A 54900-nucleotide genomic window follows, 5' to 3' on the forward strand; every position below is an offset into this window, starting at 1 on the left:
GCTCGTAGAACCCGGCCCGCAGTGAGTCCTCGGCCGTCGCCGCAGCCGGGACCAGCGGCCACAACCGGTCGAGGAACTCCTCCAGTTCAGCCGCCGGCGGGCAGGTCACCGACAGCACCTGGGGCAACGCCGACCGCACGCCCGCGATCTCCACCGGGTTGTCGTCCAGGAACAGGAAGCTGTCCGGACCGAGGTTGAGCGTGCGCGCCGCCTCGGCCAGCCGGCCCGACTTCGGGCCCCAGGTGGCGGAGAGCACACTGAAGTGCTCCGCCTTCAGCAGGCTGTCCGGGCGCCCCAGGACGGCGCGGACCGTGTCCTCGTCGTTGTTGCTGACCAGCGCCAGCAGCGCGCCCGCGGCACGCCACTGCAACAGCCTCCGCGCCAGCACGGCACGCGGACCGGTCAGGTCCACCGACTCCGGGCCGATCTCCCCGGCCACCCCGCCCCACAGGGTCTCGTCACCGTCCACCGCGATCACCTTGGGCACTGGGCGCCGTACCGCCTGTACGACCTCGGCCAGCCGCAGGGCGACCGCCGCCTGGAAGTGCGGGGTGAAGGGGAGGTGGGCCAGTTGCTCGGTCCGTTCGTCGAAGCGCTCCTCGACGGCGTGGCGCCGGGTCCAGTCGCCGGGGCGGAGCACCGCGATGCCGGGCAGCCCGGTCAGGTCGGCGGCGATCTCGCGCTCCCACCGCCCGAAGCGGTCGTCGTCGTGCGAGGACGGCAGGAAGCCGACGATCAGCGGCTTGCGGGTCCGCTCGGACAGGTTCCGCAGCGCGGCCGGGTACTCGGCGCGCAACTGGGCGAGCAGCGCGTCGTCCACCGGGCCGAACCGTTCCAGGTCCACCGCCCGCAGCAACACCACACCCACCGCCGTGGAGGGGTCGGTGAAGACACCGGAGGGGTCCCGCAGGCTCGAGAGCACCTGGTGGTAAGGGGCTTCCGCCACCGTCACTCCGCGGTCCTGCGCCCCCTCGTCGACGGCCGCTTCGCACATCTGCGGCAGGTGTCCGAGGGCGAAGGTGGCGGCGAGGGCGAGGGAGCGGCGCGGGGCGGCAGCGGGCCTGTCGGCGGCCGGGGCCTGCGCCGGGACCGGGAGCTCGGTCGGGGCCGGGGCGGCATCGACGGTCGTGCGCGTCGTACGCACCGGTGCCGTCGGATCCTCGACCGCCTCCGCGAGCAGACGCAGGAACTCCTCCGCCAGTTCGGTGGAGGTCGCCGCGTCCAGGATGTCGAGGTTGTGGTCGAGCCGGACCCGTCCCGCGTCCGGGGTCATGGTGATCATCAGGTCGAGGTCGGAGTAGCCGGTCCCGGCCGGCAGCACCTCCAGGCCTGCGAGGCGCCCTGCCGAGGAGCGTACGTAGTTGAAGTACACCTCGACGAGCGGCGCGTTCGCCCGGTACAGCCCCTGCTGGGCCAGCGTCGACAGGACGTCCGAGAACATGGCGCCCTTCGCGAGGAGCTTCTCGAGGCGGCCGTCGGTGCGGCGCAGCACCTCCTCGATCCGCTCACCCGCCCCGGCTTCCGCCGGGAACGGCACCGGCACTCCGAAGAAGCCCACCGCGTCGTACGCGTCGGCGTGGATGCGCGTGTCCACGGGTACGGCGAGCACGAAGCGCTCACGCTCCCGCGTCCGTGCCAGCAGCACGGTCAGCGTGCCGAGGCAGAAGGCTGCGGACGTGACGGCGAGCCTGCTCGCGGCCGCCGACACCCGCTCCATGAGCCCGTCGGGGATCGCCACGGTCACGCTGCCGGCCCGGTACGACCGCGCCGCGGGGCGCGGCCGGGTGAGCGTCAGGTCGAGACGGGCGCTGCCGTGGAAGGCTTCGCGCCACTCGGCCGCGCCGGTGCCCTGGCCCGTCTGCTGGGCTTCGATCAGGAGATCGATGTCCCGGTTGGTGACGTCGGAACCGAGTGAGGCACCGGACAGCTCGGCGTCGATCTCCCCCGCAACGAGCAGCAGCGACTGCAGGTCGCTCACCGCGTGGTGCGCGCCGAACACCAGGATCTGGCCCCGCGCGCCGCCGTCGAGCAGCTCGAACCGCCACAGCGGCGCCTTCGCCAGGTCGAACGGCGGCTCCAGCAACTCCCGCAACCGGTCGGCTGCGTCGAGTTCGGCCTGGGGGGCCACCGCCGTCCAGCGCAGTACGGGTCCGCTCAACTCCCGGTCCACGCACAGCTGCCGCCCTCCTTCGGCGCCGGTGACGATCGCCGTGCGAAGGGCAGCGTGCCGTCCGGCGAACCGGGTGAGGATGTCGGTGAGCGTCTCCCGGGTGACCGGCGTGGTGAGCCGTACGGCGAGGCCGATGCCATGTGCCGCGTCCGGCATGCCCGGCCGGGCACTGCGCAGCAGCCGTACGACATCGCGGGTCGCGGGCCGCAGTTCGGTCTCGGGCACCTGATGGGGGACGTCTCCCGGCCGCTCCTCGTCCCGCACCACGGAGCCCCGCTGGGGCAGGGCCGCGCCCAGGGCACGGGCGAGCTCGCGGATGTCGGACGCCGAGAAGACATCGGCGGCCGCAAGTTCGACGCCCAGATCGCGGGCGAACGCGTTGCGCAGCCGGACGAGCATGAGGGAGTCCAGGCCCAGTTCCTTCAGGGCCGAGGTCGCGGAGACGTCCACGACGCCTCCGGAGACGTCACCCACCCTGGCCCGTACGTACGCTTCGAGCCATGCGGCGCGGTCGTGGTCCGTCGTCGCCTCGAACACCTTGGTGACGAGGTCGTCGGAGACCGCCGTACCCGTCGGGACGGTGACCAGGTCGCCCAGGATCGGGCGGGTCCGCGCCGCGTCCGGGACGAGCGCCAGCATCTCCCAGTCCAGGGCGATGGGTGCGAGCTGGCGGCGGGCCGTGGCGAGCACCCGCTCGAACAGCTCGCCGCCGTCCTGCGGGGAGAAGGCGACCAGCCCCGACCGGCTGGTCTCGGCGGCCCTGGCAGCGGACTCGGAGACCATGCCGACGCCCGTCCAGGCACCCCAGTCGAGGCTCAACGCCCGGCGGTCGCCACGGGAGAGGTGGTGCGCCCAGGCGTCCAGGAAGGCGTTCGCCGCCGAGTACGGGCTCTGCCCGGCCGAGCCGAGGAGACCTGCCGCCGAGGCGAACAGGACCATGTTCCCGGCTTCCGGGATCAGCTCGGTGAGCAGGGTGGTGCCCAGGACCTTGGGGGCGAGGACACGCAGGACACGTTCGTCCGTCAGGTTCGCCATCGTGGCGTCGTCGAGCACACCGGCCGCGTGGACGACGGCGGCGATCGGGCCGGCGTCCCGTCGTACGGCGTCCAGGGCGGCGGTCAGGCCGTCACGGTCGGCGACGTCGGCGCGGGCGAGGTGCACGGTGACGCCGCGCGCCTCGAGGCCCTGGAGCCAGCTCGCGGTGTCGGCGTCGGGCGTGCCCCGGCTCAACAGGGCCAGTCGGCGGGCGCCGCGGCGGACCAGTCGCTCGGCGACGACGCGGCCGAGGCCGCCCAGACCACCGGTGATCAGGTGCACACCGTCCGGGGTGATCTCGCCGTGGCCGCCGTCGTCGGGACGGGTGCGGGCCAGGCGCGGCACCAGACGGCCCGACTCCCGCAGTGCGACGAGCCGTTCGTCGTCCGCGTGCCGCAACTGCGTCCACAGGGCGTCCACGCCGTCCTTGGACGGCAGGTCGATCAGCGTGGTCGACAGTTCCGGGTGCTCCTGCGCAACCGTGAGGCCGAAGCCCCAGGCGAGGGCCTGCTGAGGGTGCGTCACCTGCGTGCTGTCACCGGCGGCCTGGCTGCCCCGTACGACGACGAACAGGCGGGGGGCCCGGCCGTGCGCGCGGTCGGCGAGCGTCCGTACCAGGTGCAGGGTGCTCAGGCAGCACAGGCGGGCCGCCTCCCGGGCCGTACCGGCATCCTCGATCGAGGGAGCGTCGAGTGCGGACAGCTGGACCACCTGCTCGGGCCCTCCGTCCGCGAATGCCTCGTCGAGGAGGCGGGCCAGGTGCTGTGGATCGGCCGGGTCGAGGACGTAGCGGCCGGGGCCCTCGACGCCGAACGAGTCGCCCCTGCGCGCTATCACATACGGCACCGTGGAACCCAGCCGCTCACCGAGTTCGGCGGCCACGCCCGTCTCGTCGGCCAGGATCAGCCAACTGCCGTGGGCGGGCGGTTCCTGCGCGACGGGGCGTGGCTGCCAGCGGGTCTCGAAGAGCGCGCCGTCGAGCGGCGAGAGCGCTGCGAGCTCGAACTCCTCCGCCTCCAGCACCAGTTGCTCGTTCTCGTCCCATAGTCGCAGGTCCAGGGTCGCGGTGTCGCCCTCCACGGAACGCAGCCGGCAGGTCACCCACGCCGGCATGGTGCGCAGCCCGGTGAACCGCAGCCGTCCGACGCCGGCGGGCACGAACGCCCGGCCCTCGGGCGCCGCGCCCGGCAGGGCGGCAGTGTGGAACGCGGCGTCGAGGACCGCGGGGTGCAGCAGATGACCGGCGGCGGGCTTCGGGGCCAGCCGGGCGAGCGCCGCACCGTCCGTGCGGTGACCCTCCTCAAGGCCCCGGAACGCGGGACCGTAGTCGATGCCCAGGGCGGCGAGCCCGGCGTAGACGCCCGACAGCTCGACCTCTTCGTCGCACTGCTCGCGTAGTGCGCCGAGCTGCTCGCCGGCACCGGGCGCAGGCTCGGCGGCAATGACGGCGACGCGTCCGCCGACGTGCCGCTCCCACGGCGCACGCCGCTCGCCGGCGACCGTCGAGGCGATGGCGAAGTCCCTGAAACCGTCCACCGCGGGCCGCAGGACCAGTTGCAGCCGTACGGGCCGGTCCGCGTCCAGACACAGCGGCTGTACGAACCTGACGTCGGCCAGCCGCGCTTCCCCGCCGCCCTGCAACGCGGCAGCGGCCTCCAGCGCCATGGTGAGGAAGGCGGCGCCGGGCAGCCAGACCTCGCCGGTGACGCGGTGGTCGGTCAGATAGTCGAAGCGGCTGTCGCGCAGGTCGATGTCGGTCTGGAAGATGTGCCGGTCGGGCTCGTCGCTGGCCTCGACGTGCGTGCCGAGCAGCGGCGAGGCGCCGCCCGCCGGGGAGGCCGGGGCGGGAGCGAGCCAGTGGCGTTCGCGGGCGAAGGCGTAGGTGGGCAGGTCGGTCCGGCGGCCCCTCGGGAACAGCACCGACCAGTCGGGGGTGTGCCCGGCCGCGTACAACTCCCCCAGCCTGCGCAGCAGAACGTCGCGCCCGTCCTGCTGTCGGCGCAGCGAGCCGACGCTGACCGCGTCGATCCCGGCCTCGGCCGCCACGGCTTCGATCGACGCACCGAGCGACGGGTGCGGGCTCAGCTCGACGAAGTAGCGGTAGCCGTCGTCCAGCATCCGGCGGATGGTGTCCGCGAAGCGGACGGGTTGCCTGAGGTTGGCGAACCAGTACCCGGCATCCAGCCGGTCACCGGGCACGGGTTGGGCCAGTACCGCCGAATACAGCGGGGTCGGCGTCCGCATGCCCCGGATGCCGGAGAACCGGCCGAGCAGTTCCTCACGGAGCGGTTCCATCAAGGGTGTGTGAGAGGCGAACGGCGTCGACAGCGGCCGTACGCGGACTCCCTGCTCGTCGAGGTGCCGGCGCAGCTCGGCCAGCGCGTCGGCATCGCCGGAGACGGCCGTGGAGTGCGCGCTGTTGACCGCCGCGACGAACAGCCGGTCCGCGTACGGCTCGAGCAACCTCTCGACGTCCGTGCGCGGCAGTTCCACGGCCAGCATGCCGCCCTGTCCGACCACAGGTACGACCGCCTGGGCGCGCCCGGTCACCACGGCCACGGCGTCGTCCAGAGTGAGGGCGCCCGCGCTGTACGCGGCGGCGATCTCGCCCAGGCTGTGCCCGACCACGGCGTCCGCGGCGATGCCGAGCGCACGCCAGGCGGCGGCCAGTGACGCGTTGACCGCGAACAGCACCGGCTGCAGGAACTCGGTCCGGTCCAGCGGGGAGAATTCCTCCGGCGCCCGCAGCACGTTGAGCACCGACCATCCGACGTGACGGCGCATTGCCTCGTCGATCCGTGCCATTTCCTTGCGGAACGCGTCCGACCCGGCAAACAACTCGATGGCCATGCCCGGCCATTGGCCGCCGTGCCCGGCGAAGACGAACGCCACCTTGCCCGTCTGCTCCTCACGGAGCGGCGCAAGAGGCATCCGTCCGGCCGCCAGTGCGTCGAGATGGGCCAGCAGTTCGTCCCGGTCACCCGCCACGATCCCCGCACGCCGTTCGAAGTGGCTGCGGTGGTGCGCCAGGGTGTGGGCGACGTCCGGCAGTGCGGCGTCCTCGGTCACGTACCGGGCCAGCCGCGCAGCCTGCCCCCGCACGGCGGCCTCACTGCGCCCGGACAACACGAACAGCCGCTTTTCCGGCGTGACGTCGTCCTGCGGCTCCGCCTCGGCCGCTGGGGCCTCCTCCACGATCACATGCGCGTTGGTTCCGCTGATCCCGAAGGCGCTCACTCCGGCACGGCGTACGCGCTCCCCCGACGACGGCCAGGCGACCTCTTCCTGCAGCAGGTGCAGCCCACTGTCGTCCCAGTCGACGTGGCGGCTGGGCGTGCCGGCGTGCAGGGTGCGGGGCAGGGCCCGGTGGCGCAGCGACTGCACCACCTTGATCAGCCCGATCACGCCCGAAGCCGCCTGCGCATGGCCGATGTTGGACTTGAGCGAGCCCAGGTACAGCGGCCGGCCGTGCGGACGCGAGTCGCCGAAGACCTCCGACAGGGCGTTCGCCTCGATCGGGTCGCCCAGCGTCGTGCCCGTTCCGTGCGCCTCGACGTAGTCGATGTCGGCGGGCCCCAGCCCTGACTGCTCAAGGGCTCGCCGGATCACCTGCTCCTGGGCCGGACCGTTCGGTGCGGACAGTCCCTGGCTGCGGCCGTCCTGGTTGACGGCCGTGCCGCGCAGCACGGCCAGCACCTCGTCACCGTCCCGCCGCGCGTCACTCAGCCGCTTCAGTACGACCATGCCCGCGCCCTCGGCCCAGATGGCGCCGTCGGCTTCGTCGGAGAAGGAGCGGCAGCGGCCGGTCGGCGACAGGCCCCGCAGCCGGCTGAACTCCACGAAGGTCCCCGGCGTCACCATCACGGTCACGCCGCCGGCGAGGGCCAGATCGCACTCGCCCGACCGCAGCCCTTGCGCCGCCAGGTGGAGCGCCACCAGCGACGACGAGCACGCCGTGTCGACCGTCAGCGCGGGGCCTCCCAGCCCCAGCGCGTAGGCGAGCCGGCCCGAGGCCACGCTGAGCGCCGAGCCGGTGCCGACGTACCCGTCCAGCTGGTCGAGCCGGGTGCCCGCCAGGTAGTCGCTACCGAACATCCCGACATACACACCGGTGCTGCTCCCCGCCAGCTCGGCGGGCACGATCCCGGCGCGCTCCAGTGCCTCCCACGCCGTCTCCAGGAGCAGCCGCTGCTGCGGGTCCATGGCGGCCGCTTCCCGCGGTGTGATCCCGAAGAACCCCGCGTCGAAGGACTCGAGGTCCTCCAGGAAGCCGCCTTCCCGGGCGTACGACTTGCCCATGACCTCCGGGTCGGGGTCGTACAGGGACTCCACGTCCCAGCGTCCCGCCGGGAACGGGCCCACCGCGTCGCGGCCCTCCGCGACCAGGTGCCACAGGCCCTCCGGATCGTTCACGCCGCCCGGCAGACGGCATGCCATGGCCACCAGGGCCACCGGCTCGTCGGACGCCCGCGTCGCCGGTGCCTGCGTGCGGGTCTGCTGCGTGCGGGTCTGCTGCGTGTGGGGAGCGGTCCGGCGGGTTGTACGGCCGCCGGTCGCGAGCGCGGTGGTGAGCAGGTACTCGGCGAGCCGGGCCGCAGTGGGGTGGTCGAACAGCAGGGTGGCGGGGAGCTTGGTGCCGATGCGGGTGCCGATGCGGTTACGGAGTTCCATGGCCGTCATCGAGTCCATGCCGAGTTCGCGCAGTGGCCGGTCGGGGCGGACGGACTCCGCCGAGCGCAGGCCGAGGGCGCGGGACGCCTCCTCGCGGACCAGGGCCAGGACGCGTTCGGAGCGTTCGGCCTCCGGCAGCCGGGCCAGGCGGTCAGCCAGGCCGTCCCCGCCGTCCTGGGCGGTGCGGGGCGCAGGCAGCAGCGAGCGCCACAGCGCTCCCGCCGTGCTGCCTGCGGCGGCCGTGGACTCGCGCAGGCGGGGCAGGTCCAGGGCCCAGGCGACCAGGTGCGGTGCTCCCCGCCGCAGGGAGAGTTCCACGAGCTCGCGGCCCTGATCGGGGGTGAGGGCGCGGTGGCCGAGGCGGGCCATCCGCTCCAGGTCGGCATGTTCGGCGGCGAGGCCCTCGCCCGCCCAGGCACCGAAGGAGACCGAGACGCCGGGCAGGCCCAGAGCCCGCCGGTGGTGGGCCAGTTGGTCCAGGAAGACGTTGGCCGCCGCGTAGTTGCTCTGGCCCGCGTTGCCGAGGACGCCGGCGGCCGAGGAGACCAGCAGGAAGAGGTCGAGCGGCGCGTCGGCGGTGAGCCGGTGCAGGTGGGCGGCGCCGTCGACCTTGGGGCGCAGCACCTGCGCAAGGCGTTCGGGCGTCAGCTCGGCGACCATGCCGTCGGCCAGGACGCCGGCGCAGTGCACGACGCCGCGCAGCGGCAACTCGTCGCCGATACGGCCGAGTACGCCGGCCAGGGCCGCCTCGTCCGCGATGTCGCACGCCGCGACCTCGACCTCGGCGCCGAGCGCGGTCAGTTCCGCGGTGACCTCCGCGGTACGCGGGTCCTGGGCACCCTGACGTGACGTCAGCAGCAGACGCGGGACGCCGTGTGCGGCGAGGAGCCGGGCGAGGTGCCGGCCGACCGCGCCCAGACCGCCGGTGATCAGCACCGTGCCGTCGGTGGGCACCAGGGTGGGGCGGCCGACCAGGTCGAGGACGAGGGGGCCGCCGGATGCGGTCCGCCGCCGTATCGCCTCGCGCGCGGCGGTGACGGGCAGGACCTGGGGACGGACGGGGCGCGTCTGCCCGGCCGCGGCCGACGCGACAGCCGCACGCAGGGCCGCCCCGAGCTGTTCACGGCCTGGCACGGCGCCTTCGGCGGCAACGGCGTGCACGGCGCCCAGGGCGGCCGCGGCGGTGAACGGCAGCTCGTCGGGGAGCACCGCGACCAGCCGCGCGTCGGCGATCGCCTCGGAGCCGGGTGCGGTGTCGGCGAGGGCGACGACCCGCAGGCCGGGGGCGAGTCCCTCGACGCCGGGGCCGACCTCGGTGAGCACACCGGCGCACGCGGCGCGCAGCACCTCGTCACCGGGGACGAGGTCCGTGATGGGCTGCACGGCGACAGCGTGCCCCTGGATCCTCACCTGGCCGGCGACCAGGGTCCGGGGTGCCACGGGGCGCAGGCTGGGATCCGTCGGGAGGCCGGTCAGCTCGTAGCAGTCCCCGGCCGGGATCCGCAGCGCATCCCGGGCGCGGGCGCGCACCAGTCGCGGAACGAGCAACGTGCCTGCACGGAAAGCGAGTTCGGGCTCGTCGGCGTACGCGACGGCAGCCGTCAGCGCGCCTGCGGGTCCGGAGCCGTCGAGGTCGAGGTCGAGGTCGAGCAGAGTCAGCCCGAGGTCCGGGTGTTCGGTGCGGGCGCTGCGGGCCAGGCCCCAGAGCACCGACTGGGCGAGGCCGGGCACCGTGTCTTCGTCGTCGGCGGCGACGGCGCCGTGGGTCACCCACACGGTCCGGGCCGGCGCCTCTTCCGGCGGGAGAGCGATGAGCGTCCGCAGTTCGGCCAGTGCCGTGGCCGCGAACTCACTTGCTGCGACGGCCGGTTCGGTCTCCTTCGCCGATTGCGGCCAGAACCGTACGAGGATCTCGGCGCCCGTCTCGCGCGTCTGGATCCCCGCCTCTTCGAGGCCTCGCAGGGCCGCGGTGACCTCCGGGTCCGACCGGTCGCCGATGACGGCCCACTCCGCGCCCGGCGCCCCGGTGGGCACTTCGGGTGCGGCCGTCCACGCCACCTCGTACAGGTGACGGCCGTTCTCCGAGCCGCCGTTCAGGTCTGCCGGGTCCGCGGCGCGCAGCCGTACACCCTCCAGCCGGCCTGCCGGGAGGCCGTCGGCGTCCCAGAGCGTCACGTCCAGTGTGAGGTCCGTGCCGGAGCCGCCGGTCCGCCGTACGGACGCCGTGAGGTCGGTCGCGCCGCCGGGCGGCAGGACGCAGCGGCCCACCGCGACCGGCAGCAGCACACGGCCGTCGGACGCGTCGAACGCGGCGGCCACGTGCAGCGCGGCGTCCAGCAGCGCCGGATGGACCGGGTACGGGTCGGCCACATCGCGGGCCGCGGACGGCAGCGAGAGCCGGGCCAGCAGCGCGCCGTCCCCGGTCGTGGCAGCCGACTGCACGCCCTTGAAGGCCGGGCCATAGCCGAGACCGAGCGCGGTCAGCCGCTCGTACGTCCGCGGGCTCCAGGCCTCCTCGGCCGTCTGTGGCCACTCCGGCGGCCGGCCCGTCCTCACCTCGTCGGGCCCGGCCGCCGACGCGGTGGCGTGCAGGGTCCAGCCCGCGGCCTCCTGGCCGCGCGGACGGCTGTGCACGGTGATCTCCGGCCGGGGACCGGCGGTGACCGCCTCGACGGACACCTCGACCGTGCCCGACGCGGGCAGGGTGAGGGGCGCAAGGAGGAGCAGGTCGGTGACGTCACCCGGGTCGTCCGGACGGGCCACGGCGAGCGCGGCGCGGCACAGCTCCATCAGGGTCGTGCCGGAGACCACGGTCCGCCCGAACACGGTGTGGTCGGGCAGCCAGTGGGCGGTGGCCGGGGACCACTCGTTGCGGAACGTCCAGCGGGTCTCGTCCGCCGACTGCAGTTGGATGCCGAGCAACGGGTGCGCCGCGCGGTCGAAGAGCCCAGGAGCGCCGGCGGCGGACTCGGGCTCGATCCAGTGGCGCTGCGGATCCCAGGCGTACGTCGGCAGGTCCACCGTCCCGGTGTCGGCCACCAGGCGGCGCCAGTCGACCGGCCGTCCGTGGACATGGAGTTCGGCGGCGGCCCGGTCCAGGCAGGCGGCCCCTTCCTCGTCGCGGCGGAGCGAGCCGACGGCGACCAGGTCGTGGACCGGGTCCCCGGCGTCTTCGGCGACGGTGCGCAGGGCCGTGAGCAGGGAGGGGTGGGGGCTCAGTTCGACGAAGCAGCGGTAGCCGTCGGCGACCATGCGCTCCACGGTGGGCCCGAAGCGGACGGGTTCACGCAGGTTGGTGTACCAGTATTCGGCTTCCAGTTCCTCGGTGACCGGCTCGCCGGTGACCGAGGAGTACCAGGCGACGGAGGTCGGACAGGTGAGGACGCCGTCGAGTTCGTCGAGGATCGTCGCGCGCACCGGCTCGACCTGGGCGCTGTGGGAGGCGTAGTCGACGTCGAGCCGGCGGACGAACACCTGCTCCCGGTCGAGGTCGGCAAGCAGGGCTTCCAGGGCCTCCACTTCACCGGCGATCACCGTCGAGCGGCCGCTGTTCACGGCGGCGAGGGACACCCGGCCGCCGAGGCCGGCGAGGCGGGCCTCGACCTCGGTGTGCGGCAGAGCGACGACGGCCATGGTGCCGGTGCCGGACAGCCCGGTCAGGGCCTGGCTGCGCAGGGCGACCACCGCGGATGCGTCGTTGAGGCTGAGCGCCCCGGCGACGCAGGCCGCGGCGACCTCGCCCTGGCTGTGCCCGATGACGGCGTCCGGGCGTACGCCACGGGCCCGCCACACGGCGGCCAGGGACACCATCACGGCGAAGAGGACCGGCTGGACGACGTCCACACGGTCCAGAGGCGGGGCGCCCGCGTCACCGCGCAGGACGGCCGCCACCGACCAGGTGGTGAACGGGCGCAGGGCGGCATCACACCGGTCGAGTTCGTCGGCGAACACCGGCGAGCGGTCCAGCAGATCGCGGGCCATGCCCGCCCATTGAGCGCCCTGGCCGGGGAAGACGAAGGCCAGCTTGCCCGGTGAAACGGTCCGCCCAGGGCCGACGACCATGTCGGCGTCGGACTGCCCCTCGGCAATCCCGCGCAACGCCGTGAGCAGTTCGCCGCGGTCGCCCGCCTGGACGACGGCTCGGTGCTCGAAATGCGTACGGTGATGGGTCAGGGTCCCGGCCACGTCAGTCAGCGGCAACTGCGGTTGTGCTGTGAGCAGTTCGAGGAGCCGGCCAGCCTGTCCCCGGAGGGCGGGGAGGGTGCGCGCGGAGAGCGGGAAGAGGGTCCTACCGGACAGTTCCGCGGTGAGCCCTCCGGCAATCGGCCTTCCGGCAGCCGGCGCTTCTGCAGTCGGCTCTCCGGCAGTGTCGGGCTCGGGGGCCGGATGCTGGGTGGGCGGCTGCCGGACGGGCGTCGGCGTGCCGGCCTGCCGCGCCAGGTCGTCGGGCGCCTCCTCCAGCACCACATGAGCGTTCGTGCCGCTGATCCCGAACGCGCTCACCCCGGCCCGCCGCACCCGGTCGCCGCCCCGCGGCCATGCCTGGGCGGTGCTGTGCACACGCAGGCCGCCGCCCGTCCAGTCGATGTGCTCGGTCGGGGTCTCGGCGTGCAGCGATGCCGGAAGCCGCTCGTGGCCGAGGGCCAGGACCGTCTTGATGACGCCGCCGATGCCCGCCGCGGCCTGGGTGTGACCGATGTTGGACTTCAGGGAGCCGACGCCGAGCGGCCGGTCGGCGGGGCGCCCCGGTCCGAAGACGGTGGCGAGCGCGCGGCCCTCGATGGGGTCGCCGAGCCGTGTGCCCGTGCCGTGTGCCTCGACATGGTCCAGGTCGTCCGGCCGGAGCCCGGCGGCGTCCAGGGCGGCGCGCAGTACCCGCTCCTGCGCCGGGCCGTTCGGGGCGCTCAGGCCCTGGCTCCGGCCGTCCTGGTTGATCGCCGACCCCTTGAGGACCGCGAGGACCCGGTCCCCGTCCCGGCGGGCGTCCGCGAGCCGCTTGAGCAGCACGAGACCGCAGCCCTCGGCCCACACCACACCGTCCGCGTCGGCCGCGAACGGGCTGCACCGCCCGGACGGAGACAGCCCGCGCAGCCTGCTGAACTCGACGTGTCCGCGCGGCGTCACCATCAGCGTCGCGCCGCCCGCCAGCGCGAGGTCGCACTCGCCGCCCGCCAACGCCCGCGCGGCCAGGTGCAGGGCCACGAGGGAGGAGGAGCAGGCGGTGTCGACGGTCACCGCCGGGCCCTGGAGACCGAGGGTGTAGGCGATGCGACCGGAAGCGACGCTGGACGCCGAGCCGGTGCCGACGTGCCCGTCGAGCTGGCCCAGTCCGGCCGAGGCGAGGTATCCGCTCTCGTACAGGCCGATGTAGACGCCCGTGGAGGTGCCGTTCAGCGTCTGAGGGACGATCCCTGCACGCTCGATCGTCTCCCAGGTGGTCTGCAGCAGCAGCCTCTGCTGTGGGTCCATGGCCGCGGCCTCGCGCGGCGAGATCCCGAAGAAGGGCGCGTCGAAGCGGTCGATGTCGGCCAGGAAGCCGCCGCGCAGGGTGTACGCCTTGCCGGTGGCCTCCGGGTCGGGGTCGTAGAGCCCCTGGGTGTCCCAACGGCCCGCGGGGACCTCGGTGATGGCGTCCTCGCCCGCGGCCAGCAGCCGCCACAGCGCCTCGGGGTCGTCGGCGCCGCCGGGGAAACGACAGGCCATGGAGACGATGGCGATGTCGCCGTCCGTCCGCTCCGGCGGGTTCGCCGGCGCCGGGTCCGCCGTCACGGCGCCGGCGGGCCTGTCGTCGAGGACCGCATCCGTGATCGCCGCGACCGTGGGGTGGTTGAAGACGAAGGACGGCTCCAGGGGACGGCCGATGTGCCCGGAGAGCCGTGCGGCCAGCGTCACCAACTGGCGTGAACCCAGGCCGAATTCGGCAATGGGCCGCTCAATGTCGACGGCTGCCGGGTCGAGTCCGGCCTCCGCGGCGACAGCCGACGCCAGCCAGGCCCGCACGCCCTCGGAAGTCGTGTCGGACATCGCGGGGAACTGCTTCGGGGACTCGCTCGCAGGCATCTGGAAAGGTGTCCTCGTGAAGTCGGGCTCAGGCGGTTTCCGTACGACCGGCACGGCTGGTACGCCCCCGGTGTACGGCGGACCCGGCGACGTACAACCGTGGAGCCGGCGTACGACCGGTACGGTCGTTGTGCCGCCGCCGGGCGCGGTCGCGCGCTCCGGCGGCGGGTGACGTCATCTCAGGGCGGGGACACCGACCACCGAAAGGGTGCCGGCGAGGTACGCCTCCCGGGAGGCGTGGCGCTGGATCTTCCCGCTGGACGTCTTGGGGATGGTGCCAGGGTGGACGAGCACGATGTCGTGCACCGACAAGCCGTGGGCCGCGCCGATCGAGCTGCGGATCAGGTCGGTGATCTTCTCGGACTCGCCCGCCGCCTCCGGGGCCGTTTCGGCGACGACGACGGGCTGTTCGCCCTGCACTCCGCTGTCCACGGAGAACGCCGCGGTGCAGCCCGGCCGCAGCGCCCAGTGGGACATCTCGGCGGACAGCTCCAGATCCTGCGGGTAGTGGTTGCGTCCGTCGATGACCATCAGGTCCTTCAGACGTCCGGTGACGAACAGTTCACCTCCACGCAGGAATCCGAGGTCGCCGGTCCGCAGGAAACGGCCCTGACGGTCCTTCAGAGTGGCCCGGAACGTCTCACGGGTGGCGAGGGCATTGCGCCAGTAGCCCTTGGCGACGCTCGCGCCGCCGACCCAGATCTCGCCGACCTCGCCCTCGGGCAGCTCCTCCTGCCGCTCGGGATCGGCGATCACCACGGTCATGCCGGGGCCGGGTCGGCCGGAGCTGACCGCCGCCGCGTCCGCCGCGCCCGCGTGCGGCCCGGTCTCGGCGGCCTCGATCAGAGCGGGCGGGGCCGTGACCGAACTGCCGGTGACCATCAGGGTGGCCTCGGCCAGGCCGTAGCACGGGTAGAGGGCCTCACGGCGGAAGCCGGCCGCACCGAAGGTCTCGGTGAACCGCCGCAGGGTGGCGGCCCGCACCGGTTCGGCGCCGTTGAAGGCAACCTTCCACCGGCTCAGGTCCAGACCGTCGAGGAGGTCGGGCGAGGCGTGCTTCAGGCACAGCTCGTACGCGAAGTTGGGGCCACCGCTGGTGTGCGGGCGGTAGCGGTCGAGGGCGGTCAGCCAGCGCGCGGGCTGCTGCAGGAAGTGCAGCGGTGAGAAGAGCGTGGCGGTGACGCCGAGGTGGACCGTGTTCAGGACCGGGCCGATGAGGCCCATGTCGTGGTAGACGGGCAGCCAGCTGACGAACAGTTCGTGGTCGTACGCCGCGATCGTGTCCGGGGTGTGGCCCATCCGCTCCGTGATGACCCGCTGGTTGTCCAGCAGGTTCCCGTGGGTCACCATCACGCCACGCGGGGCGGAGGTGGAGCCGGAGGTGTACTGGAGGAAGGCGACGGAGTCGGCGGTGAGGTCGGGTTCACGCCAGGAGTCGGCCGCGTCGTCGGGGATGTCCTCGGTGGCGACGCAGGTGATCCCGTCCAGTTCGGGCAGGTGTTCCACCATGGCGCGGAGGGCGGCGATCACCTCACGGCCGCCCAGGATCACCTTGGCGTCCGCGTCGGCGATCAGACGCCTCATCCGGGTCAGGGCCCGGTGGTTCTGCGACCGCCCCTGCGGGGGCACGCCGGGCACGGCGACGACCCCGGCCGAAAGACAGCCCAGGTAGCCGCAGATGAACTCGAGCCCGGGCGGATACAGCAGCATGGCGCGGGAACCGGCCAGGCCGCGCTCCTGCAGCCACGCGGCGACGGCTCGGGACCGGCCGGCCAGGCGCCCGTAGGAGAGGTCCTGGATCTCTCCGTCACAGTCTCCCGTGACGAGATAGCGGTATGCGGTCCGGTCGGGCTGTTGCGAGGCGTGCGTGGTCAGCAGATCGACCAGTGAACTTGCCATGTGACGAGTCTCACCTGTCCGGATGAGTGACGCAGGAAACTGGAGTTCGAGGGCCGCGTCGTATGTACGCGCAGTAGCCGTGGCCGACCTGGCCCCCTTGCCAGGCCGTCCGACTCGACCGCCCACCCGAGGAGTTGCGGCAATGCGTCCGCGGACTCCTCGCGCCCCCCGTTCGGTTTACTACCGACGAGTAGCACCATAGCAAGTCCCCTCGGCCCGGTAGGCGAAGCGGATGTAAACCCTGAGTATCCAACTGAATCAGGCCATCTGACGCCCCGCAGGAGAAAGGCCACCCGCCCTCAAGGGTGCGACCGTGCGTCCGGCCTGGGACACGAAGCGACCCGACTCCAGGGCGGGGGTGGCAGCCGGAGCGCCCGCCACTGACAACAGGCTTCGGCCCGGGCCCCGGCCACCGCGCTGTTGAACGACCTGCCGTCGGTGCCCTTGGAACCGCCGTACGACTGGGAGCTGTCGAAGACCCCACCTGCCCACCTTTACCCGAACGAATGTGCCCGGCGCTTTCGTTCGGGACGAACCGAGGAGAAACTCCGGCTTTCCCTCCCGCCGCCGAACCCGACCCTTCTGGCGAGCAGAACACGCCGGTGGAGTTCAGGCGCACATGTGCCGTCCGTCTGCGCTTCGAGCGCCACGATACCGGCCTATCGGTAACTGCCAGTCACGACTTAAGGTAAGGAAAGCCCTTACCGAACCAAACTGTAATCGGTTTGTTCAGGCTGCCGGCGACCGACTGGTACGCCGTGCACTTCATCGCGCCGCGAACGGCGCCAGTTGCGTTCGAGCGGATCCCGACTGTGAGCCGGGCCGCTCACCAAGTGCGTCCGAAATTCCGGGTCCTGACCCGACCAGCCCCTGGCAGTGGTGTGGTGCATTGCCATGCCGTCCCAGCATACGGAGGTGTGACATGAGCGGTCGAGCGGCGGCAACTCGAGGAAGTGCCGGTGCGAACACACGGGATGCCGTGGTTACCGGCATGGGGTTCTGCCTGCCGGGCGAGGGCCGGCCCGTCTTCACCGCCGAGGAAGTGTGGGACATCGCCTCGCACGGACGTTCATGCCTCTTGCGTGACGGTGTCCATCACGGCCCGGTCCACCTTTCCGACGCCATGTTCGAGGAACGTCTGCCCGAATTCCCGGGCGTCTTCGTCCGTCACTTCACGACGGCGCACCGATTCGGCCTGGTCTCACTGGCAGAGGCATGCAGGGATGCCGAGTTGAACCCGTACGCGGGGGACCTGACAACCGCGGCGATTCTGGCCGGGCGGGGCGGGGTGGATGCCCAAGTGGGCAGCTATCAGGCGGTCCTGGGGGCCGACCCTGAAACGATCAGTCCCCTGGAGGCGATGGAGCTCTTCATCGGCACCGAACTGGCCGTTTCGCCATCCGATGTCGCCCTGGTGCAGGGAGCGGTGACCCGCTCCACCGGTCCTTGCTACACGGTGTCCTGCGGTTGTGCATCATCTGCCGTTCAACTCGGAAACGCCCGCCGCATGATTGCCGATGGCGTGGTGGACATCGCGGTGGTGACGGGCGTCGATGTCTTCAACGTGGGTCTGGTCCGCAACGCACAACGCCTGTTACGCGTCGCTCAGCAAGCGAACTCTTCCATCAGATCGACCGGAAAACCCGCGCTCCTGCCATCGTTCGACCGCCTTATGCGGCCCTATGACCGGCGTGCGGACTGTGTGAACTACGGCGAGGGATCTGTGACTTTGATCCTCGAAAGCCGGGGCCACGCACATCGGCGTGGTGCTCACGCGTACGGCCAGATTCTCGCACAAGCCACGACCCGCGACGGGCTCGCCAACCCACTGGCGAGCGACGAGAGCGGAATGGGACTCGTGGCCGCCGTCCGTGCCTGCCTCGGGGACCGGTGGTCCATCGAGCAGGTGCCTTACATACACGGCGGCAGCGACGGCGACGCCGTCGTCACCGCCTTTGAAGTGAACGCGGTCAGGCACCTGTACGGCTCAGCGGCGGCCGGGCTGCTCATGACCTCCCAAGAAGGCTGTTTCGGCCACAACGGAGCCCCTGCCGGATGCCTCGGGGTGGCGCTGACGCTCCTCATGATGGAAAGGGGCGAGGTATGTCCTACGACGAACTGTGAGCAGCCGGCCGACGGTCTCGTATTCGATCCGGTCCCTGGTGTGCGCACTCGTTCTCTCGACTTCCATCATGCGCTGAATTTCACCTACCAGATCGGCGGTGTGAAGAGCGCGGTCCTGCTGGGAAGCCTGGACGCCGCCCAGCGGCGCCGCTGAGAAACCCGACCGGTGCACAGCAATTCATCCACAGTGTGTTTCGATCCGGACCCGTCTGACGGACGGGAGGGGAGGATTCCCATGATCCAGCGTGAGCACCCAGCAAGTGGAGAGTACAAGCCCATCGCCGTTGTCGGACTGGGGTGCCGGCTTCCCGGCGATGCCGATTCACCCGCCGCACTGTGGCGGCTGCTGGCCGACGGACGGGATGCGGTGGGGGATCCTCCTGCCGGTCGCAGAGGATCCGGGGCATCAGGCACTCATCACGGCAGCTCCGGTTCCGGGAACGGGAATCCGATGGCACGGCAGGGTGGCTACCTGCGGGACGTGTCCGGCTTCGACGCGGACTTCTTCGGTGTCTCCGGTCGCGAGGCGGACGTGCTCGACCCGCAGCACCGGCTGCTTCTGGAGGTGGCCTGGGAGGCACTGGAACACGCGGGGCTGCCGCCCGACCAGCTGGCCGGGAGCTCCACAGGGATGTACCTGGGCATCAGCTACAACGACTTCTACGAGGGGCTCGCCGGCCGGCCGCTGGAGCTGGAGGGCTCGCTCCTGACGAACGGTCACTGCGTCGCCGCGGGACGGATCTCCTATCTCCTGGGGCTGCACGGTCCCTGTGTCGCGGTGGACACGGCGTGCTCCTCATCGCTCGTGGCCCTCCACCTGGCATGCGGGGCGCTGGGGTCCGGCGAGTGCGACCTCGCCCTGGCCGGCGGCGTCACGCTCATCCTCGGATCCAGGACGATGAGGTCCTTCGCGCGGATGGGAATGCTGTCGCCGACGGGACGCTGCCATACGTTCGACGCCGCCGCGGACGGCTTCGTACGCGGTGAGGGGTGCGGTGTCGTCGTGCTCAAACGCCTTGCCGACGCCCTGCGCGACGGCGACCGTGTACTGGCCGTGATACGCGGCTCGGCCGTGAATCAGGACGGTCGGTCCGAAGGGCTGGCCGCCCCCTCGGCGGCGGCCCAGCAGGCCCTGTTCCGGGAGGCGCTGGAACGTGCCGGGACCGACCCGCAGGACGTAGGGCTGATCGAGACGCACGGTACGGGCACGCCTGTCGGGGATCCGATCGAGTTCTCGAGCCTGGCACAGGTCTACGGCATGGGCCGGGACCGGTGCGCGCTCGGATCGGTCAAGACGAACCTGGGACATCTCGAACCCGCCTCCGGGATCAGCGGCCTGATCAAGGCAGTGCTGTGCCTGCAGCACGGACTCGTCCCGCCCAATGTGCACTTCACCGAGTGGAACCCGGCCATCTCGGCGGAAGGAACCCGCTTCTTCGTGCCCACCCGGCTGGGTGAGTGGCCCACCAGCTCGAGCCCCCGGGTCGCGGCGGTCTCGTCCTTCGGCTATTCCGGCACCAACGCCCATGTCGTCCTTGAGCAGGCACCCGCCGCCGCTGCCGGCCGTCGGTCCGGACCGGGCCGCCCGGAGGGCACGACGCCCGAGGTCTTTCTCATACCCGCCGGGTCCGCCGGGGTGCTCCCGCTGGCGGCGGAACAGCTCGCCGACTGGCTCGAGGGTGACGGATCGAGCGTGCCGCTGCGCGACATCGCCCACACACTCGCGCTGAGGCGCTCGGCCGGCCGCGGCCGCCTCGGTGTGGTGGCCGCCTCCCGCCATGACCTGGTCCGGGCCTTGAGGTCCTTCGCGGCCGAAGTGGCCGACCCGGGGCTGGTGTCCGGCACGGTGGCCGTCGGAGTCTCCCGGCGCCCGGTGTGGGTGTTCTCCGGGCAGGGCTCGCAATGGCCGGGCATGGGGCGCACGCTGCTGGGCGAGGAACCGGCCTTCGCCGAGGCCATGAACGAAGTCGATGCGCTGATCAGGGACGAGGCCGGGTTCTCCGTACTCGACATGGTGCACTCCCGGGTGCAGGTGACCGAATGCTCGCTGGCGCAGCCCCTGCTGTTCGCGCTGCAGACCTCGCTGGCCGCGCTGTGGCGGGCGCACGGGGTCGAGCCGGCCGCCGTCGTGGGCCATTCCATGGGTGAGGTGGCGGCCGCTGTCGTGGCCGGAGCGCTGACACTCGCCGACGGTGTGCGGGTCATCTGCCGCAGGTCTTCGCTGCTGACCCGGATTGCGGGGGCCGGCGCCATGGCCACCGTGAACCTGGACCGGGCCGCGGTGGAAGAGGAACTCGAGACCGCCTGCGCAACCGGAACGGTCTCGGTCGCCGTCCTGGCCTCCCCCGGCTCGACGGTCGTCGCCGGTGAAAGACGAGAGGTGGAACGGCTCGTTGCCGCCTGGGAGGCGCGGGCCGTCCCTGCGCACCTGATCGCCGTGGATGTCGCCTCGCACTCTCCACAGGTGGATCCGTTGCTCGCCGACCTCCGCACGGCTCTGGCGGACGTGACACCCGAGCAGCCCCGGGTCCCGTTCTACTCGACAGTTCTCAGTGACCCGCGCCGGACTCCCGACTTCGACGCCGTCTACTGGTGCGCGAACCTTCGCCGTCCCGTCCGGTTCGCCTCCGCGATCGCGGCGGCTGCCGCGGACCGGCACCACGTCTATGTCGAAGTCTCTCCCCACCCGGTTGTCACCCACTCCGTCACGGACAGCCTTCCCCGCGTCATCGAGAACCCGGTCGTCCTGCCCACTCTGCGCCGCGACGAGGAGGAACTGGCCACGTTCCGCACCCAGTTGGCTGCTCTGCACTGTGCGGGCGTCAATGTCGAATGGTCGAAGCTCTACGCGGACGCGGAGCTCGCCGACCTACCCCCCTTCACGTTCGACCGGCAACCTCATTGGGCGGATGACGTCCCGATACCGGGCTCTTCCGCGGGAACGGCCGGCGGACTGCCCGGCACGCACGCCGAGGTCCCAGGTGATCAGGTCCGCCACCACTGGCGGGGAGACGCGGGGACCGCGGCCGTGCCATGGCTGGCCGACCACCGGGTGCACGCCGATCCGGTATTTCCCGGCGCGGGATATTGTGCCGTCGCGCTGACAGCAGCCTGCGAGGTGTTCGGCGTTTCTCCGCAGGAGATCGAGGTCACCGACGTCCGGTTCCTGGAATTGCTCCACCTGTCCGCGCATACCGAGGTGGTCACCAGCGTCACCGTGACCGCTCCGGACCGTGCAGAGTGCGAGATCTTCGGTCGCGGGGACGACGGAAGCTGGGTACGGCAGGCGACCGCCGGTCTGCACCACGCCGGCGTACCGCCGCTGCCGCCGCCGGCAAAGCTCACGGCCCTGCCGGCGCAGCACCCGGTCTCCCTCGCCCCGGCCTCGCTCTACGCGAGTATGCGGGCCCGCGGCATCGAACACGGCCCGGCCTTCACCGGCATCACGAGCCTGCGGGTCTCACGCGATGGCGAGAGCACGTGGGCCCGCATCGAGGTACCGGCAGCGGCCGCATCCGCGCCGCAGGATCTGCTCATCCACCCGGTCCTTGTCGATTGCTGCGCGCAAGCCCTGGTGGCGGGGCCGATCGGGGAGCCCGGCCAGGGCCTGGTCCTTCCGGTCGGGGTCAAGGCGATACGCATCCTCGGCGACCCCACGACAGCCGTCTACTGTCATGCCCGCATCGCGGAGGAGAAGGCCGACGGCATCACCGGGCACGTCCGTCTGCTGGACGAGGCAGGCACGCCCGTGCTCAGTATCGACGGCCTGCAGCTGGTACGTCATGGCGCGCCCGGTGCAGCCGGTGTCGACGGCTGGTTCCTCGAGACCCGTTGGCAACGTGCTGCGCGCCCGGAGACGAGAGGAACGCCACCGCAAGGAAACTGGCTCGTCATCGGTGAGGCGGACGGTTCCGCCCAGTCGCTGGCCACCATGCTGCAGGCGGCAGGGGCGATGACCGACGTGCTCGACACCCCGGTCGGCGATCTTCCGCTCGGGCTGTTCAAGGGCGCACTCGTCGACCGCTGGGCCGGCCGACCCGCGCCCCCGGACGCCGTGGTGCTGCTCTGCGCGCCGCCCGCCGACCGCGAGGATCCGGCAGGGTACGCACTGCGACGCACGCGACGGCTGCTCGACACCGCGCAGGCCGCCGTCTCCGGCTGTCCCGAGCCTCCTCGCCTCTTCGTGGTCACCCGTGGCGCCCGGAGCATCGGCCCCGGAGAGCCGGCCGACCCCGGCCAGAGCGCACTGCGCGGAGTGGTACGCGTCCTCGCCTACGAACACCCCGAAGTCCGCGCCACCCATCTGGACACCGACCCGGCAGACGCCGCACTGCACGATGTGGCGGCCGAACTGCTGAACGCGGGCCCCGAAGAGGAGGTGGCCCTGCGCGACGGCACCCGTTACATCGCCCGTCTGGACTACGCCCCGCTGACCGAGACCGAGCGCACCACGGCCACCACACGCACCGTGCGCTACGGTACGGACCGCTTCCGGCTCCGGGTCGGCCGCTTCGGCGACCTGGACTCCCTCGAACTCGCCGCCACCGACAGGCCCGCCCCGGGGCCGGGGGAAGTCGAACTCCGCGTCCGTGCCGCAGCGGTGAATTTCCGGGACGTGCTCACGTCCATGGGCCTTCTCTCCGCAGACGAGGACGCGAGGTACCGCATCGGCTTCGAGTGCGCAGGGACGGTCACCGCGGTGGGGCCGGACGTCACGGCCTTCCGCGTCGGCGACCCGGTGCTGGCCATCGACCTGCGGGGCGGGGCCTTCGGTTCGTCCGTCACCGTGCCCGTCCATGCCGTCGCGCCCGTACCCGCCGGAATCGACCTCACCGCAGCGGCGGGGCTCCCCGCCGCGTATGTCACCGCGTGGTACGCCTTGCGCCACGTGGCGCGGCTCACCGCCGGTGAACGGATTCTGATCCACTCCGCGACCGGCGGGACCGGACTTGCCGCCATCGGTGTCGCCCGGATGCTGGGGGCCGAGGTACTGGCCACCGCCGGCAATGCGGAGAAGCGCGGCTATCTGCGCGGTATGGGGATCGAGCACGTCATGGATTCCCGGTCCTTGCACTTCACCGAGCAGACACTTGCCGCCACCGGGGGCGAGGGCGTCGACGTCGTCCTCAACTCCCTGTCCGGGCCGGCGATCCGCTCCGGGCTCGAAACGCTGCGCCCCTTCGGCCGTTTCGTCGAACTCGGGGTGCGCGACATCCTCTCCGACGCGCCCGTCGGGTTGTCGCCGTTCCGGCACAACATCACGCTCAGCACCGTCGACCTGATCGAGATCCAGCACCAGCGGTCACAGGTGTTCACCGCCGTGCTCAGCGAGGTGCTCAGCGAGGTCGCCGCGGGACGTCTGCAGCCGCTGCCCCACCGGAGCTTCCCGCTGGCCGAGGCCACGGAGGCGTTCCGCTGCATGGCGGGTGCGGGTCACATAGGCAAACTGGTCCTGACTGTCCCCGACCGGGGCGACACAAGTGCCGTGATCCCCGAAGGACCCTCCGCCGTGCACCCGGACGGCGCCTACATCGTCACCGGCGGACTGCGGGGTGTCGGGCTCGCGACAGCCTGCTGGCTCGCCGAACAGGGCGCCGGTCACATCGTTCTCAACGGCCGCTCGCCCGGCTCGCAGTCCACCGAACGGAAGTTGGAGGAACTGTGCGCCCGCGGGGCCCGCATCACGGTCGTTCTCGGCGACATCGCCGAGCCGGGTACCGCCGAACGCCTCGTGAGCGCCGCCACCTCGAACGGGCTGATCCTGCGCGGCCTCGTCCACGCGGCCATGGTCCTCGACGACGCCGCGGTCACCAACATTTCCGACGACCAGCTGTTACGGGTGTGGCATCCCAAGGCAACCGGCGCATGGCGGCTGCACGAAGCCACCGCCACGCATGCCCCCGACTGGTTCGTCGTGTTCTCGTCCATGTCCTCCCTGCTGGGCAATCCCGGCCAAGGTGCCTACGCAGCCGCCAACTCCTGGCTTGACGGATTCGCCACCTGGCGGACGAGCCGCGGCATGCCCACCCTCTCCGTGAACTGGGGTGCATGGGGTGAAACAGGAGCAGCAGTCGACTTCGCCGAACGCGGCTATCAGACCATCCCCACGAAGAAGGGGCTCCAGGCGCTGAAGGCGCTCCTCGTCCACCGGCGCACACACACCGCCGTGATCCCCGGGAAACCGGACACGTGGATCCTCCCGGCGGTCCGGCATTCGTCGCTGTTCAGCCTCCTCACAGACGAGCCGTCCGGAAACAGCGAGAAGGACGACAGCATCGACATCCGGGCCGAGCTGAGCTCCGTACCGGCAGGTCTCGCCCGACGCACAGCCCTCGAGGCCTACATCGCCGATCACGTCCGCGCGGTGCTCCGGCTGGGTAACGCCACCCTCGACCCGCAGACTCCGCTGAAGTCACTGGGGTTCGACTCGCTGCTGTCCCTGGAACTGCGCACCCGCCTGGAAACCGGTCTCGCCATCAGGATCGCCGCCAACTTCGTCTATCAGCATCCGACGCTGGCGGCACTCGCCACAGGTCTCGCCGACCACATGGGCCTCACGCTCCAGGACCCTGCCGGTTCATGAGCCCAACAGGCGAGCCGCGCCGGCGGCTCGCCCGCCCGGCTCGCTCCTGACGCTGCTCCACCCGTCTCATCCCAGGCTGCTGGAGGCACGAGCCATGTACCAGTCGAATCTGGTGCTTCTTCAAGGAGGCCCCGACGACCTTCCCCAAGTCTGGATGCTGCCGCCCGAAGGGTGCGGGGAGCCGGTCAAGATACTGCGCCACAACGCCTACGAGCACTTCGAGTTCACACACGAGTACCGCGCCCTGCACGGTGAAAGCATCCCCGTCTATCGCTGGACCTACCGCACCTATATCGCCGAGTGATGCGGATACGTGGAGCGGTCCTGGACTGCCGCGGATGTCCAGGACCGCTGCTTCGCGTGCCGTCGGGGTCGGCCGAGGGTCTGGTCACGCGTTGCTGATCGCCCAAGTCCAGTGGACCGACCGGTTGTTGCAGCGGGGACCCATCACGCAGCGAGCCGGGTTCGCCGGTCATTCGTGAAGGGACGGTGGCCGTCAGCGCACTGCGGACCGTCATCGGCCGGCGGCCGTGTCCGTCACCGCCGGGTGAGGGTGGTCGGCGCGCCGGCGGACTGGGCACCTTCGTCACCCAGGCCCAGGGTGTCGGGACCCGTCATCGTGACGACGTAGACATTGCCCTTGGGGCAGGAGACGGCAGCCGATCGGTCGGTCGGGTGGCTGGTGACCGCCTCGAAGACCATGGATGTCCTGCGTACCTCCCCCAGTCGCAGGGCCTCCGTGCAGCCGAGCTCGCGATCGGTGCCCACTTCGGTCACCCTGCTGACCTGTTTGCCCGCCAGATCACCCCGCCGTGCCGAGTCAAGGGTCAGAGTGACGGCGAACCGGCCGGTCCGGGCCTGGGTGACGCCGTCGGCGGACGGAGTGCCGGGGCCGGCGCCGACCCACGTGCCCGTCCAGGACGCGGGCAGCGAAGCCACGGTGGGAGACGGTGAAGGCCTCCTGCCGGATGCGTCTTCGCCGCCCGGCAGATGCTTCAGGAACAGCGTGGCCGTCGTCGCGATCAGGGCCGCGGCGATGGCTCCCGCGGCCGCCCATGCGGTACGGCCGCTCCACCGCCCTCGCACGGAACCCGAGGCCGGCGGACCTGCGGTCCCAAGGCCTTCAGTAGCCGGGCCATACGCAGCCTCACGTGACACAGGCGCCTGGGGCGGAGACTGTGGTGCATCGGAGACCAGCGCCTGCGCCTGCGCCTCCCGCACGGCGAGATCCCGCTCCAACGCCTCGGGAACCAGTTGCGGCCAGGTACCCGTCCGGCCTCCCAGGCGCTCCAGCAGCGCACCGACGGCATGGGCCGTGGGCCGCTGCTGCGGGTCCTTGGCCAGGCAGGACCGCAGCAACGGGACCAGGGCGGCAGGGACCCCGTCGAGTACCGGCTCCTCGTGCACGATGCGGTACAGCAGCACCGGAGCCGAGACCTCCTCGCTCGGCCGGGAAAAGGGGCCGATCCCGGTCGCCGCGTACACCAGCACCGCAGCCAGGGAGAACACATCACCCGGCTCGCCCGACCCCCCGGCACTCGCCTGCTCCGGCGACAGATAGCCGGGAGAACCGATCACGCCGCCGGTCTGTGTGTGTCGCGAGTCCTCCACGGCGCGCGCGATCCCGAAGTCGATGAGCAAAGGACTACGACGGCCCAACAGCACATTCGACGGCTTGACGTCCCGGTGCGCAAGCCCCGCCCCGTGCACCGCTCCCAGCGCCCCGCACAGCTCGGCGGCCAGAGCCATCACGGCCTGCTCCGGCAGTGGTCCGTGGTGCTGCACCCACTCCGCCAAGGAAGGGGCGGCCACGTACTCCGTGGCGAGCCACTGTGGCCGCTGCCCCACAGGGCTGTAGTCCACCACCGCAACTGTCCACGGGGAGCGCACCCGGTCGCTGTTACGGATCTCCCGCGCGAACCGCTCCTCGAACCCCGGATCCCGCCCCAACTCGGCCCGCACCGTCTTCAGCGCCAGCGGACGCCCCGAGACCGTTCGGGACAGGTAGACAAGTCCCATGCCACCTTCGCCGAGCCTCGCCAACAACGGATAGCCACCAACAGCCCCGGGATCCGCCCCGTCCAGCAACTCCACGCCCCCGCCGCCCTCTCTCCCCTGCACACTGCCGACCGGGCCCAGATCCCCGGCCGGCCGGCCAAGCGCCGCACCGCGACATCGGCCCAAGGATCACCCACCACACCCCCCACAAGCCACCCGGGCTGACGACCGGGTAGGCGGCGGGCCCATGGCCGGCCGGCTCCCGTACGCGGGCGGCCGGCCCGGGAACCTCACCCGGGCCGGCCGCGTACGCACGCACGGAGCAGTCGTCAGCCGATCTCGACGAGCAGATCGCCCGCCTCGACCTGCTGGATCCTTCCGATCGCCAGCCGCGCCACCGTGCCCGCACGCTGGGCGGTGATGGAGGCCTCCATCTTCATCGCCTCGATCGTGGCCACCGTCTGACCCGCCGACACCGAAGCACCCTCCTCCACCTGGAGCGTCACGACACCCGCGAACGGCGCGGGGACATGCCGGTCGTTGCCACGCTCGGCCTTCTCCGCGGCCTTGACCTCAGTGGCGACGGACCTGTCCCGCACCGACACGGGGCGCAGCTGGCCGTTGAGCGTGGCCAGCACCGTACGGAAGCCCCTCTCGTCGGCCTCGGAGATCGCCTCCAGTTCGATCAGCAGCGTGACACCGGCCCCCAGGGTGACCGTGTGCTCGGTGTCCGGCTCCAAGCCGTAGAAGAAGTCCTGCGTGGGCAGCACGGACGTATCGCCGTACGCCTCGCGGTGGGCGTCGAACTCCTTGGTCGGGCCGGGGAACAGCAGTCTGTTCAGCGTCGCCCGCCGGTCCCGGCCCAGTCCCTGACGGTCCTCGTCCGACAGGGTCGGGGTCTCGGCCTGCGCGGGGCGGCCTTGGAGTGCGCGCGTGCGAAACGGCTCGGGCCAGCCGCCGGGCGGGTCGCCCAGCTCGCCGCGCAGGAAGCCGATCACGGAGTCCGGTACGTCGAACTTGCCGGGGTCGGACTCGAAGTCGGCCGCCTCGACCCCGGCTCCGACCAGGTGCAGGGCGAGGTCTCCCACCACCTTCGAGGAGGGAGTCACCTTGACCAGCCGGCCCAGCATCCGGTCGGCGGCCGCGTAGCAGTCCTCGATCAGCTCGAAGCGGTCGCCGAGGCCGAGCGCGATGGCCTGCTGCCGCAGGTTCGACAGCTGTCCGCCGGGGATCTCGTGGTGATAGACGCGCCCGGTGGGCGAGGCGAGCCCCGACTCGAAGGGCGCGTAGACCTTGCGCATGGCTTCCCAGTACGGCTCGAGCCCCCCGACCGCGTCGAGCGAGAGCCCGGTCGCCCGCTCGGTGTGGTCGGTGGCCGCGACGAGCGCCGACAAGGACGGCTGGCTGGTGGTGCCGGCCATCGAGGCGACGGCGGCATCGACGGCGTCGACGCCCGCGTCGATCGCGGCGATCAGCGTCGCGAGCTGGCCGCCCGCCGTGTCGTGCGTGTGCAGATGCACCGGAAGGTCGAAGCGCTCGCGCAGTGCGGTCACCAGGGTGCGGGCGGCGGGCGGGCGCAGCAGGCCGGCCATGTCCTTGATGGCCAGTACGTGCGCACCGGCCTCGACGATCTGCTCCGCGAGGCGCAGGTAGTAGTCGAGGGTGTACAGCTGCTCGGCCGGGTCCGACAGGTCCGCGGTGTAGCACAGGGCGACCTCGGCCAGCGCGGTGCCGGTGGACCGTACGGCATCGATGGCGGGACGCATCTGCGAGACGTCGTTGAGCGCGTCGAAGATCCGGAAGATGTCCATACCGGTCGCCGCCGCCTCGGCGACGAAGGCGTCGGTCACCTCGACGGGGTAGGGCGTGTAACCGACGGTGTTACGCCCACGCAGCAGCATCTGCGTACAGATGTTGGGCACCGCCTCCCGCAGTGCCGCGAGACGCTCCCAGGGGTCCTCGGCGAGGAAGCGCAGGGCCACGTCGTAGGTGGCGCCGCCCCAGCACTCCAGACTCAGCAGCTCCGGTGCTGTGCGGGCGACATGCGGGGCCACGGCCAGCAGATCACGCGTCCTCACCCGGGTGGCCAGCAGGGACTGGTGCGCGTCTCGGAAGGTCGTGTCCGTCACCGCGACGGCCCGCTGTGCGCGCAGCTCCGCTGCGAACGCCTCCGGCCCGAGTGCCGCGAGGCGCTGCCGGGAGCCCGCGGCGGGCGGTGTGCCCAGTGAGGCGGCAGGGAGCTTGGCGGCAGGGTCGATGACCTGGGGGCGCGGACCGTGGGGTCGGTTGACGGTCGTCTCGGCGAGATAGGTGAGCATGCGGCTTCCCCGGTCGGCCGACGGGCGCGCCGTGAGCAGCTCCGGGTGGTCGGCGATGAAGCTCGTCGTGACACGGCCCTCACGGAAGCCGGGATGGTCGAGCACGGCGCCGAGGAAGGGCAGGTTGGTGGCGACTCCGCGGATACGGAACTCGGCGATCGCACGCCGTGCGCGGCGGGCGGCGTTGGCGAAGTCGTGGCCGTGGCAGGTCAGTTTGACCAGCATGGAGTCGAAGTGGGCAGACACTTCGGCGCCGGTGTGGACGGTGCCGCCGTCGAGCCGTACGCCGGGGCCGCCCGGAGAACGGTACGCGGAGATGGTGCCCGTGTCGGGGCGGAAGCCGTTGGCGGGATCCTCCGTGGTGATACGGCACTGCAGGGCCGTGCCCGAGAGGACGATGTCGTCCTGCGTCAGGCGCAGTTCCGGAAGCGTCCTTCCCGCGGCGATCCGCAGCTGCCCGATCACCAGGTCCCGTCCCGTGACCTGCTCGGTGACCGTGTGCTCCACCTGGATACGGGGGTTCATCTCGATGAAGACATGGTTGCCGCGCTCGTCGACCAGGAACTCCACGGTGCCCGCGTTGACGTACCCGATGTGCCGGGCGAAGGCGACGGCGTCGGCGCAGATTCGCGCGCGCAGCTCCGGGTCGAGATTCGGCGCGGGGGCGATCTCGACGACCTTCTGATGGCGCCGCTGCACCGAGCAGTCCCGCTCGTACAGGTGGACGACATTCCCCTGCGCGTCGGCGAGGATCTGCACTTCGATGTGGCGCGGGTTGATGACGGCCTGCTCCAGGAAGACGGTGGCGTCTCCGAACGCCGACTCCGCCTCGCGCATCGCCGCGTCGATCGCCTCCCGCAGTTCGGCAGGCTCGGCGACGCGCCGCATTCCTCGGCCGCCGCCGCCGGCCACGGCCTTGACGAACACCGGGAACCCGATGGAGTCGGCGGCGCCGAGCAGCGCTTCCACGTCCGTGGACGGCTCCGACGACTTCAGTACAGGAACACCGGCCTCGCGGGCGGCCGCAACCGCGCGGGACTTGTTGCCCGTGAGGTGCAGTACGGAAGCAGGGGGCCCGACAAAGGTGATCCCGGCCTCGGCACACGCGGCGGCGAGGTCGGGGTTCTCCGAGAGGAAGCCGTATCCGGGGTAGATGGCGTCGGCACCGGCCTTGCGCGCGGCCTTGATCACCTCGTCGACCGAGAGATAGGCCCGCACCGGATGGCCCTTTTCGCCGATCTGATAGGCCTCGTCCGCCTTTGCCCGGTGGAGCGAGTTGCGGTCCTCGTAGGGGAACACGGCCACGGTGGAGATGCCGAGCTCGAACGCCGCACGGAAGGCGCGGATCGCGATCTCGCCCCGGTTGGCGACCAATACCTTGCGGAACATCAATGTCCCCTGTCGTGTTGCGGGCGCGCGGCCTCAAGGTGGCGATGTCATCCCGGCAGTCCGGGATCGGCATCCGCTGTTCCCGTGACGGTACCGATCAGTAGCGGTGGCGTCGATCTCCGACCGGCGGGAGCTACGTCACGCCGCCCGGTGCAGGCGCCGGCGCAGTCCACGGCAGTGGCCCAGGGCGGGAGCTTCCCGCGCGGTTCCGGCCGGAGCGGGTCCACCACCTTCCGCACCGTTCGGCGCGTCACACCGTGCTTGCGCTCGCGCTCCCTCATCGACATGCCACCGCGGTGGTCGGATCGCCTGTCCGTCGCCACGGGGTGAGCGGACGTCCGCACCACTGACAACCCGACGGTCCGGCAGCTGTGGACGCAGATGTCGACGGCCCGCCACCGGCTGGGCCGCACCCTCGCCGGGCGGCCGCACCGACCGGACCACATGCCGCCGGGCGCGGTCGCGTCATTCGCCGCGCGGCAGCAGGGAGCCCAGCGGGCCGAGGTCGATGTTGAGGTCCTCGGGCCGCAGACCGAACGTGTCCAGAAGGGTTCCCATCCGGTCCTCGAGCAGCATGAGCGTGAGACCGATGCGCTCCTCCTGGTCAGGAGTGAGGTCACCAGTCTCCACCCGGCGCAGGGCCTGCCGTTCCATGAGCTGGCGGAGCAGTTCCACGACGGTCAGCACCAGCTGGGCCAGGTCACGCTCCACGGTGTCGGCATCGAGGTCCACGTGCCGCCTGCTCATGTGTCTTCCCCGAAGGGAGAGGCCACGACCGGTCCGACTGAGCAGATCAGCGCCTTCAGGTCGACCCGGACGAGATCGACGTCCGCGATACTCAGCGTCAGATCCCCCGTGATCACGACTCCGCCCGCCAGCAACCGGTCGAGCAGGTCGACGAGCGCCAGCCGGCGTTGCGCGAGCGGCGGCGTGACCTGCTGTGTCATACCTCGTCCACCTCCCTGACGAACGAGTACGGTGCCCAAGGGCCGGTCAGCTCCAACCGGACCCCTCGGCCCGCCGGTGCCAGCCGCCCGACCTCCGCGACGAAGGCCTCACTCCGCTCGCGTGGTACGAGATACGCGGCATTGAGTACGTTGCCCCGTGGAACACCCGGCAGCCTGGCGTCCTGGGGATGGTGGACCAGACCGGCCTCGGCGAGGCGCGTCAGCTTCGCATGAAGCGTGTGCGACAGCGTGACGGCCTCGGACCACCGGCTCTGACCGGCTTCCCGCCGGCGCAGCCGCTGACGCAGGTAGTCCCGGCCATTGGCCGGAGCGTCGCCAGACGCCCGGTCGTCGCGCGGAGCCTCCGCCGCGCCGTCGTCCGCGTACACCTTCACCCCCCACTCGACCCGCCCGTCCAGACGGTCCAAGGACCTGACGAACTGCTCCCGGCCCGAGTCGAGGAGGCGCCGTACGCCGTCGTCGTCATGGCAGACCGTCGCGAGACGCAGCGGCAGCGGGGTCGTGACCTGTGCGAGTGCGCCGATCACAGCCTCGTGCCCCCGTGCTGTGGCGGTGAGCCAGTCCAGATCCTCCAGATGGGTGCGCAGGGCTTCGCCGTGGAAGTCCTCGGCCGGTACAGCGCTCACCACGGCAGTCAGACCGTCGTGGATGAGCAGCCGCGGCCGCGCACCGCCGACGCCTCGCGCATCCTGGGGCAGAGCCGTGCCGAAGGGCAGGGTCACGGCGTAGACGTAGCACAGGTCGGTCATGCGGAATCCGCCTCCAGAGCGGCGATGCGCTGTCGCAACCGTTCGTTCTCCTCGGACAGTTCACGTCTGCGCGCCCCGGAGGACAGCGCCGGGTCCTCCTGCCACCAGTCGATGCCCATCTCCTTCGCCCTGTCCACCGAGGCGACGACGAGGCGGAGTTTGATGGTCAGCAGTTCGATGTCGAGGAGATTGATGCGGATGTCCCCGGCGATGACGATGCCCTTGTCGAGCACGCGCTCCAGGATGTCGGCCAGGTTGGCCCCGGAGGCGCCGGAGAGGTAGGGGTCCGGCAGTCGGCTCGGGGACGTCATCGGCTGTCCCGGGCCGGGGAGCCGGCATAGGCGGTCTCGTACGCCTCGTCATCCTCGTCCTCGGGCGCGTACGCCGACTCGTCGTCGGGGAGGTCCTCGTCCGGTTCATCCTGGTCGTGCTCGTCCTCCGTGGTGAAGCCCTCGTCGTCAGACGGCTCTTCGCCTTCCGTCTCGCCGTGCACCTCGTCGTCCGCGGTGTCGTACCCGTACTCGTCGTCCTCGTACCCGTCCTCCGCGGCCTCCTCCTCCGCCACGGCTTCCTCATGGGTACGGACCACCTCACCGTCCGCGATCTCGCCGCGCCAGCCGTTCTCGGCCTCACCGCGCATCGAGATGTGGCGTGCGAAGTTCTTGAGATCGAGGCGCACCCGGCGGCCCTGGGCGCGCCAGATGTTCCCGGTCTTCTCGAACAGCCCCTTGGGGTAGTACTCGATGACGAGCAGAACGCGTGTGAGTGTGTCGCCCAGGGCGTGGAAGGTGACGACGCCCTTGGTCGTGCCCTTGGCGCCCTCCGACGTCCAGGCCATGCGGGTGTCGGGGATCTGTTCGGTGGTGCGGGCCTTCCAACTGCGGTTGGACCAGAAGACCTTGAGGTCCCAGTCCGATGTGGTGTCGTCCGCCGCTGCCGCGCTCGTGACTCCCTTGGCGAAGGCGGGGAAGTCCTGGTAACGGGTCCACTGGTCGTAGGCCTCACGCACAGGCACTCCGACGTCCACGGATTCGAGGATGACGGTGGGTTTCCTCCCACCCCCGCCCTTTCTGCCCTTCTTCCCCGATGAGGCGATGCTCTTGACGGTGTCGACGACATTCTCCCTCAGCCGAGCGGCGCCGAGTTCCACGGCAGTGCGCACGGGTCCCTTGCCGTCGGCGAGTTTGCGGCCGCCGTCGAGGGCCAGGCGGGCGAAGCCGGGGCTGCGACCCTCCGCGATGTCGTTGAGCTTGACGGTGCTCTCGCCCAGCTTGCGGCCCAGTGCCGCGAGGAGGCGTTCGGTCTGTGCGAGGGCGTAGCCCTGGAGTTCGGACTTGAGTCGGTCGACCGCCGCCGGGTCCAGGGAGCCCGGCAGGGTGTTGCCGGTGTTCTTCCTGTCAGTCATGGGACCGGCCTCCCCTCGACGCGGCCGTCTTCCGGGCCGCAGCGCTCCCCTGGGCCTTCCCCCTCGCCGTCACCCTGGCAGGCACGGCCTTCTTGGCATCGGCAGACTTCCGGGCGGCCGGCTCCTTGGCGGCGCCCCGCGTGCGGGCGGGCTTCCGGGCCGCAGCCTTCTTCCTGACGGGCTGCTTCTTGCCGGCTGCCGGTGACTCCTCCGCGTCAGCATCGTCGGGCACGGGCTCGGCATCCTCGGCGTCGTGTGCGTCCACACGCTCGTCCGCGTCTTCCGTCCCGTCTGCCCGTATGGGCCCCGTCGCCTCGTCGAGGGCCACGGAGAGCTGGTCCTGGACGCCGAGGGTGCGCTCGTGCAGCCGGTCCGCCAGCCCGCTGATCTGCCGGTTCACGACGGCACCGGTGGCGGCCTTGCCCACTCCTCGAAGATCTGTGCGCAGTTGGTCGCCGATCTCCTTGAACTGCGGGTTGTCGCGCAGCCGCGCGGTGAGTGCCTCGGCGAGCGCACGCGGATGGAGCTGAAGTCGTTTACCCATCACCATCGTGCCGACGGCGAAGGCCAGTTTCGCCTTCTTCGTCCGCCCGAGCACATAGCCCGCGCCTACCGCGAGCCCCAAGGTCAGCCTGTTGTTCATGGTGTCGGATTCCCACTCTCGAGTCGGTCGAGGAGCTCGTCCTCCAGGCGGTCGAATTCGGCCTCGTCGATCTCCCCGGCCTCCAGCCGCCTCTCCAGAAGGGCGAGTTCACGCATGACGGTCGAAGGGTCGTAGTACTGCCGCTCGGCCTCGGCGGCGACCTGACGCAGCACCCAGAGGGTGCCGCGCACCGGTGCCGCGGGAAGCAGGACGATCTCGCCCAGCAGGCCCATGGCGTCACTCCACGAAGCTGTACGGGGGCAACGGACCGTTGAGCTGCACGGACAGTTGCGGACTCGCCTCGGCCAGAGAGTTCACCGCGGCGACGAACGCGTCGGCGTCGTCATGCGCCACCAGGCAGGAGACATTGACCAGCCAGCCGGAGGACTGGGGTCCCTCGCTGATCGCCTCGGCCGAGCGCCCGAGCTCCTGGCGCAGGTCCTCGGCGTCGATCGTCTCGCGCTGCTGCACGGCGGCCACGATCCGCTCACCGAGGCGGAGCTTCTCTTCGTGACTCCCACCGCCTGCCAGGCGGTTGGCCTCGCTCATCGCTCGCAGTTCGGGGTTCTCACCGAGAATCCGGTGCAGGACGAGCTCTTCCTCGTGCACGGCCTTCACGTTGAACTCGACCTTGCCGTCGAGCGCGGTGAGCCGTTCCTGGAAATGGCCGGCCCGCTCCGCGAGCACTGCTTTGACGGCGTGGTCGTCGGGTGAGACACCGCCGAAGCGCATCGGCAGCACCGCACCGGCGGCCGACGCCTCGGCGAGCACCCGCTGGTGCGCGAGCAGATCACGCCGCTTGGGACGAAGGTTCTCCGGGGCGTCACTGACGATGGCCAGCAGCTCACCCTCGGTCACTGCACGTACGGGCAGCGGCGGGTCGCCGACGCCCACGAGTTCGGCGGCGGGGCCCGGGTGGGAGCGGCGGGTGATGCCGTAGACGTACGTACTCACTCCTGCTCCTCCTTCTTACGGGCCGGCGCTGTACGCCGGGTACGCGGCCGGGACTCGGACTGGCCTTCGTCCCGGGCCTGCTGAAAGGCGTCCGAGATCGTCTGTGCGGCACCGGAGAGGGCGCCCTTGGACTTTCCGCGGGCACCGGACTCGGTGATCTCGCCGACGATCTCGGGAAGACCCGGGCTCCTGTTCGGGCCGGCCTCCAGATCGAGGCGGTTGCAAGCCTCGGCGAACCGCAAATAGGTGTCGACGCTGGCCACGACGACCCGTATGTCGATCTTCAGGATCTCGATACCGACGAGCGAGACACGTACAAAGGCGTCGATGACGAGACCGCGGTCGAGTACGAGCTCGAGCACGTCGTAGAGTCCGCTGGAACCGCCGCCGCGGCTCTGCTGTGCCGGAACAACCGTCATGATGTCCGGTCCTCCTGTCTGGTGATTGTGGTCCTTTGGCCGGCGCGGGGGTACGGCTCATGCCCGGTGATCGGCGGACCACGGCCCTCAGGGGACGGCCGCGTGGACCGTCATGAGGGGTCCGCCTTCCCGCGCTCGTAGCGCCGGACGCGCCGGTAGGTGGTCAGTTCGGCGTCGGGGCCGAGGACGACCTCGTACGTCGCGAGCAGGCTGGTCGTGTCGGGGACCCGGGCCAGTTCGAGGACTTCGACCTCGAGGACCCAGCCGTCCTCGGTGCGGGCGAAGGACGACACCGACTCCGGCTGCATTCCCGTGAGTTCGGCGAGCTGGCTCCGGGCCAGCCGCAGGACCTCGACGGCAGTGGGCGGGCCGTCCGCCCCGGAACCCTTTGAGGTTCTCCGTTGGTTCGTCATGCCTGACTCGTTCTCCATCGGGTTGCCCGTCCTGGGCGTAGGAAACGTGATGCCTCGTCAGTTCCGGGTGTCGGTCTCAGGAGCATGCGGAGGGAGCGGCGGCACCTCGGGCGGATATACGGCTGCAGAGGGTGAACTCTCCTGACGCGCCGCGGATTTGAGCCAGACCGCCACGACCGCGAGGACGACTCCCACGATCAGGGTGGCGGCCCACCCGGGCAGAAATGCAGCAAGGGCCAGCACCAGAAAGGCGGTCAGAGCCGCCCCCGCGTAGAGGCCGGCCGCACCGGAACCCGTGTACAGAAGTGCCGTACGCCGCTGCTTGGTTGTCCGCTCGCGCAGCTCGTCCCTGATGGCTTCCCGGACGACCTGGGCAACATGGTCCGACAGGTTGGTGTCCATGACCGTCGCCTACCCTTGGCCCTCCCTGGTACGCGTGCCGCTGCCGGGACAGGTTGCCGTGGGCGCGCTGCGGCCTGACGCGGCGGCAGCCGTGCCGGGTCGGCACGCGGCAGATCGGCTCGACGACGCCGAAGCGGTCCCGACGCTCGGCAATCAACGCTACGAGCGTGTGCGTGGCCGGTCGAGCTCCGCCGCGAGCCACCTCACCCGGGACGGTTCAGCGGCGCCGGCCGGTCACTTCGGCCTGCGCTCCGGCGGGTGGGGCTGAAGCCCGGTCATCAGGATGTCCAGGCCCTGCCGCGTGGGCCGGCGCCACCCTGTCGTCCGCACACAGCACCCGGCCGAACGACGGGCGCCGGTCGAGACCCGGCCGGTCGGGCCGGCGCCCCGGCGAGGGTGTCCATCGACGGCGCGGACGGCCGAATGCCTGCGGCGCCGACTACAAGAACACGCCGGTCTGACCCGTATCCGCAGCGTCTCCGCACTCGCCGTCGTCGACGTGGCAGTCGTTCTCCCGGAATGCTTCGTGGATCGAGTGGCCCTCCAGTTCCGGATGCGCCGCGTCGGGGTAGGGGCGCGCAGCGTGCGCGAGACGGTGGCCGCGAATTCGTCGTCGTACAGCCCGGGACCCGCGGTTTGATCTTCAGGCCGCCATGACGATGCCGAGTCCCTCGCCGTCCTCCCTGGTGAGGACGGCGAAGGACTCGCTCCGCCGGATACGGGCCTGGTCGAGGACGCCGATGTCGGTGGCGTCCCCAGCAGCGGCACGCCTGCCGGAGAGCGTCGTCTTCAGCCTGATCGGCCTCGCCCTGCCGATCCTGATCCGCGACCTGCCCGAGGGGTACGGCCTGTGACCGCTCCACGCGCTCGCCGTCGTCACCACGCTCGTCGCCGCTCGCATGTGCGGCTCTTTCTGCTCTCGGCCGTCGTCCAGCGCAAGGACGGAGCGCCGAGGGCGTCCTGGCGGGTGCCGGCGGTTCTGACCTGGGCCGGCTGCGGCGCGGGCTCCGAACCCGGCTGGAGCACGGTCACGCCGGTCAGGGCGCGGCACCGCCCAGGGCAGCTGGTTCGGTGACAGCACCTGGCCCTCCCGTACGGCTCCGTTGACGCAGCCCTTGTCATGCCGGACGGCTGTCCGTCCCTCGTCGGCGGCAGCGCGCGCTCGGTCCGATTGGTTGCGCAGGGTCAGCATCGGACGGATTCTGGACCTGATGAGGCAGGTCGGTGAGGGCGTGATGAGTTACGCAAGGAAGGCGACCGGGAACGTCGACTTCCGTGGCCCGCTGCACGTCACGAAGGCCGCCACGTTCGTACTCGACCGCCAGGACATCGTCATCGGCTGCAGTCCCGTCGCGCAGGAGCTTCTGGGCTACCGGCCGACCGAGATCATCGGACGGCCTGTCGGCACATTCCTGGCGTCCACGGCGGCATCGGCATCGGCATCGGCATCGGCTGATCAGACCGCCGGGCAGCCGGTCCCGCCCTTCCCGGAGCGCAACGTGCATGTCGCCGTTCACCGGGACGGTCACCGTCTGCAACTCGTCACCGCGGTCTGTCACCTGTCCGGCACCGGCCCGGCGCGGCGGCTCCTCGTGGCCGCCGACCGGGAGCGGCTCAGAACATGGGAATCCCGGCTGGCCATGCTGCACAGTCTGGCCACGCAGTCACCTGTGGGTCTCGCCATCTACGACACCGATCTCCGTCTCGTCTGGTGCAACGCCGTCTCCGAGGAGGAGCTCGGGCTGCCGCTTTCGGAAGTCCGGGGCGAGTTGGCCGACGACCTGTACCCCGGGGGCAGATTCGTGACGGCGGGCTATCCGGAGACGATCGATACGGTCCTGCACCAGGTGATCGAGACCGGAGAGCCCTTCCTCGACCTGCACTTCCGCGGGGAGCAACCCAGCGATCCCGGGAGCGAACACACTTGGTCCTGTTCCTACTACCGGCTTCAGGACACGGGGAGCCATGTACTCGGCGTGTGCGAGGACGCATTCGACATCTGCGACCGCTACAAGGCGCAGCGGGAGCTGAGCCTGTTGGCCGAGGCCAGCCGTCACGTCGGAACCACGCTGGATGTGATCGTCACGACCGACGAGCTGGCAGAGGTGGCTGTGCCGGAGTTCGCCGACCTTGTCGAGGTCGACCTCGCTCCGGCTGTGCTGACCGGCGAGGTGCCGAGCGTCGCAGGTCCGGTTGGTACCCGACTGATGCGCACCTCGTCCCGCTCGGCGGCCCCCGGCGGCACAGCAGACGACGTGGGGCCGCAGAGCCGTCCATTGCGTCCGGTGGAGTATCCGAACGGCTCGCCCCAGCACCGTAGTCTCGCCTCGGGCGGGCTCGTGCTCGAGGACGGCACACTCGTCGTGCCGCTGCGTGCCGGGGGCAGCGCCCTGGGCCTCGTCACCTTCGTTCGCGGCAATGGGTCGGGCTTCTTCGACAGCGGTGCGGTCGCGGTGGCGGACGAGCTGGTCACCCGGGCTGCGGTGTCCGTCGACAACGCTCGTCGCTTCACCCGCGAACGCGCTGCGGCCCTGGCTCTCCAGCGGCAGCTCCTGCCCCAGCAGCTGCCGTCGAACTCGGCGGTCGAACTGGCTCATCGCTACCTGCCCGCGGACAGTCTGAGCGGCGTCGGCGGGGACTGGTTCGATGTCATCCCGCTGTCAGGAACCCGTGTCGGGCTCATGGTCGGGGACGTGGTGGGCCGTGGGCTCCAGGCGGCAGCCACCATGGGACGCCTGCGGACGACGGCGCGCGCGCTCGCACGCCTGGACATACCCCCTGACGAACTCCTCATGAGGCTCGACGATCTCGTGGGGCAGCCGGAGGACGACGCGGACGCCCCCGGCGCATTCGCCGGGAACCACAATGTTGCAACCGGGGCCACCTGCCTCTACGCGATCTACGACCCCGTGTCGCGACACTGCACCATGGCCCGCGCAGGCCACCTGCCGCCGGCGATCGTGGAACCTGATGGACGCGTCCGATTCCCGGAGCTGCCGGCCGGCCCGCCCCTGGGGCTCGGCGGGCTGCCCTTCGAGTCCCTTGAGGTCGACCTGCCGGTGGGGAGTCTGTTGGCCCTCTTCACCGACGGTCTGGTCGAGGTGCACGACCAGGACATCGACGAGAGGCTGGATGCCCTGGGGAGAGTCCTCAGCGAGGGCTCGAGTTCCCTGGAAGATCTCTGTGATCGTGTCACCTCCGAACTGCTTCCGGGCGGCACGACCCTCGATGACTCGGCTCTCCTGCTGGTCCGCACCCGCGAGCTCGACAGCCGCAGGGTCGCCACCTGGAACCTGCCCACGGAACCGGTCTCTGCCGGCCGGGCCCGGGATCTTGTCGCCGGACAGCTGAGCAACTGGGGGTTGGAAGAGCTTGTGTTCTCCACCGAGCTGATCGCCAGCGAGCTGATCACCAATGCGGTCAAGCATGCTGTGGGTCCAGTGCACCTGCGGCTCATCCACGACCGCACGCTCGTATGCGAAGTTGCGGACGCCGGACACACCGCCCCCCACCTGCGCCACAGCGGAGACGACGACGAAGGCGGGCGCGGACTGTTCATCGTTGCCCAGCTCGTCCTTCGATGGGGGACTCGTTACAGCCACTGGGGCAAGTCCATCTGGACGGAACAGGCACTGCACGCTTGACGTACGCCCCGTCTCGGACTGGGCCGTAAGGTGAACTCTCGGTATTTCCCAAGGACTTCGGCCCCGAAGGCGTCGGGACCACCGTGCGCTGCGCGGTGCGGGACACCGAGCAGGGCTACGCCGAACGCGGCTGAAAGCACCCCCGGTCGCAGGGACGGGGAATACGGCCGCCGTGTGGCCCGCTGTGATCACCATGAGCACTCTTGGACTGATCGGCAGTGGCCACATCGGCAGCACCCTCGCGAGGCTCGGCGTGGCCGCCGGGCTCGATGTGGTCCTCAGCAACTCACGCGGACCTGAGACTCTCGCCGACCTGGTTGCGGAGCTGGGCCCGCACGCGCGGGCCGCGACACCCGCCGAGGCGGCGGTCGCCGGCGACTGGGTCGTGGTCACCGTCCCGCTGAAGAACTACCGCCAGGTGCCGGTGGCGCCGCTGGCCGGGAAGATCGTTCTCGACACCGACAACTACTACCCCGAGCGCGACGGACAGATCACCGAACTGGACGCGGAAGAGACCACCACCAGCGAACTCCTCCAGCGGCATCTGCCGGACGCCAAGGTCGTCAAGGCGTTCAACAACATCTTCTTCGCGCATCTCGCCGCGTTGGCCCGGCCCTCAGGCGCGGTGGACCGTTCGGCGTTGCCGATCGCCGGCGATGACCCCGAGGCGAAGGCCGGCGCCACCCGGCTGCTCGATCTCCTCGGCTATGACGCAGTGGACGCGGGGCCCCTCGCCGACAGCTGGCGCTTCCAGCGCGACACGCCGGCCTATGTCGTTCCGTACGCGAAGAACCCGCAGGGTCGCGGCATCTCCATGGACGACCCGGGAGCGAGCGCGGACGCCGCGACGCTGCGCGCGGCCCTGGCCGCGGCCCGACGCGGCTGAGGAGCGACCGAACTCGGCCGAGCTTGCGAGCGAACGCGGACTGACGCGGCAAGCGGCCCAGGACCGGTGGTACTCCCGGCCTGAAGGCACCGTTGCTGCACACCAGTTGCTCGGGATCGTCGGGGGCCACCGGCTCGGTCATCGGCGCCACGACCTTCGGATGACGTCATACTCGAAACCACCCGTGACGAACGTGGACGCCGGCAGCGAACGGGCCAACTTCTCGGAACGGCCACGCGATGCGGGTGCCCGGGCCGACGCTGAGCACGGCCGCCCGGAGCATCCCTCGGCACGTCCGTGCGGAGGGGCGGCCGGACGAAACGCGACTCACAAGCGATCATGACTCGTGCACTGATCGCACCGACCGATGCGAAGGAGTGGACGGATGCCGAACGAGCGCGCGGGACAGCCGACGCGGCCGGAGGACCTCATCGATGTGGCTCGGCTGGTGACCGCGTACTACGCCTTGCACCCCGATCCTGCCGAACCCTCCCAGCGAGTCGCCTTCGGCACGTCGGGACACCGGGGATCCGCCCTCGCCACCGCCTTCAACGAGGACCACATCGCCGCGACCAGCCAGGCGATCTGCGAGTACCGGGCCCAGCAGGGAACCGACGGGCCGCTGTTCCTCGGCGCCGACACCCATGCGCTGTCCGAACCCGCCCGGGTGACCGCTCTGGAGGTCTTCGCGGCCAACGGCGTCACCGTGCTCATCGATGCCGCCGACGGCTACACCCCCACCCCGGCGGTGTCGCACGCCATCCTCGCCCACAACCGCGGGCGTGCCTCCGGCCGGGCCGACGGCGTGGTGGTCACGCCCTCGCACAATCCACCGGCCGACGGCGGCTTCAAGTACAACCCCCCGAACGGCGGGCCCGCCGGTTCCGAGGCGACCGGCTGGATCCAGGAGCGCGCCAACGAGATCATCACGGGCGGTATGAAGGATGTCCGCCGCCTGCCCAGCACCAAGGCGCTCGCCGCGCCGACCACCGAGCGGTACGACTTCCTCGGCGCCTATGTGCGAGACCTGCCGTCCGTGCTCGACCTGGACGCGGTGCGCGCCGCGGGTGTGCGCATCGGTGCAGATCCGCTCGGGGGCGCGTCCGTGGCGTACTGGGGCCGCATCGCCGAGGAGCACCGCCTCGATCTGACCGTGGTCAACCCGTACACCGATCCCACCTGGCGGTTCATGACGCTGGACTGGGACGGCAGGATCCGGATGGACTGCTCGTCCCCGTACGCGATGGCGTCGCTGATCGAGCGCCGCGACCGCTTCCAGATCGCCACCGGCAACGACGCCGACGCCGACCGGCACGGCATCGTCACCCCCGACGGCGGCCTGATGAATCCCAATCACTATCTCGCCACCGCCATCGCCTACCTCTACAGCCACCGCGACCAGTGGCCGGCCGGTGCCGGTGTCGGCAAGACACTGGTGTCCTCCAGCATGATCGACCGGGTGGCGGCCGACCTCGGGCGCGAGCTGATCGAGGTGCCGGTGGGCTTCAAGTGGTTCGTGGACGGCCTGATCGACGGCTCGCTCGGCTTCGGCGGTGAGGAGTCCGCCGGGGCCTCCTTCCTGCGCAGGGACGGCTCGGTGTGGACCACCGACAAGGACGGCATCGTCCTGGCCCTGCTCGCGTCCGAGATCCTCGCGGTGACGGGGCAGACGCCGAGCGAACGCTACGCGTCGCTCACCGCCCGGTTCGGCGAACCGGCCTACGCCCGTGTCGACGCCCCTGCGACCCGCGAGGAGAAGGCCGTACTGAGCCGTCTCTCTCCCGACCAGGTGACGGCCGACACCCTTGCCGGGGAACCGATCACCTCTGTGCTCACCCAGGCGCCGGGCAACGGGGCGGCCATCGGCGGCATCAAGGTGACCACCGCCAACGCCTGGTTCGCCGCACGCCCTTCGGGTACCGAAGACGTCTACAAGGTGTACGCCGAGTCCTTCCTCGGACCCGACCACCTGACGCGCGTACAGGAGGAGGCCCGGTCCGTCGTGGCGGCGGCATTGAGCAGCTGACCGTCCTGCCCTCCGGTGACACGGCATCTGACGATGCGTCCGTCCCCAGCTGTCCGGTTGGGCTTCCGGCCCTGCCGCCGAGGCCGGGCCGGCGGGCCTCGGTTGGCTTCCGTCGCAGGCACGCGCCGCTGCCTGGCACCGGACGGGGGCCAAGCTGCTCCTCCTCCCCGGTACCAAGCCGCTTCAGCGCCATTCACGGGGTGCCGGTCCCCCGTACGGAGCAGCGTCAATTCCGCTCCGGACCGTATGGTCGACGGGTTCGGCCGGTCATCCTCGGCCGGGCCGTTTCGGGGCCGTCTGCGGGCCGGATCAGCCGTGACGCCCACGGTGTCGGCCTGCGGCCGGTGTACGGTGGGGCCACCGAGAACCCTTCGTGCATCGGCTCCGAGGCTGATGTCGTTTTCGGCGAGCAACAACAGTGGGCGCGTGCAGACGAGCCCAGGGGCGGGTCAACGACATGAGTATGACCATCGACGTGCTTCACTCGCCGGCGGACGGATGGGGTTCGGCCACGGTGGCCGACGCAATGGGACCGGCCGACCCGCAGATCGCTGTCGACACCATGGTCGACGCAGCTTTGGACATCCTCAATGTCGCCGACGCCGACTTCCTCGTCCTGCACGGACATGACGGTCTCTGTGTCGGCCTCGTCACGCGAGCGCAGTTCGGCCCCTACCGAGCACGGTCCTGGTACACCGAACGCACCGCCGTCAGCGCCATCGTCCACGAACGCGGCCCCTTCACCCGTCCCGGAGTGTCCCTCTCCTCGGCGCTCGACGACATGCGGACGCGCGAACTCCGCGCCTGTCCGGTCGTCGACGACAGCGGCTACGCCCTCGGCGTTCTGACCGTCGCCGCACACGCCCACTCCTCGTCTCCGCAGCCCTCACGATCGTCTGACGCCGTGCGCCGCGTCCCGGCCCCCGGCGGTCGCGTTCCGGCGGCCCCGGCTCTGTACGTTCCCTCCGCGTAGCCCTGCCGCGGGTGGAATTCGAGCCGCTTTCCCGGCCGTACACTCGCGGCACGGGTTGCACATACGTGACGAGGGAGTGCCTGCGGCAGGCACTCCGCACGCTGTGCCCGGCTGCCACGGATGCGGCAGCCGTCGTCCCTTCGCGTGCAGCTGACGTCGAGGCGCCGGAGACCGGCCGCACGGCGCTGCACGGCCACGGCTAGCGATTCTCAGCGGCCTCTCCCCGGCCCCCGTTCTCCCGGCCTCCCCGGTCACCGTCCGGGTCCCTCTACCGGCCTGGGCTCAGCCCCGGCGGTCCCGACCCGGCCGCGCCCCGCCCGGGGCACCGCCCCGCCCCGTGGCCCACTTTCCGCAGTCACCGGCACACCGTAGGCGCTGGGCGCCGCTGCCGCCCGGCCACGGCCGCGCGACGGTCAAGCCACCTGGAAGGGATCATATGAAGCTGAGCAAGCTCCTGGCCGGACACAACCACGAGGTTCTTCAGGGCAGTCCGGAGACGAGAATCACCGCGGGAGTGTGCTTCGACGCCCACCGGGTGTCGCCGGGTTCTCTGTTCATCGCGGTGCCCGGCCACCGCGGGGGCGGCCCCGAGTCCGTCGGGCCGGCTCTCGCACGCGGCGCGGCGGCCGTGCTCCTCGAGGGAGGAGCGCCTGATCTTCCGGCGTCGGTGTGGGCCGCGGACGTGTGCGCCGTGCGCGTACCGGACGCACGGACCGCAGCCGCGGTCGTTGCCTCTCGCTACCACGGCGAGCCGGGGCGGCAGATGGACATGGTGGCGATCACCGGCACCAATGGAAAGACGTCGGTGTCGTACATGGTGGAGTCCGTACTGCGGATCGCAGAGGGCGCCGAGGTGGGGGTCATCGGGACGGCCGGCAGCCGGATCGGGGACGAAATGATCCCGATGCCGAGGTCGGCACTGACCACGCCGGAGTCGCCGGACCTCCAGTACCTGCTGGGGTGCATGCGCGACCGCGGGGCGAAGAGCGTCGTGCTGGAGGCCACGTCGATGGGCCTGCTGACACACCGGGTCGACCGTTCCTTCATCGACGTCGGCGTCTTCACCAACCTGACTCAGGACCATCTGGACGACCACGGAACGATGGAGAACTACCGGGACGCCAAGTTGCGCCTGTTCCAGGGTCTGTGCCGACGCGCGGTGGTCAACGCCGACGACCCCGTGAGCGCCGGAATCCAGGCGGTGATGCCCGGCGCGGTGACCACGTACGCCCTGGACGCCGAGGCGGACTATCGGGCGACAGAACTCGTCGTGGACGCCTCCGGCACGCGTTTCACGCTGCATCACGACGGCCGCAAGTACCCGGCGGCGATTCCCGTCCCGGGCCGGTTCTCCGTGGCCAACGCACTGGCCACTGTGGCGGCCTGCCATGTTCTGGGGCACGACCTGGCGAGGCTGGTCGCCGCGCTCGACCGGTTGCCTCCGATCCCCGGCCGGTTCGAACGCTTCGAGACCCCGCGCGGCACGTCCGTGATCGTGGACTACGCCCACTCCCCGGACTCCCTGGAGAAGGTCCTGGCCACCATCCGGGGTTTCGCCACCGGCCGGGTCATCACCGTCTTCGGCTGCGGCGGGGACCGGGACACCACCAAGCGCGCGGAGATGGGGGAAATCGCCGGGAGCCACTCCGACCTGTGCGTCCTCACCTCGGACAACCCCCGCACCGAGGACCCCGAGTCGATCCTGGACCAGATCACCCCTGGTCTTACGGCGACCGGCACACCATTCGAACGGTTCGCCGACCGCCGTCGGGCGATCGGCTTCGCCCTGTCCACCGCGGGACCGGACGACATCGTCCTGGTGGCAGGGAAGGGCAGCGAGCCGTACCAGATCGTCGGTGAGGAACTGCTCCCTTTCAGCGATATGGCGGTGGTGCGCGAACTCGCCGGGGCGTAGCGCCGAACGGACAGGGAAGCGTCGCCGGCCGCCTCGTACGCCGGGCGGGCCGGGGCCCCGGACCGTTTCGCGTCCAGGCGGTCGGACGGTCTCGTCATGGCCTCGCCGGGACGGCCCACGCGGTCCGCCTCTGGGCCGGTGCACACGCCCTCTCTGCGCTGGTGGCCCGCAGCATGTGGTGAGTCGCCCTGGGCGGCGGTGGCACGGCAGCCGCCGGCTCGGACTGCCCCTGGCCCACCGTACTCCCCGCGCACAGACAGAGCGTTCGCTCGCCTCCTGGAGGCGGACTGTTCCGCTTTGAGCGCGGACGAGAGTACGGTGGCGATACGCCGGGGCGATACCCCGCGCACCTCGGCCGTCATCGTTTGTGGCGGACGCCTCCAGGAACGGCGCGGTCGGGCGCATCGGCCCCGGGAGAGGGTAGGACTCGCCGGTCACCACGTAGCGCGCAACGACGCCGCCGATTCGTCGACCCGACCACCCGCCCGCGACAGCCCAAGAAGACGCCTGGCACCCGCGCCAAGAATCGCTCCGGTCCCGCTGTCACGCCATGAGCAAGAGGGAACGCTTCTATGTATTCGCCTGACGCGATCTCAAACCGCCGTCACAGCCGTACAGAACCGTCCGAGGAGATGATTGCCGGACTGGTCTGCGTCGTCTGCCGCACCGACTACCGGGCCGCACCGGACACGGACGCGGCGGTGGTCTCGCACCACAGCGAGAAACAACTCCTCGCCTGCGCGGGGGTGTGCGCGCGCATGGCGAGCGGGTCCGTCACCGGTCTCGCCGAGACACCTCTCCCGCTGGCCGAACGCATGCACAGGTACGAGGCCGAGCACTGATGCGGTGACCATGACACGCCGTCGGCGAACTGCTCTCCTGGGCCGTTGCCCCCCACTGACGCCGATGCCCATGGGTGCATACGCAACTCGGCACCCTGGTACGGGAGTGCCCCACGTCCGAGTGGATCACTTCGACGCGCGGGCATCCCCTCCGTATGGCAGGCGATGGGGCACGGAACCTGCACCTCTCGACGATCGCTCCCCATGCCCATGACCCCAGATCAACACACGCGCCCCCGCGGCTTGAGCGGCGTGGCGGGCAGTTCGGGTGCCGCCGGCGGTCCGCCGTCGTAGCCCTCGGCCTCACCGGATCGGGAGCTGCTCATCCAATCCGAACGGGCCGACGCGATCTCCTCGTTCATCCGCCCCACGAACTTCCACCACCTCTCACGCCATTCCGGCGTTTCCGCAGGTCAGACGCTTCTGCTTCCTCCGGGGTCAGCAAAGGGCGACGATCGCGACCGGCGCGTCGGCTCAGAAGAGGCAACCGCCGGGCCTCGAGCACGGGCGAAGTCGACCTCGAACCTTCCCGGCACGGATAGGCAACTTAGTCCGCTATACCCCTTGCGATCCGCTCACGGAGCACATTATGCGAAAAGTCACGAAGCACCGCTCACGGGTGGTATTCGTAATGCGCTCTGTTTTGAGGGGGAGGGGGCTGGGCGTTGAAGGATTTCCCGGCGGGCAGTGTCCTGGCTGATCTCGACTGCGATGCGCGGGAGCAGCTGGTGTGGTTGGGGAGCCGGCGTCAGTACGGGGCCGGCAGTGTGTTGATGCGTCAAGGGGAGCCGCCGGACGTCGTGTACGTACTGCTGGACGGCCATGTCAAGGTGACCGCGATCACCGAGGAGGGGGAGCTGGCGTTTCTTGCCGTGCGCTCGCGTGGCGACCTGGTGGGGGAGATCGGAGTCCTGGACGGCAGTGCCAGGACGGCGACGGTCACCGCGGCCGGGGCCATCATTGCCCAGCGCGTGAGCGGTCCCGAATTCCGCGCCTATCTCGCCCAGTATCCACCGGCGTCCGCCGCGGTGACGCGCTACGTCACGCGGAAGTTCCGGTCGGCGATCCGCAGACGGCTGGAGTACGTCAGCGGCTCGGTACGCGCCCGGCTGGCACGGCTCCTGCTCGAACTCGCCGACCACTGGGGCGAGCAGACCCCCGAGGGGACGGTCATAGCCGTCGGCCTGAATCAGGCAGAGCTGGCTGCTCTGGTGGGTGCCGTGGAGCGGTCCGTCAACGAGGCACTCGCGGAGTTGCGGACGCAGGGCATGGTTGTGGTCGGCTACCGGCGCGTGGTCGTCAAGGACACGGGGAAGCTGAACCGGGTGGCACTCGGGTTGGGCTGAATCCCGAACTGGGACGGTGTCCGGCTCCTGGGGGACGGGCACCGTGGGCGGATGACACGCGAATCCGCGCAGCAGCCCGGATCAACAGGGGGTCTTGAGCGGAACGACGTCGCCCACGGTGTCCGCCGGCTGTGCGCCTCTGTGATTGCCCTGGCTCCCGGCTACGACGGCCGGCGCCAACCCGGTGACGTGCTCGCCACGGTGGACGCAGAGGGCCTGCCGCCGGCAGTGGGCCACGTGTGGTGGCAGCCCACCGCCGAGGGCGGCGTCGCCGGAGTATGGCCGCCGGGTATCGATGAACCCTCAGCGCTGGCCTGCTTCCTCCGCCGGCTCACCCAGCGCCTCGCCGCTCGCCACCACAGCAACCGGCTTCGTCTGTGCGTGGCGGTCACCGAAGGCATCACCCAGATGGGAAGAGCAGGGTTCACCGGTCCGGCACTGCTGGCCGCTCGCCGTGCCAGCTCCGGCCCGTGGCTGACCGGACAACTCTCGCGCCGCCAGGAGGCCGACATCGTCGTCGCGGTCACCTACGAACTGCACCGCGACCTCGCGGCCGTCAGGGCCGACAACGCCCAAGCCCTGGCAGGAGCTTCCTTCTCCGACGGCCCTCTGCTCTGGTGCGAACTGCTTGCCGAGAAGCTGCCGAATCCCGCAGTGGCTCGGAGTTCGCAGCCCGGCATACGCGTACAAACGACAGCACTGAAAGACGGGAGCTCGACCATGCGAGTCGCATTTCTCGGCAAGTGCGGAGCGGGCAAGACCTCACTCATCAACTCACTGTTCCATCTCGACCTCGACACCGGTCGTTTCGAGGCGACCACCCTGGACCTGCAGTACGTCAACGTCCACCTGACCACCGGCCACGGTGAAGCAGCGCCCATCGAGATCGTCGACACCCCGGGGTTCGCGGAGAGCCAGGACACCGAAGAGGCCTACCGCCGCCTCTACAGTGCTCTGCTGCCCACCGTCGATCACCTGGTCTGGGTCGTCGCCGCCCATCCACGGGCCTTCCGCCCCGACCAGGAGGCACTGAAAGCCCTGGCCCACACCATCAGCCCGCGCACCGGCGTCACCGTCGTGATCACCCGCGCCGACACCATCGGACCGGGCGGCTGGGACAGCACTTCACGCCGCCCCTCCGAGGGCCAGTGCGTCGCACTGCGCGAACAGGTCGGCAACGTCCTGGGCAAGCTCGCGCCCTACCTGCCCAGGCTCACCGAGGACGACATCGTCCCGTGTTCCACCACACAGCACTACGCGCTGGACAGCGTCACCGAGCACATCCGACTCGGCCTTCTGGCCGCCAAGGCTACGGAGCAGTGACTGCCATGAGCCACGACCACGACAACTCCTTCGTCAACGGCATGTTCCATCTGGGTCAGACCGGCAAGGCCCCGGCCGCATTGCGCCGGCTCCTCGGCGAGGACACCACCGACAAGCTCGTGGAGATCGTCACCAAGGAACGCGCCACCAACCCGCCGCGCGTCGCCGTCATCGGCAAGGCCGGCGTCGGCAAGACGACCACCATCAACAACGTCTTCTCCGCCGAGTTCCGCATCAGCCACGCCCTGCGCGGCACCTCGGAAGCACAGCTGAAGGAGTTCGCCCTCGCCGGCGGCGGCAGTCTGCACATCCTGGACATGCCCGGCCTCGGAGAAGGCATCGCCGAGGACGCGGTCTTCGAGCAGATATACCGCGAACACCTGCCCAACGCGGACGTCGTTCTGTACGTCCTGGAGGCCACCGAGCGCATCCTGGGCGAAGACCAGCGGATCTTCAATCAGGTCATCCTGCCTGCTCTGCGCGACGGCAAAGGCCGGCGCCTGGTGGTCGCGCTCAACAAGGTGGACCTGATCGGCCCCGGTGAGTGGGACACGAAGCTCAACCACCCCTCCGACGAGCAGGAGAAGTCCATCAAGGGCCGCTGCCTGGACATCGCCCGCAAACTGTCCCACCAGGTCCCCGGGCTGCAGGCCAAGAACATCGTCCACTTCTCCGCCGAGCGCCGCTACCGGCTGGACGACCTGATGATCACGCTGATCAAGGCAGCCGGCAAAGCCGCCTGGAAGCTGCCGGTGGAAACCGCCGACCCGTTCGAACTCGCCGCCCCCGAGGTACGCGACTACGTCGCACAAGTGCGCGCCGAGGAAACCGCTTCGGGCAAGAAAGCCAAGCGGTGACCCTCACCCAGCGCCAGCAGGACGACATCGTCCGCCTGCTGGAGCGGCAGTCGCAAAGCCGGCTCGCGGCCATCCTGCGCTCGGTGTCCTCCCTTCTGGAATGGCTCGCCGACGTGGTCGACGCGGCCAGCGAACTGTGGCGCCAGATCCGCTCCTACGGCCAGGACCTGTGGAACAGACTCCGCGGGCTCTTCACCTGAACACACGCACGGAAGGCACGAGCATGGCGCAGGTCACCGAAGCCGACATCAAGAAGATCAAGAAGCTGCTCGAGCAGCAGAACCGCAGCAAGATCGACAAGATACTCGCCAGCCTCGGCGCGTTCCTGAGCTGGCTGGAGGACAAGGCCTACAACATCTGGCTGTCCGTGAAGAACGCCGCCCAGCGCGTCTGGGACAAGCTCCTCGACATTTTCTGGTAGGTCCCACCATGCTGTCCGGCCAGCGGCGGCTCTGCATGGGCGTCGACATCGTTGCCTGGAGCCGCCGCTCCACCGCCACCCAGCGCGAAGAACTGCAACACCGCCTCCTGTCCCTGCTCATGACCGCAGCAGCCGAAGCGGACACCGACTTCGCCGACTGGCACCTGCAGCCCGCCGGCGACGGAGCACTCATCGTGCTGCCCGGCACCATCGACGAGGCCCGCACCATCGCCGCGCTCCTGCGCGTCCTCAGCCGCGATCTCGCCCGGCACAACGACACCGGAACGCCCGAATGCCGCCTGCGGGCCCGGCTCAGCCTCGGCCAGGGCATCCTGCGGGAGAACGCCCTCGGCTACTCCACCAACGTGGCCATCGAGGTCCCCCGCATGCTCGACAGCCCCGCCTTGCGGGCAGCCATCGACGCATTCCCGGCGGCGAACGTCGCCGTCATCGTCACCGACGACCTTTACAGGGATGTCATCTCCCACGCCCTGCACGACCTGCAGCCCGGCCAGTTCTGGCGCGTCGAAGTGAACGTCAAATCCTTCCACGCACGGGCCTGGGTCGCGGTCGACAACCGCACGCACGGCCCCACCGACCCCGAACGCCACCTGGGAGTGCCACCCAGCCCCCAGCCCGTCGCATCCCCCCAGCCCTTGTTCGTGCCGGCCTGGGCAGGCGCGACCGGCATCCCGAAAGACCGTCGGCCAAAACCCCACACGGTTCTGGCGATCCTCGATCAATGGCACCGCGCGGCCGCAGCACCACTCACCCCCGACGAGATCCGCATCGCCATCAGCGACACCCGCCCCGTCCTGGAAACCGCCGCACAGTTCCTCGCCGGCGGCCACCCCCAGGCCGCACTGACCACCCTGCAGCCCTGGCTCAAGCGAGCCCCCCACTGCGGACCCCTCGTCATCGCCACCGCCAGGACACTCCTGTACGGCGGCAACCCGGCCGACCACGCCACCCACACCCGAGAACTCCTCGACTGGGTCCTCGAGAACTGCGCCCTGCACATCCACGACACCACCGAAGCTCTCATGCTCCGCGCCGAAAGCGCCTACCTCTCAGCCGACTTCACCACGGCCGAGCAAGACCTGCGCCACACCCTCGGCTGCCTGCCCAGCCCCGGACACGAACCCGGCCCCCTTGCACTTCTGCGCCTCGGCGACTGCCTCGAGCAACTCGCACGCCCCGCCGAAGCACAGACCGTCTGGACCCAGCTGCACACGCTGCGCCCTTTGAACCCCGACGTCCTTCTGCGGCTCGGTCACCTCGCTCTCGCCGCACACGAGCCATACGTCGCAGAGACTCGTTTCGCCAAAGCCGCAGAAGCCTTACGCCGAGCGCCCGGCACCAGCATGACCGCCGACCGCGACGCACTGAGCCATGCCCTGTCCATGGGGCGCTACGACGCAGCCCTCGCCCGCGGCGACCGCGACACAGCGCGCAGACACCTTGCCGAAGCCGCAGACGTAGCCCCGCAGGACCCTTTCACCGCCGCAGCGCAAGCCGTCGAAGCCGACCGGCGCGGCGACCGGCCGCGGAGCAGAATACACACGGTCACGGCGGTGACCCGTGCCGTGGAGACACCACGCGGAGACATCGTCCTGGACAGACTCCGAGACCAAAACCTGATCACGCAGCAGACCTGGCAACAAGCGCGCGCTGCTCATCGGCAGTCGTTCACGAACCCGAATCATCAGCAGGCCGAGCCACGACACCCGGATTGAGCACCACAGCGTCGGGCAATCGCCGGTAACCGCCGCCGCACCGCGTCGCATTCCTGCCGGTGCGTGCACCGGAGCTCGATTCGGCGAGCACGAGGACTCGCCGAGCACACGTCCACTACTCTCGGCCGCACAGGGCAATGCCGGGACATCCGCCGCCGGCCGCCGTCCGGCAGCCGACGCAGTCACGATGCCCTTGACGAGCGGTGGGGTCCTTCACCTACCGATCCCACTGGTCAGCGGGACGAGGGCCGCTCGGCTTGTCCAACCGGCCAGATGAAGAACCCAGGTGACGATCACGGCCAGAGCGATGACCGCGGCCGACAGCGATCACTGGACCGGAGACAGCGGTGAGGCCAGGACCAGCGACGCTCCCCACACCGCTGCGAGCAGGGCTGGGCGGTCGTGGCCTCCGGTGGCGCGGCGACACCGGACCACCTGAGGCATCCGGGTGTCGCCGCACGGTCCGGCTAGAGCTTTGCGATGTCCTTGTGGATCACTTCGATCCCGCCGTCGTGGTAAGCGGCCAGGCGCACCTTGAGCTGATGGCCCTGGGGCGCCTTGATGATCCGGTTGAGCGTCTCCCCCATGCTGCCGCCGTAACACGGAGGCTCGGAGTTGAGGGCGGTCCATCCGTCCCCCACGTCCTTCGGGTCGTTCCACTCCACCCAGACGCAGTCGCGCTCGCCGGAGAAGGCCTGCAGCGAGATGATCTTGACCGAGTTCACCGCGCCGTCGACGCGTTCATAGGTCACAGTCGCGGAATTGTCGTGGAGGCCGTTGCCGGCCTCCAGCGTGACCGTGCTGACCAACGTGTCGGCAGCGGCCGGAGCCGCTCCTCCCGCTACCGTCGCGGCCACTACCGCGACGGTGACACTCAGGGCAGGTATACGCATGTTCCGTCTCCACGAAGCTAGTTGAGGCAAAATCCGGAATGGACGGCCTAGTCGCCGTACCAATGGCATGTCTGGCACTTCGAGACGGCCTGGACACTGCCGGAGTTCTCCTGACCGTGGTCGGCGGTGCCGTTCGGGAAGGCCGCCGGCAGAACGCAGCCGACGGCCAGGACCCCGTGTATCCAGAGCAGTCCCGCGCGCCGCTTCAGGTCGCTCGGCATCTTCTGGGGCAAGTTCTTGCCCGTACCCAATGTCGTCATGCCCTGTTCTACCGAGCGAGCCGGATGCGGCACATCCGTGAGGTCACGTAGCCGTGCACGTAGGTAGTGCCCCCCGCTGCGGCAACGGATTCGGACGTGGTGACCTGCCTCGGCTGTCGTCAGCAGTGCCGGCAACAGAGACCGAGGCCGCCGTCGGCACTCTCGGCCGGCGGTGAGGACGAGGTGCTTGGCGCGGCGGTCCGTGGGGTGCGGGTGGCTCGGGTCAGGCAAGGGTCGGACAAGACCGTCCCGGAACGGCAACCGCGGACTCTTCGCCCAGCCGTACCGGCCACGGGACCGCGCGACTACGTGTGCGAGTACGCAGTTTCCCGGATGCCGGGGAGGCTCGCCGCTGTGAAGATCACTCCACGAGCCGCGCGTCGGGACAGGCTGGATGCTGTTTCGGTCGACTGACGCGTCACCGGCGTCGAGCAATACGAGAGCGGTCCAGGGAAGGCAACGCATGAACCAGCGTCAGCAAGTGGAATTCCACGCCTCGTGCGGGCACCTGATCTCGGCTCCGGCCTACCGCGCCGAGCACGTCCGTTGCCCCCACTGCCACCAGGTGGTCCGGGCCCCGTCGGCCGATGTTCCATACGCCTCGCCCGTGCCCGCGCCCGATCCCGCACCGGCCGGTACGGCGGAGCCGACCGCTCTGACCGCCCTCTACGTGACCGCGCTGATGGCCGGTGTGCTGGGCGCCGCCCTCGTCTACCTGGTCCTGTTCAACGAGTTCTCCGAGTCCGAACTGGTCACGATCACCCCGCTGTGGCTCTTCCCGATCGTCTTCGGCCTGTACGGTTTCGTCTCGCAGCGGCTGCTGCGCCATATCGCCGCGGGGCGCGCGGGAACCCTTGGCCAGGCCGCGCACATGTCGATCGACGTGGCCGGCCTGTGGGCGGCCGTGGTGCTCTTCCCGTTCCTGGTGCTGAGGTGGCGCAGCTCCCTGCTCGTGTCGCTGGCGGCGGCGGTCTTCTGGGCCGTACTGCTGTGGCTCTTCTTCGCAGTGCTCTTCCCGACCCTCTGAGTGCCGCCACGGCATCACGCAACGCGACGGAGGGAACGTCACGGTGATCTCGGCGTGGCCTCCACACGTGACCACCGCGAACAGTAGGTCGTCGTCGTACGGGTGCTTGGGCACGGCTGGGCGCGGACCCGTTGTCAGCCGTTGACGTCGAACGCCAGCGCGGCCAGTAGTACCACCCAACTGAGCGCTCCCACTACGCAGATGTCGTAGATGCGGCGCCGCAGCCACCGCGGACGCCGTTCAGGGTCCGGCCACATCATCTGCTGAAGGGTCAGCAGCAGCCCCAGCCCGAAGCCGCACAGGCCGAGGAGCGCCACGGGACCTGGCACGAGCAGGCCGTTGCCGAACATCCACGCCTCGCCGCGGAGATGGCGCACCGCAACCGAGGTCGGCTGGTCACCCTTGCACCACCAGGGACGGTCCGGCGAGTTGCCGTAGCACCAGCTCCCCGGCCGTGGGGGGGGGGGGGGGGGGGCCCCCCCCCGCCCGGGGGGGGGGGGGGGGGCATTAACATCAGTAATATAACCCAACTATAATCACGACAAAATATT

Annotated in this window: 36 protein-coding genes and 1 pseudogene (1 of these 37 cut by a window edge); 17 read left to right on the forward strand and 20 right to left on the reverse strand. The window is 70.6% G+C overall.

Features of this window, described 5'->3' with window-relative positions:
* On the reverse strand, window positions 1-13936 hold the 5' portion of the coding sequence (locus ABZ208_RS24540) for an SDR family NAD(P)-dependent oxidoreductase (protein ID WP_356911615.1). It extends 551 nt beyond the left edge of the window; the window shows 13936 of its 14487 coding nt (coding positions 1-13936); it begins with the start codon at window positions 13934-13936; its stop codon lies off the left edge, out of view.
* 174 nt (window positions 13937-14110) lie between these two features.
* A complete protein-coding gene (locus ABZ208_RS24545) occupies window positions 14111-15835 on the reverse strand; it encodes a fatty acyl-AMP ligase (RefSeq protein ID WP_356911616.1) in 1725 nt (574 codons plus the stop codon).
* A gap of 922 nt (window positions 15836-16757) precedes the next feature.
* On the opposite strand from ABZ208_RS24545, the gene ABZ208_RS24550 reads away from it, so the two are divergent.
* The 3 genes from ABZ208_RS24550 (at window position 16758) to ABZ208_RS24560 (ending at window position 24846) form a co-directional block, all read left to right on the forward strand.
* Window positions 16758-18113: a beta-ketoacyl synthase N-terminal-like domain-containing protein gene (locus ABZ208_RS24550; RefSeq protein ID WP_356911617.1), complete on the forward strand. Its 1356-nt coding sequence runs from the start codon at window positions 16758-16760 to the stop codon at window positions 18111-18113.
* 81 nt (window positions 18114-18194) lie between these two features.
* A complete protein-coding gene (locus ABZ208_RS24555) occupies window positions 18195-24542 on the forward strand; it encodes a type I polyketide synthase (RefSeq protein ID WP_356911618.1) in 6348 nt (2115 codons plus the stop codon).
* Between the two features lie 94 nt (window positions 24543-24636).
* A complete protein-coding gene (locus ABZ208_RS24560) occupies window positions 24637-24846 on the forward strand; it encodes a DUF5988 family protein (protein ID WP_356911619.1) in 210 nt (69 codons plus the stop codon).
* Window positions 24847-25079: 233 nt separating this feature from the next.
* Here the strand turns inward: ABZ208_RS24560 and ABZ208_RS24565 are convergent, their stop codons facing one another.
* The 13 genes from ABZ208_RS24565 to ABZ208_RS24625 form a co-directional block, all read right to left on the reverse strand.
* Window positions 25080-26663 (reverse strand): serine/threonine-protein kinase, encoded by a 1584-nt coding sequence (locus tag ABZ208_RS24565; protein ID WP_356911620.1) that lies wholly within the window; start codon window positions 26661-26663, stop codon window positions 25080-25082.
* Window positions 26664-26869: 206 nt separating this feature from the next.
* Window positions 26870-30247, reverse strand: a complete 3378-nt coding sequence (locus tag ABZ208_RS24570; protein WP_356911621.1) for a pyruvate carboxylase — start codon at window positions 30245-30247, stop codon at window positions 26870-26872.
* Window positions 30248-30712: 465 nt separating this feature from the next.
* On the reverse strand, window positions 30713-30994 hold the full coding sequence (locus ABZ208_RS24575; RefSeq protein ID WP_356911622.1) for a gas vesicle protein K: 282 nt from the start codon (window positions 30992-30994) through the stop codon (window positions 30713-30715).
* Window positions 30991-31194 (reverse strand): gas vesicle protein, encoded by a 204-nt coding sequence (locus tag ABZ208_RS24580; RefSeq protein WP_356911623.1) that lies wholly within the window; start codon window positions 31192-31194, stop codon window positions 30991-30993. Before ABZ208_RS24580 ends, ABZ208_RS24575 begins: the two co-directional genes overlap by 4 nt.
* Window positions 31191-31964 carry a GvpL/GvpF family gas vesicle protein gene (locus tag ABZ208_RS24585; RefSeq protein WP_356911624.1) on the reverse strand — a complete coding sequence of 258 codons (774 nt, stop codon included), beginning with the start codon at window positions 31962-31964 and terminating at the stop codon, window positions 31191-31193. Before ABZ208_RS24585 ends, ABZ208_RS24580 begins: the two co-directional genes overlap by 4 nt.
* On the reverse strand, window positions 31961-32275 hold the full coding sequence (locus ABZ208_RS24590) for a gas vesicle protein (protein ID WP_328393137.1): 315 nt from the start codon (window positions 32273-32275) through the stop codon (window positions 31961-31963). Before ABZ208_RS24590 ends, ABZ208_RS24585 begins: the two co-directional genes overlap by 4 nt.
* A complete protein-coding gene (locus ABZ208_RS24595; RefSeq protein WP_356911625.1) occupies window positions 32272-33369 on the reverse strand; it encodes an SRPBCC family protein in 1098 nt (365 codons plus the stop codon). Before ABZ208_RS24595 ends, ABZ208_RS24590 begins: the two co-directional genes overlap by 4 nt.
* Complete coding sequence (locus ABZ208_RS24600) at window positions 33362-34012, reverse strand: DNA primase (RefSeq protein WP_356911626.1); 651 nt, start codon at window positions 34010-34012, stop codon at window positions 33362-33364. The genes ABZ208_RS24595 and ABZ208_RS24600 overlap by 8 nt, the downstream gene beginning before the upstream one ends.
* The gene (locus ABZ208_RS24605; RefSeq protein WP_328393144.1) at window positions 34009-34245 is read right to left on the reverse strand and encodes a gas vesicle protein GvpG; all 237 of its coding nucleotides are present in this window, start codon (window positions 34243-34245) and stop codon (window positions 34009-34011) included. The genes ABZ208_RS24600 and ABZ208_RS24605 overlap by 4 nt, the downstream gene beginning before the upstream one ends.
* Window positions 34246-34249: 4 nt before the next feature.
* Entirely contained in the window at window positions 34250-34966 is a 717-nt protein-coding gene (locus ABZ208_RS24610; RefSeq protein WP_356911627.1) for a GvpL/GvpF family gas vesicle protein, read from the reverse strand.
* Window positions 34963-35385, reverse strand: a complete 423-nt coding sequence (locus tag ABZ208_RS24615; RefSeq protein WP_356911629.1) for a gas vesicle structural protein GvpA — start codon at window positions 35383-35385, stop codon at window positions 34963-34965. Before ABZ208_RS24615 ends, ABZ208_RS24610 begins: the two co-directional genes overlap by 4 nt.
* 110 nt (window positions 35386-35495) lie before the next feature.
* The gene (locus tag ABZ208_RS24620) at window positions 35496-35798 is read right to left on the reverse strand and encodes a gas vesicle protein (RefSeq protein WP_328393150.1); all 303 of its coding nucleotides are present in this window, start codon (window positions 35796-35798) and stop codon (window positions 35496-35498) included.
* Window positions 35799-35855: 57 nt separating this feature from the next.
* On the reverse strand, window positions 35856-36200 hold the full coding sequence (locus ABZ208_RS24625) for a phage holin family protein (protein WP_356911630.1): 345 nt from the start codon (window positions 36198-36200) through the stop codon (window positions 35856-35858).
* On the opposite strand from ABZ208_RS24625, the gene ABZ208_RS24630 reads away from it, so the two are divergent.
* Window positions 36199-36468: a hypothetical protein gene (locus ABZ208_RS24630; protein WP_356911631.1), complete on the forward strand. Its 270-nt coding sequence runs from the start codon at window positions 36199-36201 to the stop codon at window positions 36466-36468. The genes ABZ208_RS24625 and ABZ208_RS24630 overlap by 2 nt on opposite strands.
* A gap of 375 nt (window positions 36469-36843) precedes the next feature.
* Here ABZ208_RS24630 and ABZ208_RS24635 read toward each other — a convergent pair whose 3' ends face one another.
* Window positions 36844-37101: a hypothetical protein gene (locus ABZ208_RS24635; protein ID WP_356911632.1), complete on the reverse strand. Its 258-nt coding sequence runs from the start codon at window positions 37099-37101 to the stop codon at window positions 36844-36846.
* A gap of 334 nt (window positions 37102-37435) precedes the next feature.
* Here ABZ208_RS24635 and ABZ208_RS24640 point away from each other — a divergent pair, with 334 nt between their 5' ends.
* From ABZ208_RS24640 to ABZ208_RS24665, 6 genes are all read left to right on the forward strand, one after another.
* Entirely contained in the window at window positions 37436-39844 is a 2409-nt protein-coding gene (locus ABZ208_RS24640; RefSeq protein WP_356911633.1) for a SpoIIE family protein phosphatase, read from the forward strand.
* Between the two features lie 193 nt (window positions 39845-40037).
* On the forward strand, window positions 40038-40730 hold the full coding sequence (locus ABZ208_RS24645) for an NAD(P)-binding domain-containing protein (protein WP_356911634.1): 693 nt from the start codon (window positions 40038-40040) through the stop codon (window positions 40728-40730).
* A 385-nt stretch (window positions 40731-41115) separates the two neighbouring features.
* The gene (gene pgm / locus ABZ208_RS24650; protein WP_356911635.1) at window positions 41116-42756 is read left to right on the forward strand and encodes a phosphoglucomutase (alpha-D-glucose-1,6-bisphosphate-dependent); all 1641 of its coding nucleotides are present in this window, start codon (window positions 41116-41118) and stop codon (window positions 42754-42756) included.
* A gap of 457 nt (window positions 42757-43213) precedes the next feature.
* On the forward strand, window positions 43214-43729 hold the full coding sequence (locus ABZ208_RS24655; RefSeq protein ID WP_356911636.1) for a CBS domain-containing protein: 516 nt from the start codon (window positions 43214-43216) through the stop codon (window positions 43727-43729).
* A 436-nt stretch (window positions 43730-44165) separates the two neighbouring features.
* Entirely contained in the window at window positions 44166-45644 is a 1479-nt protein-coding gene (locus ABZ208_RS24660) for a UDP-N-acetylmuramoyl-L-alanyl-D-glutamate--2,6-diaminopimelate ligase (RefSeq protein WP_356911637.1), read from the forward strand.
* Window positions 45645-46276: 632 nt separating this feature from the next.
* A complete protein-coding gene (locus ABZ208_RS24665; RefSeq protein ID WP_356911638.1) occupies window positions 46277-46486 on the forward strand; it encodes a hypothetical protein in 210 nt (69 codons plus the stop codon).
* 221 nt (window positions 46487-46707) lie between these two features.
* On the opposite strand, the pseudogene ABZ208_RS24670 reads toward ABZ208_RS24665, so the two are convergent.
* Window positions 46708-46869 (reverse strand): annotated as a pseudogene (locus tag ABZ208_RS24670) (pirin family protein); the annotation flags it as partial.
* Between the two features lie 345 nt (window positions 46870-47214).
* Here ABZ208_RS24670 and ABZ208_RS24675 point away from each other — a divergent pair.
* The 6 genes from ABZ208_RS24675 to ABZ208_RS24700 are packed head-to-tail and all read left to right on the forward strand — an operon-like array spanning window position 47215 to window position 52169.
* Entirely contained in the window at window positions 47215-47832 is a 618-nt protein-coding gene (locus tag ABZ208_RS24675) for a Crp/Fnr family transcriptional regulator (RefSeq protein ID WP_356911650.1), read from the forward strand.
* Window positions 47833-47883: 51 nt separating this feature from the next.
* Complete coding sequence (locus ABZ208_RS24680) at window positions 47884-49155, forward strand: GTPase (RefSeq protein WP_356911639.1); 1272 nt, start codon at window positions 47884-47886, stop codon at window positions 49153-49155.
* 5 nt (window positions 49156-49160) lie between these two features.
* Window positions 49161-50012 carry a GTPase gene (locus tag ABZ208_RS24685; RefSeq protein ID WP_356911640.1) on the forward strand — a complete coding sequence of 284 codons (852 nt, stop codon included), beginning with the start codon at window positions 49161-49163 and terminating at the stop codon, window positions 50010-50012.
* Window positions 50009-50212: a hypothetical protein gene (locus ABZ208_RS24690; protein ID WP_356911641.1), complete on the forward strand. Its 204-nt coding sequence runs from the start codon at window positions 50009-50011 to the stop codon at window positions 50210-50212. Before ABZ208_RS24685 ends, ABZ208_RS24690 begins: the two co-directional genes overlap by 4 nt.
* Window positions 50213-50235: 23 nt before the next feature.
* Window positions 50236-50433, forward strand: coding sequence for a hypothetical protein (locus tag ABZ208_RS24695; protein WP_356911642.1), 198 nt, complete (start codon window positions 50236-50238; stop codon window positions 50431-50433).
* 8 nt (window positions 50434-50441) lie between these two features.
* Complete coding sequence (locus ABZ208_RS24700) at window positions 50442-52169, forward strand: hypothetical protein (protein ID WP_356911643.1); 1728 nt, start codon at window positions 50442-50444, stop codon at window positions 52167-52169.
* 467 nt (window positions 52170-52636) lie between these two features.
* Here the strand turns inward: ABZ208_RS24700 and ABZ208_RS24705 are convergent, their stop codons facing one another.
* A complete protein-coding gene (locus tag ABZ208_RS24705; RefSeq protein ID WP_356911644.1) occupies window positions 52637-53062 on the reverse strand; it encodes a hypothetical protein in 426 nt (141 codons plus the stop codon).
* 47 nt (window positions 53063-53109) lie between these two features.
* Window positions 53110-53322: a hypothetical protein gene (locus ABZ208_RS24710; RefSeq protein ID WP_356911645.1), complete on the reverse strand. Its 213-nt coding sequence runs from the start codon at window positions 53320-53322 to the stop codon at window positions 53110-53112.
* Between the two features lie 463 nt (window positions 53323-53785).
* On the opposite strand from ABZ208_RS24710, the gene ABZ208_RS24715 reads away from it, so the two are divergent.
* Window positions 53786-54349 (forward strand): hypothetical protein, encoded by a 564-nt coding sequence (locus ABZ208_RS24715; protein ID WP_356911646.1) that lies wholly within the window; start codon window positions 53786-53788, stop codon window positions 54347-54349.
* Between the two features lie 134 nt (window positions 54350-54483).
* Here ABZ208_RS24715 and ABZ208_RS24720 read toward each other — a convergent pair whose 3' ends face one another.
* Window positions 54484-54726 carry a hypothetical protein gene (locus ABZ208_RS24720; protein ID WP_356911647.1) on the reverse strand — a complete coding sequence of 81 codons (243 nt, stop codon included), beginning with the start codon at window positions 54724-54726 and terminating at the stop codon, window positions 54484-54486.
* Window positions 54727-54900: the final 174 nt, after the last annotated feature.

This window comes from Streptomyces sp. NPDC006208 (genome assembly GCF_040613775.1).
Taxonomy (GTDB): Bacteria; Actinomycetota; Actinomycetes; order Streptomycetales; family Streptomycetaceae; genus Streptomyces.

What these genes read in the sequence shown, in the direction of transcription:
- ABZ208_RS24710 (WP_356911645.1), bottom strand. Translation starts at nt 53,322, where the DNA reads ATGACGACATTGGGTACGGGCAAGAACTTGCCCCAGAAGATGCCGAGC.
- ABZ208_RS24555 (WP_356911618.1), top strand. Translation starts at nt 18,195, where the DNA reads ATGATCCAGCGTGAGCACCCAGCAAGTGGAGAGTACAAGCCCATCGCC.
- ABZ208_RS24660 (WP_356911637.1), top strand. Translation starts at nt 44,166, where the DNA reads ATGAAGCTGAGCAAGCTCCTGGCCGGACACAACCACGAGGTTCTTCAG.
- ABZ208_RS24635 (WP_356911632.1), bottom strand. Translation starts at nt 37,101, where the DNA reads ATGCGAGCGGCGACGAGCGTGGTGACGACGGCGAGCGCGTGGAGCGGT.
- ABZ208_RS24715 (WP_356911646.1), top strand. Translation starts at nt 53,786, where the DNA reads ATGAACCAGCGTCAGCAAGTGGAATTCCACGCCTCGTGCGGGCACCTG.
- ABZ208_RS24700 (WP_356911643.1), top strand. Translation starts at nt 50,442, where the DNA reads ATGCTGTCCGGCCAGCGGCGGCTCTGCATGGGCGTCGACATCGTTGCC.
- ABZ208_RS24605 (WP_328393144.1), bottom strand. Translation starts at nt 34,245, where the DNA reads ATGGGCCTGCTGGGCGAGATCGTCCTGCTTCCCGCGGCACCGGTGCGC.
- ABZ208_RS24620 (WP_328393150.1), bottom strand. Translation starts at nt 35,798, where the DNA reads ATGACGAACCAACGGAGAACCTCAAAGGGTTCCGGGGCGGACGGCCCG.
- ABZ208_RS24655 (WP_356911636.1), top strand. Translation starts at nt 43,214, where the DNA reads ATGAGTATGACCATCGACGTGCTTCACTCGCCGGCGGACGGATGGGGT.
- ABZ208_RS24630 (WP_356911631.1), top strand. Translation starts at nt 36,199, where the DNA reads ATGACCGTCGCCTACCCTTGGCCCTCCCTGGTACGCGTGCCGCTGCCG.
- ABZ208_RS24560 (WP_356911619.1), top strand. Translation starts at nt 24,637, where the DNA reads ATGTACCAGTCGAATCTGGTGCTTCTTCAAGGAGGCCCCGACGACCTT.
- ABZ208_RS24640 (WP_356911633.1), top strand. Translation starts at nt 37,436, where the DNA reads ATGAGTTACGCAAGGAAGGCGACCGGGAACGTCGACTTCCGTGGCCCG.
- ABZ208_RS24545 (WP_356911616.1), bottom strand. Translation starts at nt 15,835, where the DNA reads ATGGCAAGTTCACTGGTCGATCTGCTGACCACGCACGCCTCGCAACAG.
- ABZ208_RS24595 (WP_356911625.1), bottom strand. Translation starts at nt 33,369, where the DNA reads ATGACTGACAGGAAGAACACCGGCAACACCCTGCCGGGCTCCCTGGAC.
- ABZ208_RS24580 (WP_356911623.1), bottom strand. Translation starts at nt 31,194, where the DNA reads ATGACACAGCAGGTCACGCCGCCGCTCGCGCAACGCCGGCTGGCGCTC.
- ABZ208_RS24685 (WP_356911640.1), top strand. Translation starts at nt 49,161, where the DNA reads ATGAGCCACGACCACGACAACTCCTTCGTCAACGGCATGTTCCATCTG.
- ABZ208_RS24550 (WP_356911617.1), top strand. Translation starts at nt 16,758, where the DNA reads ATGAGCGGTCGAGCGGCGGCAACTCGAGGAAGTGCCGGTGCGAACACA.
- ABZ208_RS24705 (WP_356911644.1), bottom strand. Translation starts at nt 53,062, where the DNA reads ATGCGTATACCTGCCCTGAGTGTCACCGTCGCGGTAGTGGCCGCGACG.
- pgm (WP_356911635.1), top strand. Translation starts at nt 41,116, where the DNA reads ATGCCGAACGAGCGCGCGGGACAGCCGACGCGGCCGGAGGACCTCATC.
- ABZ208_RS24645 (WP_356911634.1), top strand. Translation starts at nt 40,038, where the DNA reads ATGAGCACTCTTGGACTGATCGGCAGTGGCCACATCGGCAGCACCCTC.
- ABZ208_RS24625 (WP_356911630.1), bottom strand. Translation starts at nt 36,200, where the DNA reads ATGGACACCAACCTGTCGGACCATGTTGCCCAGGTCGTCCGGGAAGCC.
- ABZ208_RS24590 (WP_328393137.1), bottom strand. Translation starts at nt 32,275, where the DNA reads ATGACGTCCCCGAGCCGACTGCCGGACCCCTACCTCTCCGGCGCCTCC.
- ABZ208_RS24575 (WP_356911622.1), bottom strand. Translation starts at nt 30,994, where the DNA reads ATGAGCAGGCGGCACGTGGACCTCGATGCCGACACCGTGGAGCGTGAC.
- ABZ208_RS24600 (WP_356911626.1), bottom strand. Translation starts at nt 34,012, where the DNA reads ATGAACAACAGGCTGACCTTGGGGCTCGCGGTAGGCGCGGGCTATGTG.
- ABZ208_RS24695 (WP_356911642.1), top strand. Translation starts at nt 50,236, where the DNA reads ATGGCGCAGGTCACCGAAGCCGACATCAAGAAGATCAAGAAGCTGCTC.
- ABZ208_RS24615 (WP_356911629.1), bottom strand. Translation starts at nt 35,385, where the DNA reads ATGACGGTTGTTCCGGCACAGCAGAGCCGCGGCGGCGGTTCCAGCGGA.
- ABZ208_RS24585 (WP_356911624.1), bottom strand. Translation starts at nt 31,964, where the DNA reads ATGACCGACCTGTGCTACGTCTACGCCGTGACCCTGCCCTTCGGCACG.
- ABZ208_RS24570 (WP_356911621.1), bottom strand. Translation starts at nt 30,247, where the DNA reads ATGTTCCGCAAGGTATTGGTCGCCAACCGGGGCGAGATCGCGATCCGC.
- ABZ208_RS24680 (WP_356911639.1), top strand. Translation starts at nt 47,884, where the DNA reads ATGACACGCGAATCCGCGCAGCAGCCCGGATCAACAGGGGGTCTTGAG.
- ABZ208_RS24665 (WP_356911638.1), top strand. Translation starts at nt 46,277, where the DNA reads ATGATTGCCGGACTGGTCTGCGTCGTCTGCCGCACCGACTACCGGGCC.